The 57,671-nt window shown below is 41.3% G+C and carries 49 protein-coding genes (1 of these 49 running past the window's edge); 28 read left to right on the top strand and 21 right to left on the bottom strand.

Annotation, left to right across the window (positions count from 1 at the left end; genetic code table 11):
- Together FNZ24_RS00250 and FNZ24_RS00245 are read right to left on the bottom strand one after the other, a co-directional pair.
- Positions 1-1,767: the 5' portion of a carboxylesterase family protein gene (locus FNZ24_RS00250; RefSeq protein ID WP_153912349.1), read on the bottom strand. It extends 303 nt beyond the left edge of the window; 1,767 of the gene's 2,070 nt are visible here — the first part of the coding sequence; the start codon lies at positions 1,765-1,767; its stop codon lies off the left edge, out of view.
- 252 nt (positions 1,768-2,019) lie between these two features.
- Entirely contained in the window at positions 2,020-3,702 is a 1,683-nt protein-coding gene (locus FNZ24_RS00245) for a hypothetical protein (protein ID WP_228768313.1), read from the bottom strand.
- Positions 3,703-4,371: 669 nt separating this feature from the next.
- Between FNZ24_RS00245 and FNZ24_RS00240 the strand changes: the two genes are divergently transcribed.
- Positions 4,372-5,547, top strand: a complete 1,176-nt coding sequence (locus FNZ24_RS00240) for a patatin-like phospholipase family protein (RefSeq protein WP_153912347.1) — start codon at positions 4,372-4,374, stop codon at positions 5,545-5,547.
- Between the two features lie 221 nt (positions 5,548-5,768).
- Here the strand turns inward: FNZ24_RS00240 and FNZ24_RS00235 are convergent, their stop codons facing one another.
- Positions 5,769-6,626, bottom strand: coding sequence for a patatin-like phospholipase family protein (locus tag FNZ24_RS00235; RefSeq protein ID WP_153912345.1), 858 nt, complete (start codon positions 6,624-6,626; stop codon positions 5,769-5,771).
- Between the two features lie 296 nt (positions 6,627-6,922).
- Between FNZ24_RS00235 and FNZ24_RS00230 the strand changes: the two genes are divergently transcribed.
- The gene (locus FNZ24_RS00230; RefSeq protein WP_153912343.1) at positions 6,923-7,582 is read left to right on the top strand and encodes a nitroreductase family protein; all 660 of its coding nucleotides are present in this window, start codon (positions 6,923-6,925) and stop codon (positions 7,580-7,582) included.
- A 361-nt stretch (positions 7,583-7,943) separates the two neighbouring features.
- Here the strand turns inward: FNZ24_RS00230 and FNZ24_RS21855 are convergent, their stop codons facing one another.
- A complete protein-coding gene (locus tag FNZ24_RS21855) occupies positions 7,944-8,438 on the bottom strand; it encodes a type II secretion system protein (RefSeq protein ID WP_153912342.1) in 495 nt (164 codons plus the stop codon).
- Positions 8,439-8,883: 445 nt separating this feature from the next.
- Between FNZ24_RS21855 and FNZ24_RS00220 the strand changes: the two genes are divergently transcribed.
- A complete protein-coding gene (locus tag FNZ24_RS00220; RefSeq protein ID WP_153912511.1) occupies positions 8,884-9,528 on the top strand; it encodes a TetR/AcrR family transcriptional regulator in 645 nt (214 codons plus the stop codon).
- Between the two features lie 47 nt (positions 9,529-9,575).
- Positions 9,576-10,559 carry an MDR family oxidoreductase gene (locus FNZ24_RS00215; RefSeq protein WP_153912340.1) on the top strand — a complete coding sequence of 328 codons (984 nt, stop codon included), beginning with the start codon at positions 9,576-9,578 and terminating at the stop codon, positions 10,557-10,559.
- A 103-nt stretch (positions 10,560-10,662) separates the two neighbouring features.
- On the opposite strand, the gene FNZ24_RS00210 is transcribed toward FNZ24_RS00215, so the two are convergent.
- Positions 10,663-12,744, bottom strand: a complete 2,082-nt coding sequence (locus FNZ24_RS00210) for a M13 family metallopeptidase (protein ID WP_153912338.1) — start codon at positions 12,742-12,744, stop codon at positions 10,663-10,665.
- A 434-nt stretch (positions 12,745-13,178) separates the two neighbouring features.
- Here FNZ24_RS00210 and FNZ24_RS00205 point away from each other — a divergent pair, with 434 nt between their 5' ends.
- Positions 13,179-13,871 (top strand): energy transducer TonB, encoded by a 693-nt coding sequence (locus tag FNZ24_RS00205; protein ID WP_194944958.1) that lies wholly within the window; start codon positions 13,179-13,181, stop codon positions 13,869-13,871.
- A 65-nt stretch (positions 13,872-13,936) separates the two neighbouring features.
- Here FNZ24_RS00205 and FNZ24_RS00200 read toward each other — a convergent pair whose 3' ends face one another.
- A complete protein-coding gene (locus FNZ24_RS00200) occupies positions 13,937-14,836 on the bottom strand; it encodes a LysR family transcriptional regulator (RefSeq protein ID WP_153912334.1) in 900 nt (299 codons plus the stop codon).
- 217 nt (positions 14,837-15,053) lie between these two features.
- On the opposite strand from FNZ24_RS00200, the gene FNZ24_RS00195 reads away from it, so the two are divergent.
- Together FNZ24_RS00195 and FNZ24_RS00190 are read left to right on the top strand one after the other, a co-directional pair.
- Entirely contained in the window at positions 15,054-16,079 is a 1,026-nt protein-coding gene (locus FNZ24_RS00195; RefSeq protein ID WP_153912331.1) for an aldo/keto reductase, read from the top strand.
- Positions 16,080-16,211: 132 nt separating this feature from the next.
- On the top strand, positions 16,212-18,056 hold the full coding sequence (locus tag FNZ24_RS00190; RefSeq protein ID WP_153912329.1) for an alpha-amylase family glycosyl hydrolase: 1,845 nt from the start codon (positions 16,212-16,214) through the stop codon (positions 18,054-18,056).
- 289 nt (positions 18,057-18,345) lie between these two features.
- On the opposite strand, the gene FNZ24_RS00185 is transcribed toward FNZ24_RS00190, so the two are convergent.
- Positions 18,346-18,525 carry a PA3496 family putative envelope integrity protein gene (locus FNZ24_RS00185; protein WP_153912327.1) on the bottom strand — a complete coding sequence of 60 codons (180 nt, stop codon included), beginning with the start codon at positions 18,523-18,525 and terminating at the stop codon, positions 18,346-18,348.
- Between the two features lie 437 nt (positions 18,526-18,962).
- Between FNZ24_RS00185 and FNZ24_RS00180 the strand changes: the two genes are divergently transcribed.
- Genes FNZ24_RS00180 through FNZ24_RS00170 form a run of 3 tightly spaced genes read left to right on the top strand, consistent with a single transcriptional unit; the run spans position 18,963 to position 21,615 of the window.
- A complete protein-coding gene (locus tag FNZ24_RS00180; protein WP_153912510.1) occupies positions 18,963-19,853 on the top strand; it encodes a LysR family transcriptional regulator in 891 nt (296 codons plus the stop codon).
- Positions 19,854-19,899: 46 nt separating this feature from the next.
- A complete protein-coding gene (locus tag FNZ24_RS00175; protein WP_153912325.1) occupies positions 19,900-20,400 on the top strand; it encodes a GNAT family N-acetyltransferase in 501 nt (166 codons plus the stop codon).
- 15 nt (positions 20,401-20,415) lie between these two features.
- A complete protein-coding gene (locus tag FNZ24_RS00170) occupies positions 20,416-21,615 on the top strand; it encodes a winged helix-turn-helix domain-containing protein (protein ID WP_228768312.1) in 1,200 nt (399 codons plus the stop codon).
- A 371-nt stretch (positions 21,616-21,986) separates the two neighbouring features.
- On the opposite strand, the gene mrcB is transcribed toward FNZ24_RS00170, so the two are convergent.
- From mrcB to FNZ24_RS00155, 3 genes are all read right to left on the bottom strand, one after another.
- Entirely contained in the window at positions 21,987-24,416 is a 2,430-nt protein-coding gene (gene mrcB / locus FNZ24_RS00165; RefSeq protein WP_416384802.1) for a penicillin-binding protein 1B, read from the bottom strand.
- A gap of 32 nt (positions 24,417-24,448) precedes the next feature.
- Positions 24,449-27,061, bottom strand: a complete 2,613-nt coding sequence (gene hrpB / locus FNZ24_RS00160) for an ATP-dependent helicase HrpB (RefSeq protein ID WP_153912323.1) — start codon at positions 27,059-27,061, stop codon at positions 24,449-24,451.
- Between the two features lie 169 nt (positions 27,062-27,230).
- Positions 27,231-29,486: a putative bifunctional diguanylate cyclase/phosphodiesterase gene (locus tag FNZ24_RS00155; protein WP_153912321.1), complete on the bottom strand. Its 2,256-nt coding sequence runs from the start codon at positions 29,484-29,486 to the stop codon at positions 27,231-27,233.
- A 427-nt stretch (positions 29,487-29,913) separates the two neighbouring features.
- On the opposite strand from FNZ24_RS00155, the gene thpR reads away from it, so the two are divergent.
- Positions 29,914-30,489 (top strand): RNA 2',3'-cyclic phosphodiesterase, encoded by a 576-nt coding sequence (gene thpR, locus FNZ24_RS00150; protein ID WP_153912319.1) that lies wholly within the window; start codon positions 29,914-29,916, stop codon positions 30,487-30,489.
- A 108-nt stretch (positions 30,490-30,597) separates the two neighbouring features.
- Here thpR and pepB read toward each other — a convergent pair whose 3' ends face one another.
- Positions 30,598-31,872: an aminopeptidase PepB gene (gene pepB, locus FNZ24_RS00145; RefSeq protein ID WP_153912317.1), complete on the bottom strand. Its 1,275-nt coding sequence runs from the start codon at positions 31,870-31,872 to the stop codon at positions 30,598-30,600.
- 142 nt (positions 31,873-32,014) lie between these two features.
- On the opposite strand from pepB, the gene sfsA reads away from it, so the two are divergent.
- The 8 genes from sfsA (at position 32,015) to FNZ24_RS00105 (ending at position 38,910) form a co-directional block, all read left to right on the top strand.
- Positions 32,015-32,719 (top strand): DNA/RNA nuclease SfsA, encoded by a 705-nt coding sequence (sfsA, locus tag FNZ24_RS00140; RefSeq protein WP_153912315.1) that lies wholly within the window; start codon positions 32,015-32,017, stop codon positions 32,717-32,719.
- Positions 32,720-32,837: 118 nt separating this feature from the next.
- Complete coding sequence (gene dksA / locus FNZ24_RS00135; RefSeq protein ID WP_055024924.1) at positions 32,838-33,281, top strand: RNA polymerase-binding protein DksA; 444 nt, start codon at positions 32,838-32,840, stop codon at positions 33,279-33,281.
- A 125-nt stretch (positions 33,282-33,406) separates the two neighbouring features.
- Positions 33,407-34,279 carry a tRNA glutamyl-Q(34) synthetase GluQRS gene (gene gluQRS / locus FNZ24_RS00130; protein WP_153912314.1) on the top strand — a complete coding sequence of 291 codons (873 nt, stop codon included), beginning with the start codon at positions 33,407-33,409 and terminating at the stop codon, positions 34,277-34,279.
- Between the two features lie 179 nt (positions 34,280-34,458).
- Positions 34,459-35,817 carry a polynucleotide adenylyltransferase PcnB gene (gene pcnB / locus FNZ24_RS00125; RefSeq protein WP_228768319.1) on the top strand — a complete coding sequence of 453 codons (1,359 nt, stop codon included), beginning with the start codon at positions 34,459-34,461 and terminating at the stop codon, positions 35,815-35,817.
- 2 nt (positions 35,818-35,819) lie between these two features.
- Complete coding sequence (folK, locus tag FNZ24_RS00120) at positions 35,820-36,299, top strand: 2-amino-4-hydroxy-6-hydroxymethyldihydropteridine diphosphokinase (RefSeq protein ID WP_153912310.1); 480 nt, start codon at positions 35,820-35,822, stop codon at positions 36,297-36,299.
- A 66-nt stretch (positions 36,300-36,365) separates the two neighbouring features.
- Positions 36,366-37,160: a 3-methyl-2-oxobutanoate hydroxymethyltransferase gene (panB, locus tag FNZ24_RS00115; protein WP_153912307.1), complete on the top strand. Its 795-nt coding sequence runs from the start codon at positions 36,366-36,368 to the stop codon at positions 37,158-37,160.
- Positions 37,161-37,239: 79 nt separating this feature from the next.
- Complete coding sequence (gene panC, locus FNZ24_RS00110) at positions 37,240-38,085, top strand: pantoate--beta-alanine ligase (protein ID WP_153912305.1); 846 nt, start codon at positions 37,240-37,242, stop codon at positions 38,083-38,085.
- A gap of 288 nt (positions 38,086-38,373) precedes the next feature.
- Positions 38,374-38,910, top strand: coding sequence for a DUF4124 domain-containing protein (locus FNZ24_RS00105; protein WP_416384800.1), 537 nt, complete (start codon positions 38,374-38,376; stop codon positions 38,908-38,910).
- A gap of 124 nt (positions 38,911-39,034) precedes the next feature.
- On the opposite strand, the gene FNZ24_RS00100 is transcribed toward FNZ24_RS00105, so the two are convergent.
- The gene (locus FNZ24_RS00100) at positions 39,035-39,232 is read right to left on the bottom strand and encodes a YheV family putative zinc ribbon protein (RefSeq protein ID WP_194944957.1); all 198 of its coding nucleotides are present in this window, start codon (positions 39,230-39,232) and stop codon (positions 39,035-39,037) included.
- A gap of 151 nt (positions 39,233-39,383) precedes the next feature.
- On the opposite strand from FNZ24_RS00100, the gene FNZ24_RS00095 reads away from it, so the two are divergent.
- Positions 39,384-41,294: an ABC transporter ATP-binding protein gene (locus FNZ24_RS00095; RefSeq protein ID WP_153912301.1), complete on the top strand. Its 1,911-nt coding sequence runs from the start codon at positions 39,384-39,386 to the stop codon at positions 41,292-41,294.
- A 198-nt stretch (positions 41,295-41,492) separates the two neighbouring features.
- Positions 41,493-41,951: a TIGR02444 family protein gene (locus FNZ24_RS00090; protein WP_153912299.1), complete on the top strand. Its 459-nt coding sequence runs from the start codon at positions 41,493-41,495 to the stop codon at positions 41,949-41,951.
- A 115-nt stretch (positions 41,952-42,066) separates the two neighbouring features.
- Here the strand turns inward: FNZ24_RS00090 and arsJ are convergent, their stop codons facing one another.
- The 4 genes from arsJ to FNZ24_RS00070 all read right to left on the bottom strand — a co-directional run bounded on the left by arsJ (position 42,067) and on the right by FNZ24_RS00070 (position 47,046).
- Entirely contained in the window at positions 42,067-43,299 is a 1,233-nt protein-coding gene (gene arsJ / locus FNZ24_RS00085; RefSeq protein ID WP_153912297.1) for an organoarsenical effux MFS transporter ArsJ, read from the bottom strand.
- Positions 43,300-43,352: 53 nt separating this feature from the next.
- Positions 43,353-44,369 carry an ArsJ-associated glyceraldehyde-3-phosphate dehydrogenase gene (locus tag FNZ24_RS00080; RefSeq protein WP_153912295.1) on the bottom strand — a complete coding sequence of 339 codons (1,017 nt, stop codon included), beginning with the start codon at positions 44,367-44,369 and terminating at the stop codon, positions 43,353-43,355.
- 541 nt (positions 44,370-44,910) lie between these two features.
- Positions 44,911-46,500, bottom strand: coding sequence for a GMC family oxidoreductase (locus FNZ24_RS00075; RefSeq protein WP_153912293.1), 1,590 nt, complete (start codon positions 46,498-46,500; stop codon positions 44,911-44,913).
- 45 nt (positions 46,501-46,545) lie between these two features.
- The gene (locus FNZ24_RS00070) at positions 46,546-47,046 is read right to left on the bottom strand and encodes a TAT leader-containing periplasmic protein (protein ID WP_153912291.1); all 501 of its coding nucleotides are present in this window, start codon (positions 47,044-47,046) and stop codon (positions 46,546-46,548) included.
- A gap of 190 nt (positions 47,047-47,236) precedes the next feature.
- On the opposite strand from FNZ24_RS00070, the gene FNZ24_RS00065 reads away from it, so the two are divergent.
- The 3 genes from FNZ24_RS00065 (at position 47,237) to FNZ24_RS00055 (ending at position 49,488) form a co-directional block, all read left to right on the top strand.
- The gene (locus FNZ24_RS00065) at positions 47,237-48,199 is read left to right on the top strand and encodes a hydrolase (RefSeq protein ID WP_153912289.1); all 963 of its coding nucleotides are present in this window, start codon (positions 47,237-47,239) and stop codon (positions 48,197-48,199) included.
- A gap of 3 nt (positions 48,200-48,202) precedes the next feature.
- Positions 48,203-48,457: a YheU family protein gene (locus FNZ24_RS00060; protein WP_153912286.1), complete on the top strand. Its 255-nt coding sequence runs from the start codon at positions 48,203-48,205 to the stop codon at positions 48,455-48,457.
- A 155-nt stretch (positions 48,458-48,612) separates the two neighbouring features.
- A complete protein-coding gene (locus tag FNZ24_RS00055) occupies positions 48,613-49,488 on the top strand; it encodes a phosphoribulokinase (protein ID WP_153912284.1) in 876 nt (291 codons plus the stop codon).
- 370 nt (positions 49,489-49,858) lie between these two features.
- Here FNZ24_RS00055 and FNZ24_RS00050 read toward each other — a convergent pair whose 3' ends face one another.
- Both FNZ24_RS00050 and FNZ24_RS00045 read right to left on the bottom strand, forming a co-directional pair.
- Positions 49,859-50,278 carry a hypothetical protein gene (locus FNZ24_RS00050; RefSeq protein ID WP_153912282.1) on the bottom strand — a complete coding sequence of 140 codons (420 nt, stop codon included), beginning with the start codon at positions 50,276-50,278 and terminating at the stop codon, positions 49,859-49,861.
- Between the two features lie 177 nt (positions 50,279-50,455).
- Positions 50,456-51,247: a sel1 repeat family protein gene (locus FNZ24_RS00045; RefSeq protein WP_416384799.1), complete on the bottom strand. Its 792-nt coding sequence runs from the start codon at positions 51,245-51,247 to the stop codon at positions 50,456-50,458.
- A gap of 376 nt (positions 51,248-51,623) precedes the next feature.
- Here FNZ24_RS00045 and crp point away from each other — a divergent pair, with 376 nt between their 5' ends.
- The 4 genes from crp (at position 51,624) to FNZ24_RS00025 (ending at position 54,706) form a co-directional block, all read left to right on the top strand.
- The gene (gene crp, locus FNZ24_RS00040) at positions 51,624-52,259 is read left to right on the top strand and encodes a cAMP-activated global transcriptional regulator CRP (RefSeq protein WP_055024942.1); all 636 of its coding nucleotides are present in this window, start codon (positions 51,624-51,626) and stop codon (positions 52,257-52,259) included.
- 86 nt (positions 52,260-52,345) lie between these two features.
- Positions 52,346-52,690 (top strand): PepSY domain-containing protein, encoded by a 345-nt coding sequence (locus tag FNZ24_RS21440; protein WP_194944956.1) that lies wholly within the window; start codon positions 52,346-52,348, stop codon positions 52,688-52,690.
- Positions 52,671-53,345 (top strand): response regulator transcription factor, encoded by a 675-nt coding sequence (locus FNZ24_RS00030; protein ID WP_153912280.1) that lies wholly within the window; start codon positions 52,671-52,673, stop codon positions 53,343-53,345. Before FNZ24_RS21440 ends, FNZ24_RS00030 begins: the two co-directional genes overlap by 20 nt.
- Positions 53,342-54,706, top strand: a complete 1,365-nt coding sequence (locus FNZ24_RS00025; protein WP_153912278.1) for an ATP-binding protein — start codon at positions 53,342-53,344, stop codon at positions 54,704-54,706. The genes FNZ24_RS00030 and FNZ24_RS00025 overlap by 4 nt, the downstream gene beginning before the upstream one ends.
- Positions 54,707-54,831: 125 nt before the next feature.
- On the opposite strand, the gene FNZ24_RS00020 is transcribed toward FNZ24_RS00025, so the two are convergent.
- The 3 genes from FNZ24_RS00020 to FNZ24_RS00010 form a co-directional block, all read right to left on the bottom strand.
- A complete protein-coding gene (locus FNZ24_RS00020; protein WP_153912276.1) occupies positions 54,832-55,632 on the bottom strand; it encodes a DUF1338 domain-containing protein in 801 nt (266 codons plus the stop codon).
- 329 nt (positions 55,633-55,961) lie between these two features.
- Complete coding sequence (astD, locus tag FNZ24_RS00015) at positions 55,962-57,422, bottom strand: succinylglutamate-semialdehyde dehydrogenase (RefSeq protein WP_153912274.1); 1,461 nt, start codon at positions 57,420-57,422, stop codon at positions 55,962-55,964.
- A 10-nt stretch (positions 57,423-57,432) separates the two neighbouring features.
- Positions 57,433-57,606, bottom strand: a complete 174-nt coding sequence (locus FNZ24_RS00010; RefSeq protein ID WP_153912272.1) for an arginine N-succinyltransferase — start codon at positions 57,604-57,606, stop codon at positions 57,433-57,435.
- Between the last annotated feature and the right edge of the window lie 65 nt (positions 57,607-57,671).

The raw sequence follows: 57,671 nt of genomic DNA, 5'->3' as shown, positions 1-57,671 counted from the left end.
GCTAATACAGCTGATTGACTTGAGCACATCGCCAATATCTACCGCGCCTTCTTGGCCATCAGTGTTGTAAGTCCATACGTTAAAGCTTGCATGGTAACCAAACTGGTAGAAGGTTGCTGCTACGTTATCTTGTTGGCTATCGCGAGCCTGTTTACGTGTAGGACCTGCAAATAACACGTCATTCAACATCATTTTAAATTGCGACATGTTGGCTAACGCACCTGATAATTCACCTTCATTATTTGGGTAAAAATCAGTTAATCCCAATAGGCCGTTAGTGGTGTCACCATTACCTAAACCAAAGTAAAACTTGGTAATCGCCTCGTATGCAGTGCTCGGTAAAATATCGCCAAGCTCTACTTGCGCTTTAATATCATCAGCAGTTAATTGAGCAATTTCTTGCTCCACTAAAGCCATGTTATTTTTGTCAGCCAGCCACTCAATCATGTTTTGGTTAACATCGCCTTGCTCGATTAAATCTTGGTCATCTTCAGTCATTAAGTTAATAATGGTCGGGATTAAAAACGTTAAGCTTGGCAGCATAGCTGTGCTGTTAGCTTCATCCGTGTTTGAACCCACAACCGTTGGCACAGTAAAGTGATCAACTGCCGGCTGAGTGCGTAAATGGTGCCCTTTAATGGTCGAACCAAAAATTGGTTTTTTATATTCAATGTAAGGCGCGAAAGGCATTAAGTTTGCCAATGGCGTCGTTTCACTGGAAATTTTACTGGTCAAACAAACACCACTGCCAACTAAGTTATCTAAGTCGACACAAGATAAGCCTGTCCAATCGCCTATTCGTGAAAGTGCTGATGATGCTTTTCTTTGTACTTCCAACAATTGATCAAGCGGCAAATCTATTAAGTCAACTTGGTCTAGCTCAGGCATTTCGGCCTGGTAATCTGCTATTTTATCGGCAAAATCTTCTGCTTGGTCGTAACTGCGATAGTCGAAACCTGCTGGGTTACTTTGCATAATTGCGCGAGTAAAGTACTCGCCTGACATCGGCTCTTCAGTGTCAGTTTGCTGTAAAATGCTCACCGACATAGCACCAGCGCCTTGGCCCATTAAGGTGACATTTTCAATGTCACCGCCGAATTCAGCGATGTTTTGGTTAATCCATTTAAGCGCTGTTTTTTGATCGCCAAGACCATAGTTACCGCCCTTAGAATCTTTCAACCAGTGACTGCCTAACATGCCTAAACGGTAGTTAAAAGTGATAGCAATAAATGGGTTACCTTCAGCGGTGCCTTGAGCAACGATGGTATCGCCATGAATAAGCGGCTCAGAACCTGCGCCAGACTCGAAATCGCCACCATGAATAAATACATAGACAGGTAATGACTCGTTTTCTTCAATATCAGCTGGTCGCCAGATGTTAAGATTTAAACAATTTTCAGACTGTAATTCGTGAGTGGTTTTAAGTTGTGGACACGCAAAACCAAACTCAGTGGCATCGATTTCTGCTGCCATGTCGTTTATATCACTATGTTGAAAACGTTCGGCTGTTGCGAAAGGAATATTTTTGAAGCTTTCGATATCAGCTAAAGACGCTTCACCGTCAATTGAAGTGACTAAGTGAGATTCTTTTGTTGCCGTAATAATGCTGCTGCCGATTTCAAGGCTGACTTCTTCATCGGGTAACGGCTGAAGCTCTGGCGGTGGAGTCGGTGTAGGTGTTGTTTCTGGGCTTTCATCACTGCCACTGCAAGCGGCGAGTGTCAGTGTGATTGAGATAGCCAGCATTGTTTTATTAAATAAAGTCATGTTCAAATCCTATATGGGGCAGTGCCCTTTTTAACGCAGCCAGCAGTTCGCCTTGTTGGCTTACTGATTATTGTTTAGGTCTGTTAGCTGCGTTGTCAGTGAATGTGGGTGTATAATAATTGCTCAAGTCGTATATCTTTAATCGCTTATGTAGGATGAAATCCTCATTGAGTGTTCAGTGAAAACTCACAGCGATGCTGATTCAGCAATAACTGAGCTAGCTCGACTTGTGCATGGTTATCCAATGAATCTTTAGAAGCGGTAGCCAAAGTTAACCGTGAATGAGTTACGTGTTTCGCCTTTGTTGTAAAGCACACTGACGTTATAGTTTTTACCTATTTGCTTGTTAAAGCCTGCAAGGAAAGCCCACTTATTGAGGTCTACACCGACGTCATAGAAAAACTCTTCACCGCCGATTGTCAAACCTTCAATTGTGCCTTCCATATTAGGCTTTAAGCCTTGATACTCTGCACCAACAAAGATTTGTGCACGGTAGTCAGCTAATTGGTAACCCAACATTGGTTGAATGGTTAAGATACCGTCGCTCCACTTGTCACTGCCTTCCATTCTAGTTTTGGTGTAAGTACCTGTGACTGATGCAAAAAACTGTTTGTAACCTACAGATAAGGTGGTACCGATACCGGCTAAGTCGTAATGTAATTCTAGCGGTACCGATAATGTGCCCGAGTCACACAGGACTGATACACCTTCACATAGCGCGTTACCTAAACCTGGTAGTTTGTTGTTCAGTGCATCTTGTAATTGACGACCTATTTCACCGGTGTACTCCGCATCAACGTTGGCATCAACATTCAGTTTGCCGTAGTAACCAAACACGTTCCAAAATGGCAGGATATTCACTTCACCACGTAAAGTGAGTGTTTCTGCAGTCACTTGAGCCACTGATTTATATGGGTCGAAAAGCTCGTTCAGATTAACGCCCATAATGTCAAAGTCACTAAAGCCAAAATTCATGTCTTGGTTACGGTAAGCCATAGAAATACCGAATGGTAACGGCACATCGATACCTTGTTGACGAACCATATCGCTCATTAATGGGAATACACGATCCAGTTTCACACTTTCTTCTTTGTAGCGTGGGTCAGACACTTGAGACAAACGTGCTTCATTGAGTACAGTCGAACTCATATCTTCATTGTAAAAAGCAACGGGCTCAACTAAGGTGTTGATGCTGACTGGTTTACCTTTTTTGGTCACACCAATGGCTTCAATTTGTTTTTGTCTCATGCTGATGCTGCCATCTGCTTGAGTTTCAAAATCAATGACTTGATGGTAATCTTTAATACGGTGGCTTTGGTATGCAAAGTCACGAGTATTTTTAATGATCATTTGCACTGGTTGATTGTTTTCAACTAGCACCTTTACACGCATAAAACGGAAATAAGCAATATCTTGTGGTAAGCCAAACTTCGAGTAGTTAAAAGCAATTTCCACCTGACCGTTATCAAGCTCTGTTGCAGTTACTGAGTTCGGATCGTAACTTTGAGCATACTTACGTAAGCGGTATTCAATTTTTGTATTCGATTCAATTTCATTGATGATATCTTCATTCTCATCAAGCTTTGATGGGTCGTATTTGATTCTAAGGTCAATGTTGCCTTTCTCATCGGTATTTTGAATTAAAAACACTTCAGAGTTACGTACTTCACCATCTAATTTAATAGTACGAGCGACGTGCTCAACTAAGTGCTCGCCTTGCATAAGCGAGTTCAATCCTAATTTAGGTAAGTCATCGTTAATGCCGTATTTGGCAAAAATAGCTCTGCCAGTCAAAATTTGTTCTTGCTGTTCAACAACTTCAATTTGCGCATCTTCAGCAAATGCATGCATTGGATAATTAAGTGCCAACAAGCCTATACCAAGGGTTAATACTTGCTTTGGGAATGATGTCATCCAGTTCTTTGTAAAGCTCATGTCTAATGCTCCTATTGAACCGCAAAACTATGCGTATTCAATCGTTATTGATATCAACTAACGAACCTTGGTCAGTTGTGAACCCCATACAATTTCTGCTTAAAGTGGCGCATCTTTATGTGCTGCTCATCTTGTTACATTGTTGAAATGGCATCGGTCTTAATGTGTTGGCGAGCATTCTAGGGGCAGACATTAATTTAAGTTAATCGCGTTTGTAGGACTAAATCCTCAGTTTGTTTTTTGTACGTTATTAAGAAAGGGAAAATTAAATTGGTTGATATATCCGCTGTTTATTTTTTGAGGGTTGATAAATTCGCTGCCTGTAGAGCGAAAGAGTTCTTTGTTTTAGCAGTGAACAAAAATCAATGAGGATAAATTGAGGCTGACTGTGATAGATGAAAAGAGCTGTGACTATTAATGTGAGGATTAAGTCCTACATATGTGATTCAAGCTAAAACACTTTCGTTCTTATAATGCGCTCACTCAATCTGCAAAGATGATTCATATTTTAGTTAAACTGCTGATTTTAAATGCAGTTTATTAGGTTTACTCATAGTGGTATTTGCAGAAAAAAAATTAACTACCAAGCCGTTGGTATTGAAGCGGGCAGTTTGCATGCCTTGCCATTACGCAATGCTTATTGTGATACAGATTAGATAGAGAGCGTCCATGATGAAGATAAAGCAGAAAATGGCATTGTTAATGCTGACGATATTAATGGGTTGTAGTACGACTCATACATTAGATATTCGTGTGCCAGAAAAAGGTTATGAACAAGCAATGGTGGCTGATAACTCAGCGATTAATGCAACAGAACCATTACGATTCTGGGCTGGTGAACAAACTGATTTTTTATATTCAGAGCTAGATAAAACTACGCCATTGACTGTAGAAGGTGATGCATTAAATATTTTGGTGTTATCAGGCGGTGGAGCAAAAGGCGCGTTTGGTGCTGGGGTTGTGAATGGTTTATACGAGCGTGATGAACTTGAGCAATACACCATTGTAACAGGCGTGAGTGCAGGGGCTCTGATAGCACCATTTGCATTTTTAGGTGGGGATGAAATACCTCGCCTTAAACAAGTTATGTTGGGTATCAGTGATAAAGAAGTGATTGGTAAACGCAATTTTTTAAATACGTTATTCAAAGACGGGTTTAGCAATGGCGACAATATGCTCGAGTTTATTGCCCATGTATATAACCCAGAAATGATTGAGCAAATTGCCAAGCAACATCAAGCAGGTCGTCGACTCTTTATTGGCACCACTCAGTTTGATTCAGGTCGACTATCAATTTGGAATATCGGTCAAATTGCCAATAGTGACATAGAAAATAAGCAGGCGTTAATTCATCAAATTATTGCCGCCAGTTCTTCAATTCCTGGGGTTTTTCCGCCGCAGTTTATTCAAGTGAATTATCAAGGTGAACAGTACGAAGAATTACATGTCGATGGCGGCTTATCGGCACAAATGTTTTTTGAACCGACAAAAACTGACTATAACCAAATCTCTAAAGCCTTGGGGTTAAGTCAACAGCCTTATATTCATGTTATTCGTAACGGCATGTTTAATATGCCCTATGAAGCTACCCCTGATAAAGGTATGGCGTTATTAACTCGTAGTATTAAAAGTTTAACCGTGCTGCAAAGCCGCGGTGACTTATACAAGATGCTTTACGATAGTGAGCTTCAGCAAATCGATTTACATTTTACCTATGTTGATGATGAGTTTACCGCACCATCAAAAACAAAAGCGATGTTTGATCTTGAATACATGAAGACGCTTTATCAGTATGGCTTTGACAAGGTGGCAAATGACACCGTGTGGTCACAAGAGTTGCCATAAATAGCCTTTTGCTAGCGATGCTTTACTAAGATTAATCCAACAAAAGCTATCGCATTATTTTTAACCTATTTATTGGTTATTGGCGTTCGTTATCATGTGTTGTGGTGCCGCGAACAGCCGACTTGCCTTAAGGCGATTTTCTTAACCAGTGCATGGATGCAACACGTTAACCGGACTTTATGTCCGGTTTTTTTTATCTTTTTATGGCTAAGTGTAGGGATTCAATTGTTACTTAGTGCAAGGTTGGCAGCATCAATGCCCATTTGATAACCTGACTCTAAGATGGCTTTGTCAGTCGTTAGGCGTCCCACATTGAAGTTTGCTGGTGGCGCGATAACATTGATTTTGCAATCCAATGGAGGCGACTGAATAAAATCAATCGCGTCATTATAACTATTGGCGCGATTGACCATTGCTTTCGCTAATTGTGGATGAGCTTTTAATGCACGCTTTATTAGCCAAGGTACTTTCGGGGATTTCTTTCGGTAGCCCAGTGGCCTTGATAACACGACTGTGATTTCTTTCGCTCCCATTTCGTAGGCTTTGATCACTGGGATTGAATCAGCTATACCGCCATCTGTCATGGGGCTGCCTTGATAGGCTGGAAAATCTCTAAATGCGATAGGAACTGAGCATGATGCTTTTAAGATGTGCTCGATATTGTCGGCATGACTTTTAATATAAACCGCTTCACCATTATTAATGTCTGTAGTGACCACAAATAATGGGATTGGCTGCTGGGAGAAACGATCCATATCAAAGTGGCATTCTTGGGCAAGAATATCCCATAACCAATCAAGATCAAGCCAATGACCACCGCGAATAAAACGACTGAAATTAATAAACTCAGGCAAACAAGAGTAATGGGTAATGATGCGATAATTTCGTTGTTTTTGATTTGAAAGCCAAGAGGCAAGGTTGGTTGAACCTGCTGAGACACCAATACAAAAATCAAATGGACGATACTGCTGCTCAATAAACCTGTCTAAAACACCTGATGCAAAAATACCGCGCATAGCGCCTCCTTCAACAATTAATGCATGAGAGTCAGGAAAAACGTTATTAAGTGTTGCATCCATTGCAATGTCGTCGGGGATCATCTGTAAAATTGATAGAGAATGTTGTTGTCATCTTAATCATCGTAGAGCAAAGACTCAAGATGAAGACTCATATGGGCTAAATTGGGACGGGAAGGGAATTTTTTATGGACATATTAGTCCATAATGTTTGGTGTAAATCCCTCTGTCTAAGGTGAAGTTTATTGACTACTATTATTCCATCGAATTGCTATAGACGATTTGTTTTATACGAATTGAAATAACAGCAACATTCATCGACACAATTAATTGAAATTGCCTTATTGAGGAAGTACATCATGTCTCATCAAATCATCCAAGATCTAAACAGCCGTTACACAGCTAAAAAATATGATGCTTCAAAACGCATTTCGGCTGAGGATATGAGTGTTTTAAAAGAAGCGATACGTTTATCGGCTTCATCTATTAACTCGCAGCCTTGGAAGTTTATCGTGCTTGAAACTGACGCTGCTAAGAAACGTTTTCACGATACGTTTGCAAATATGCATCAGTTTAACCAGCCTCATGCGACTGAAGCGTCACATGTGATTTTATTTGCACATAAGCCTTATTACACTAAAGATGACTACCGCAAAGTAGTTGATGCTGAAGTTTCTTCAGGTCATTTACCCGCTGATATGTACGACAACATGCTAAACGGCGCTTTTGGTTTCGTTGATCTTAATACCGATGAAAACGGGTTTAACGGTAGCTGGACTAAAGCGCAAACTTACATTGCGATTGGTAATACTTTGCATGTACTTGCTCGCTTAGGGATCGATTCAACACCTATGGAAGGCGTTGACCCAGACTTAATTGGTGAGATTTTTAAAGAAGAATTAGGTGATTATGTTTGTCAGTTCGCATTAGCCATTGGTTACCACAAAGACGGTGAAGATTATAACAAAGGCTTACCTAAAGCACGTCTAGCTGAAGCGGATGTCATTACAGTGTTGTAATAGTGAATTAAACTAAAAAAGCTCAAGCCATTGCTTGAGCTTTTTTGTATCTAAAACTTTTTAGCTGTTGCTTATCTGGCTGAAAAACGACAGAACTACTTGTCAGTATTGGTTGAGCCAATTTTGTGCGATTAAGTTTCGCTAGTGCAAAGTATAATTTGTTTTATAAGGCTAAATACTGAATGAGTGAAATGTGAAAACGATATTGAGAAAGGTTGGGGTGCTACAAGCATCAGTTATATTTCTGATTTTACTTGTAGCAGTTTTAAGCAGGGTAACAGCGAAGTTGAACGCATCACTAATTCTGAAATTTAAAAATTAGCCTGACACAGAATATTGAACGCCCTCGATTATTTAAGAATTAACAATCAGCAGTATAAACAGTCGTTTCAGGTGGCACACTCTCACCTATTATCGTCTGTGAGTTAGTGTATTCAACGAAACATTCTCCGCCATCAACAATACTGTTATGGTTTGCAGGGTAGATACTGATGCTGTTATTTAAGAATGTGTTATCAACTACTTCCCAAGCGGTTGGATCTTCAATGCCTTCGACAAACATTGCCAATGTCTCATATTCCGCCTCCATACTGCCATAGACTAGAGTCGCTCCATCATATTGTTCACCAATCACTTCAGCATCGATAGATCTTTCATCTTCAACGCCATTAATAGCGGATTTTGAATAGACTAAACTATTGGTACTATCAATAGTCCCAGCCATAGATTCGACGGTTGACTTGTATGCATCGCCCTTTAGATCAATAAACTTTGGGGCAGCGATAACAGACAAAATGCCAAGAATAATAATCACCACGACTAATTCTATTAGCGTAAAACCTTTAGAGTCTTGCATGTGTTTACCTCCTCAATGAATTGGCCGTCATTGTGTGCTGATTTCATTGCCATTAGTTACCATTTAATGCCATAAGGATCATTTTGAACGCCCTTAAATTGATTTACTTTTAACTGAAGCCTTTGGGCAGTGTTTGTTGACCATTTTTATAGCGTTATCGACTTTTATGTAGAATAGCTACACCACAAAGTCTCTTCCTTGTATAAATTGCCAATAACTCGAAGCCAATAACTCGAAGCCAAAAACAACCTTGAAAGATAAACAGCCCCTATCCCCCAAATTGAGAGATAAAGCCCAAATTATGTTGAGCGATCGTATCTGTTACTTGTAACTTTATAGACGATCGGTCTAATATTGATTTATGACAGAATCAAAAGTAACAATTACATCAGAAGTGGCTTCAGAAGCCGTTCCAGAATTAGTACCAGAAGCTGCTTCTGAGTTAATGACTGAAACCGTGCTTCAGCAGACAGCGAAACCTCGACGCGGTAGGCCACCTAAAGCGGTTAGAGGCACACAAGATACTCGAGCTGAATTGATCAGAAGTGGCCTTGAGCAATTAACCGAGAATGGTTTTGCTTCATCGGGAATCGATCAAATCCTGAAAAAAGTCGGCGTACCGAAAGGCTCTTTCTATTACTACTTTCCAAGTAAAGAAGCATTTGGTCAGGCTGTCATTGAAAACTACGCCACTTATTTTGCGTACAATTTGGATAAGCACTTACTTGATGACAGTAACCCTGCGATAGCACGAATAGGACAATTTGTTGAAAGTGCTAAAGCTGGTATGCAGAGATATGGGTTTAAAAGAGGCTGTTTAGTAGGAAATCTAGGCCAAGAAGTGGACTTGTTACCCGACAGTTTTAGACAGCAACTGATAGATATATTTTTAGATTGGCAACAAAGGTTATCCATTTGTCTTGAGGTGGCTAAAGCTCAAGGCGAAATCGCACAAAATGCAAATTGTGAATTACTTGCTGAACAGTTTTGGGTTGGCTGGGAAGGTGCGGTAAGCCGCGCTAAGCTAGTTCAAAGCACGCAACCCTTACAGAATTACCTCGAGTTTTTTATCGCAGGATTACCGCGATAAAAATTTTTAATTATTTATAGACACTCGGTCTATATTAAGGAGACACCATGTTTAATGGTTTATTGATTGAAAAAGATGACCAAGGTTATCGCGCAGAAGTTAAAGCAATTGATGAAAGTCTGTTACCCGAAGGCGATGTTAGCGTGAAGGTGCTGTATAGCACGGTAAACTACAAAGATGCGCTGGCAATAACAGGCAAGGGACCCGTTGTTAGGCAATTCCCTATGGTGCCAGGTATCGATTTAGTCGGGGTTGTTGAACAATCAGATAGTGAAAAATTTCAAGTTGGCGACAAAGTATTGCTTAACGGCTTTGGCGTGGGTGAGGTTCATTGTGGCGGCCTAGCTGAACAAGCACGCTTGAAAAGTGAATGGCTTATTCCGCTGCCTAAAGCTTTTAGTCCTCGCCAAGCAATGGCCATTGGTACTGCGGGTTATACTGCGATGTTATGTGTTATCGCCCTTGAAAAAAATGGCGTAACACCTGATAAAGGCGAAGTTTTAGTTACTGGTGCTAATGGTGGTGTAGGCAGTTTTGCTATCGCTATTCTGGCCAAACTTGGCTACAAAGTGGTGGCGTCAACGGGACGTGCAGATCAAGCTGCCTATCTTGAAAAGTTAGGTGCCAGCGAAATCATTGACCGCAATACGTTATCGGAGGCTGGCCGTCCATTAGCTCGTGAGCGCTGGGCTGGTGCGATTGATTCTGTCGGCAGCCATACTTTAGCTAATATCTGTGCCAGCACAAAATATGGCGGCACTGTGGCGGCATGTGGTTTAGCGCAAGGAATGGATTTCCCATCGTCTGTGATGCCGTTTATTTTACGCGGTGTCACTCTTGCTGGTATCGATAGTGTAATGCGTCCTCTTGCTGATAGGCTTGAAGCGTGGCAACGTTTAGCGGATATTGTTGAGCCTGAAATGTTTGATGAAATCTCAGCTGATATCAGCTTAGATGAAGTGATTAACACAGCAAACGACTTGATTGCTGGTAAGGTTCGTGGCCGCGTTGTGGTTAATCTAGCGCAATAAATCCAGACTTAATATCGCCTAATGATCTAATAAAAAAGCCAGTCATGTGACTGGCTTTTTGTGTGAGTCCAAAATGAGAACTCACGTTTGAATGGTTAACTCATTACCAGATGCGAACACGTTCATCTTCAGGTAAGTAAAGCTTATCGCCAGGCTTAACATCAAATGCTTTGTACCAAGCATCGTGGTTTCGTGGCGCTAGCGCACGGTAACGACCTGGAGCATGAGTACCCGCACGAAGCTGACTCAACATGCTTTGCTCAGTACGTTTTTCTTTCCATACTTGTGCCCAAGCTAAGAAGAAACGTTGGTCGCCTGTTAGGCCATCAATGATTGGGGCTTCTTTACCATTTAAGCTCAGTTGATATGCATGGTATGCCATGGCTAAACCACCCACATCACCAATGTTTTCTCCTAAGCTGTTACGGCCATTAACGAAGTTATCAGGGATAGGCTCGTATTGACTGTATTGTGCTGCAAGCATGTCGGCCTTAGCTTCGAATGCCGCGCGATCGCTATCAGTCCACCAGTTACGTTGAATACCGTTGGCATCAGACTTAGAGCCTTGGTCATCAAATCCGTGACCCATTTCATGACCAATAACCGCGCCAATTCCGCCATAGTTTACCGCTGGATCAGCATTAGGATCGAAAAACGGAGGCTGTAAAATCGCAGCTGGGAACACAATCTCGTTAAATGAGCTGTTGTAGTAGGCATTAACAAATTGTGGTGTCATTCCCCAACGGTTACGGTCGGTTTTCTTCAGTTCTTTTGCCACACTATCAGCGTGGAAGTATTGGCGAAGGTTTTGAATATTACCTAACAAGTCTTTGTTAGTCAGAGCCAACCCATCAAACTCTTGCCACACATCTGGGTAACCAATTTTAGGCGTAAATGCTGCTAATTTAGCGTGAGCATTCACTTTGGTCTCATCACCCATCCAGTCTAAGCCATCAATACGTTGGCCTAATGCTGTGCGTAGGTTCTCAACAAGTTCAGCCATTTGCTGTTTTGAAGACTCTGGGAAATAACGCGCTACATAGACTTTAGCTATAGCAAAACCGAGCGACTGAGTACCAGACATTTCAGCGACAGCGCGCTTCCAACGTGGCTTAGGTTCTTCTTGTCCGCTAAGTTCTTTACCGTAAAACGCAAAGCTTGCGTTGTAAATATCTTCTGATAATAGGCCAGCGTTATTACTCACGGTATGGAAGGTAAGGTAGTCTTGCCATACGTTCAACGGCTCGTTATTTACCAGCTCAATCATCGCCTTGATTGGCTCAGGTTGAGAAACGTTCAGTTGCGGGATTTGATAACCCGATTGTTCAAAGAATAAATCCCAGTTGAAGTTAGGGTACTCATTGTTTAAGTCGGCGCGTTTAACCTGATTCAGGGTTAAGTCACGGTTACGGCGTTTTTCACGTGGCCACTGACCTTCTGCAATCTTTGTCTCTAGGGCAAGGATAGCTTCAGCGCGAGCTTGGCCATCTTTAATGCCTGCAAAAGCAAGCATTTCAGCAATGTGGCTGACATAAGCTGTGCGAATTTTAACAAAACGTTCGCTGTCTTCTAGGTAGTAAGAGCGATCAGGTAACCCCAAACCGCCAGCACCAATAGACAATTCATATTGGTTTGGATCTAAACGGTTAAACCACATGCCGCCATAAATAGGTGATTCAGCATCGGTGAGCCAAGCATTACCGAATACCTTAGTTAAATCATCGGTATTTTTAACGGCAGTAATGCTATCTAAAGTGCCTTGAATCGGTGTGATACCTAATTTATTGATGGTATCAGTGTCCATGTAAGACTGATAAAAATCAGCGATTAATTGCTCTTCAGCATTAAGGTCACTGCGGCTGCTAATGTCATCAATGATTTCTTTAACTTGTTTTTCGCTGCGCTCGCCAAGGGCGGTAAATGCGCCATAGCGAGTTTTGTCAGCAGGCATTTCAAAGTTGTCATACCAAGTACCACTGGCATACATAAAGAAATCATCGCCAGGCTTTACTGCTTCATTTCGGGCGGTTAAATCTACGCCGAAATCACCTAACTCAGCATGGGTTGATGTCACTTTTGCTGCTGGTGCTTCAGCTTTAGTGGTGTCATTAACTTTGACATCTGAACTGCCACAAGCACTCAAAAAGGTTGAGGCTAACGCAATTGCGAGTAATGTTTTTTTCATTGTGGTCTGCTTCCTTACAAAAAATGAGGCTCATTTTTGTTTTTATAATTTTATGTTTTTTATCTGATTAATCTTTAGCTATACAGCCTAATATCAAGATTGAATACCGCCACCATAGTCTAAGACTGAGTGAAAATGTCAATCTTATAATTGTTAGCAAATCTTGATACATACGTTGTGAATTAGGTATTAACCCAAACTGAATCAATAAAGCCTGAAAATTCGATGCAGGTGTAAGTGTTTAGTGCTCAGTATGATGTTGGTGTGCAAGCGCTTTCTTTGTTTTCAAGTTGTTAAATTTACGTTTCAGGTTTGTTTTATTTGGGGTTTTCTAAGCTAAATGTAACAAAATATTTGTCTATCCTTGTTTTTCGAGACTAGAGGTTAAAGAGCAACGTGAGTTGTATCACTTCTAAATCACACAAGGAATGTCTATGACGCCACAATATAGTGCTAATCACTCAATGTCTGAAAATAATGCCAATATATTCAGTGAATTTAAGTCTTTAAATGAAAAACAGATTAATTATCCTCAATTGATAACCCAAGTGGGTATTTTGCTCATGGGAGGGCTAATCACTTTGGGATTATTTGTGTTTATGGCTCAACTGGTTAAAAGTGATGCCGTGTTTGTTGATAACATCGCTCCTACGCCAGTGATTAATTATGTTCAAAGACCAGAGGAACCGATAAAGCCGATTAAAAAAATCAGGAGTCAGCCTGAAAAAATACCACCACTAGTGCAGCGCGATAGCATAGCGACAGACAGCACTAGCGGTACTGACTCTTTTAAGGATATTGCCCCTGATATGACGGCGCCGACTCAAGAGAAGTTTGTTCCTGGATTTAATAATGGTGATGCAATGCCTGTAGTACAGGTGTCGCCACAATATCCAATGGTAGCTGCGCGAGATGGCAAAGAAGGGTATGTGATTGTGATGTTTGATATTAGTGCTAGTGGCGTTGTAACCAATGCACAAGTGGTTGAAGCTGAACCTAAGCGCACCTTTAATCGTGCAGCATTACAGGCTATCAATAATTGGAAATACAAACCTAAAACCATCGATGGCGTCAGTGTGGTACAAAGAAACCAGCAAGTCAGGTTAGATTTCAGTATCGACAAGTAAGTTAAGCTTTTTTGGAACTAAATCAGAGCCTAAGATTAGGCTCTGATTTTTTAATACCTATCAGGCTATTTGCGCTGGGAAGGCGGTAAATTATGTTGAATCCAATCAAGAGTATAAGCAATGAAGCAAGCAAGTCTTGCTGACTGATGGATAAGCTGCGGATGAACTAGGTATGTAGTTGATGATAAGGTTGGCTCCTGCTGGAGTAACGGCCTTAATTGCCCTGATGTAAGTTCGCGGTCCACCAAATATTCCGGAACCAAAATAATCCCTTCTCCCGCTAAGGCGAGCTCTTTTAGCATGTGATTATCATTGACACTCAACTGGCTATCCACTCTCGTTGATTCTTGGCCTATTTGCCAAACACTTTCATCAGCAGCGGTTAAGCACTGATGCTGGTTTAAGTCTGCAATCGAGTTAGGTAAACCGTATTGATGAATATAGGCTGGTGATGCGCAGCATACGTGCTGATAAGAGAATAGTTTTTTAGCCACCATATTTTGTGGCGGCGTTTTAGTGGCTCTAATAGCAAGATCAAAGTCATTTTTAGTCAAATCATGGGTGGTATAACTGCTGTCTAGGGTAAACTCAATGTCAGGATATTCCTGTTTAAAATCTCGGCAGATATTAAGTAAGTATCGTTGAGTAAATTGACTTGGGGCAGTAATTCGAATTCTACCTGCAATGTTGTCATTATCGTGGCGAATTTGTCTATCAAGCGTCAACAAAGACTGCTTAACCTGACCCATACTGGTTAGAATTAGCTCCCCCTGAGGGGTGAGTTTCACGCTACGGGTACTGCGAATAAGCAGCGGTCTACCAAACTCTTTTTCTAATTGACGTATTTGTTCTGAAAGATAACCACGAGATATGCCTAGGGTTGCCGCAGCTTCAGTAAAGCTGAGTTGTTTTGCCACTTCGCTAAATAGAAATAATCGCTCAAATTTTTTGTGTTCTCGACTCACGGGTTTTCCCTACCTAATTGGTCATTTTCAGTTCAGCAGTATGAATAAGTTAACCTGTCTTAATTGAGATGTCCCTCATTATTTGTTCTGTTTAAGTGCACTTGTGGTTTCATTGATAGCTATATCAAACAATGATTTTGGTTAATTGGGTTCCTCATTAGTAGGCAATATTGAGATTATGACTTATCTCCTTATTGAAACAGTGAAGTACTAGATAATGAAACCTGCCAGTATTACCTCAAGAATTTTGCCTTTAACTGAACATCTAAATGGCGTTAGCGATCTGGTTTATGGCTGTATGGGCTTAGGTGGTGGCTGGAATAATAATCCTATAAGCGCTATTGAACTTGCCCAAGCCCACGATGTGGTGGATGCGGCATTAGCTCAGGGGATTAATTACTTTGATCATGCCGATATTTATACCTTTGGCAAAGCCGAGCAGGTGTTTGGTCAAGTGCTTGGGGCAAGACCTAAGCTACGTGAGCAAATGTTTATTCAAACCAAGTGCGGTATTCGTTTACAAGATGAGCTGGGACCCAAACGCTATGACTTATCAGCGCAATGGATAAACCACAGTGTCGATAATAGTTTAAAGCAGCTGCAAACAGACTACCTTGATGTACTGGTGCTCCATCGTCCCGATCCCTTAATGCAAGCCGCTGAAATTGCCGAGACTTACCATCGCTTGCGTGATGCAGGAAAAGTGCGATTTTTAGGTGTGTCTAACATGCAACAACACCAAATCAATGCCATTCAACAAGTGCTTGATACGCCATTGGTCGTTAATCAAGTTGAGCTGAGTTTGCATAAGCAAGACTGGATAGATGAGACCGTTTATGCAGGAAACCAAGCTGGCGCAGCCATTAATTTTACCCCAGGAATGCTGGAGTACTGTCAGCAGCAAAAGCTTCAAGTTCAGTCCTGGGGCAGCTTATGTCAGGGACTGTATTCTGGTGTTACAGATACAAGTGCAGCTTTTAATACAGAGACGGAGTTGAGTGATAAGACTTCGGCTGTTCAGCAAACCAGCATGTTAGTGAGTCAGCTTGCTAGTGAATATGGTGTTAGTAAAGAAGCGATTATTCTTGCGTGGTTAATGCAGCATCCTGCCAAGGTACAACCTGTAATAGGGACTACCAATTTGCAACGAATAGCAGCCTGTAAGCAAGCTGTAGGGTTAACACTCGCCCGTGAGCATTGGTACGCTTTATACGTTAGTGCGAAAGGTGAAGAGTTGCCTTAGTCTCTGGGCAAATCGTTATCGGACTTATTGTTTTGAGCTTAAGTTTCGAGCTTAAGTTTTTGAGCTTAATTGTTATTGATTAACTCGTCGTAAGTTTATGAATTATCTTAATTAATGGAACATGAAGGTGTTATGAAACGCATATTATTAACCACATCTGCAGCATTTATTGGTGCTAGTTTGATGCTATCTGGCTGTCAAACCAATGACAAGGCGGCTGTTAAATCGGCCTCTTCTCAACTGCTTTCAAATACACCTAACGAAACAGCTCTATATCAGGACTATCTTAACCGCGATATTCGAGACGACATATTCTATTTTGTTCTGCCAGATCGCTTTAATAATGGCAATACAGCTAATGATAATGGCGCGATCTCAGGGATATCCCATGGTGGTTTAGATAAGGCATCGGAACGTGGTTTTCATGGCGGTGATATTAAGGGAATCGAGCAAAAGTTAGATTACTTACAAAAGCTTGGCATTACCGCAATTTGGATGACACCCTTACTCCGTAATCAAGCGATTCAGAAAGACGGGATTGCTCACCATGGGTATTGGATTGTCGACTTTAGTGAAATCGATCCACACTTTGGCTCTAATGATGAGTTGAAGCAGTTAATTGATGCGGCCCATCAACGTGGGATGAAAGTCTTCTTTGATATTATTACTAACCATACCGCTGATATCATTCGTTACAAAGAGTGCCATCAAGATAATGGCCAATATCAACAAGGCTTAACTCGATGTCAGTATAAGGCGTTAAACACACCTGAAAGCGAGCGTTATTCGCCATTTATTTTAACCCAAGATGTTGCTGTTAAAGTGCCACACTGGCTGAACGATCCTCAGTATTATCACAATCAAGGTGACAGTACATTTGAGGGGGAGAGTTCGTTAAATGGTGATTTTAATGGCTTGGATGATTTAGATACTCAGCACCCACAAGTGTTGAGCGGCATGATTGAGATTTATCAAAAACTAATCGCTGAGTTTAAACCTGACGGGTTTCGCATCGATACCGTGCGTCATGTGGATTTATCTTTTTGGCAAAGCTTTAGCCCAGCCATCGTCGATTTTGCGAAACAGCAAGGTATACCTAACTTTCATGTATTTGGCGAAGTATATGACACTAACCCACATAACTTAAGTGTGTTCACTACCGAGGGCAAACTTCCGTCGGTATTGGATTTTGCTTTTCAGGATGTTGCCGCCAATATTTTTTATCGCGGTAAAAGCCCGCTATTAGCTAAACAGCTATTTGAACAAGATGTCTTGTATCAAGATGAAGATAGCCAAGCAGATTTATTGATGACGTTTTTAAGTAACCATGACATGGGCAGGGCGGGTTACTTTATTAATGAGGCAGACGCTAACTCGGACTTTGCTGCAAAAGGGATGCAAACGGATGCTGAAAAATTACAGCGCAGTATTTTATCCCATGCGTTTATGTTTTTGTCTCGCGGGATCCCTGTGGTGTACTACGGAGATGAGCAAGGCTTTACTGGTGATGGTAATGACATTCGTGCCCGAGAAGATATGTTTGCTTCTCAAGTCCCAAGCTATAACGACAATGACTTGATAGGCACAGATGCCACTACAGCTGATGACAACTTTGACAGCTCTCATCCCTTGTTTATCGCTATCTCAGCACTGAGTGAACTGCGTAAAACGAGTCGGGTATTACGACGAGGAGAGTATCAAGCGCGATTTTATCAAGCTGATTCAACCGCTGAAAATGCAGCTATGTTTGCTTTTTCTCGCATTGATAGAGAAACCGGCGAAGAGTGGCTAATGGTGTTCAATTCAGGTACTCAAACGGCTCAAATTACGATACCGATGAATGTTTCAAGCGCCGCTGCTGTCGTGGATACACAGGCAGGTATTCAATCAAGCAACATAGCGGTGGCAGACAAGCAAGTTTCTGTTTCATTGCCAGGGTTAAGTTACGGGGTTTATCAAATTACTCCCACATCTTGAACAATTCTTAACATAGAAAAGTTTTAGGAGCTCCCCCCCTTTAGCTAGCTCCTTGCCACTGCATTGATGCTGATGCCAGTGGTACTTTATATCATTTAGGGTTCATTAAGCTCAGCGTTGGAAAGCCTGCTGAGCTTAATGATGCATGGAAAGCGTTGTGGGAGATGAACGCCTATGCAAGGTAGATGGAAATAGTTAGCAAGTGGCTCATTGTAAGTAACTCATTGTAATGAACTAATACTAGAAACTAACTTTAAGAAACTATTTATAAGCAACTATCTATAAGAAATTAAGCAAAAAAATCATCACCACCCATTGCGCGTTTAAGTTGCTGCGCCTCAAGATAATCTTCAAGGCGTCTTTTCACCTCGCGTCTGTGTTGGATGTCTTCTTTTGCTTTTTGGTTAGAAGGTTTTTCAAACGCTTCAACTTCAGCGTCCGTAATAACAAGATCAATAATTTCAGCCATAAAATATCCTCATTACCGAGTCGTCATTTCTTGTTTTAGCGACACCTTATATGCAGTTAATAAATAATATGCAGTTAATAATATGCCGTTAATATTGCTTAAGAAATACTATCGATATCAAACATAGAGACCAAACTACAAGCACTTAGTATTGGTAAAAATAAACACTATATTAGTGTGTGCTTAAGCTGGAATTTATCAGGAGTTGAAAATTAAAAATGCGATCCGCATAACAGTTTCATTTTAAAGTTTCAAAACAAGATATGCGTCATATTTTTAGTAACATAGCTCAATATCAATAAGGTTAATTACTGGTTTATCTCGGCTTAAACATCCTTGGGATTAAGTTTGTTTTGCGATTTATATTTAATCTTTTATATAGATTTTATTGATAATCAATGATTACACTAGGTTATTACTTCCATCTTGAGCCCAAAATGATCATTGAACACTTAAAGCTATTTGTCCGTGTTGCGGCGACCAACAATATTAGCCAAGCAGGTAAAGAGTTAAACCTTTCACCAGCTGTGGCAAGCGCCCATATTAATAAGCTAGAAGACAGCTTAGGTGTCAGGCTTATCCATAGAACCACACGAAAGGTGTCTTTAACCGAGGAGGGGCAAGACTTTCTGCCCCATGCTGAAGAAGTGATTGCTAGCTTTGAAGCGGCTAAAGCCTCAGTGGGGGCTGGTAGTATTACTCCAAGAGGCACCTTAAGAGTTAACGCGCCTGCATCATTTGGCAGAATGCATTTAATGCCAGCATTGAAAGGCTTTGTAAAACAGTATCCAGACTTAACCGTTGATCTTCGGCTAAGTGACTCGATTTTAGACTTAGTCGAAGGTGGGTTTGATATTGCTATTCGTGATGCATCGCTAAATGATTCAAGTTTAGTCGCAAGGAAGTTAGCTGTAGATAAGCGTATCATTTGTGCTTCTCCCGAGTACCTTGCTGAGTTTGGCGAGCCTAAAACACCAGAAGAATTGAATGAGCATTCATGCGTTAATCTTATTGGTATCGATACTTGGGTGTTTAACTCAACCAATGGACAAATCAGCATTAAACCTACAGGCAATATTAGGGCTGATAACGGTGAGGCTGTGCGAGATGCTTGTGCTAATGGTATTGGGATTACAATGAGCTCAACCTGGTGCGTGCATCAGCATATTGAGCAAGGCAAACTGGTACAAATTTTAAAAGACTACCCGCTAATCTCTAATACGGCAATTTGGGCAGTTTACCCAAGCTCTCGTTTATTGGCCCCAAAAGTCAGAGCCTTTATTGATTACTTTGCTGATAAGTTTGGTGATCAACCCAACTGGGAATAAGGTGCAGGCACTTAAGGCCATCATCAGGTAAAGCAAAGGAGTAGTAATGAATATTAGGCCGATTATTGATAAAGATATTGATACGATACTGGCATTGAATGAACAATTTGTAAGAGTACTAAGCCCGTTGGATAAGCGCCGTTTATTGAAATTAATAGATATGGCTGCATTAGCTGTCGTGATTGAAAAAGGCAGTGATATCGCAGGTTTCTTATTAGTGTTTAACGCTAAAACGGATTATGACAGTGTTAATTACCAATGGTTTGATGGTCACTTTGAATCATTTTTATATATCGATAGAGTGGTCATTTCAGACCAGTTTCAAGGTCAAGGAATCGCATCAATGCTGTATCAGTTTGTAGTGAATTTTGCTGCAGAAAATGAGGTAGACAATATCGTTGCCGAAATTGATATTTTGCCACCGAATCAAGGTTCACTGTCATTTCACCAAAAGTGGGGATTTAAGCAAATAGAGCTGTTAAAGCACAATGAGCATAAAGTGGTGTCTTTACAGGTTCACAAGGTAAACAAGTCAGTCGATGCATAGTTGGGGTCATTGTCATTGAAATCTAAAGGCGCGATACAGCTCAGCCTGTCACAAGCCAGAAAGCTATTACTGCTCTCTCAAGGCTTGCCGACTAAAGCTTCTAAAGACAAGTCTAGTGCCCAGACTCTGTCGGTGATTGAACGGCTAGGTTACGTGCAAATTGATACGATTTCAGTGGTGCAGCGGGCTCATCATCATACACTTTGGAGCCGCAACCCCAATTACCAGCTTAACCACATAGACAGTTTAATTGCAGATAAAAGCGTATTTGAATATTGGTCTCACGCTGCGGCCTATTTACCCATGCAAGATTATCGTTTCAGTTTACCCAAAAAGGCCGCTCTTAAAGCTGGGCATCAACAACATTGGTTCAAAAAAGATCTGCAATTGATGGCTGATATTCAAAAGCGAATTGCAGACGAAGGGCCATTGATGGCGAAAGACTTTGTATCAAAAGGTCTAAAGAATAATGGCTGGGGCGCGAGCCCGACAAAACAGGCATTAGAGAATTTATACATGCAAGGCGACTTGATGATTTCTGAGCGTAGGAATTTTCATAAAGTGTATGAGTTAACTGAGCGTGTTCTACCTGCTGAAATAAATACCAGCGTACCTACCGCCCAAGAACATGGGCGATTTTTAGTGTTGAGGTTTTTAAGAGCACAGGGTTTTGGCACCTTGGCTGAAATCATTTATTTATTGAAGCATATCAAAGCACATGCCATTGCAGCGATAGATGAACTTCACCAGTTAGGTGAAATCGATAAGGTGATGATTAATGGCTGTGAGTATTATGCCTGCCGTGATGTGCTTACGTTACTCGATAAAAGATTAAATAGGCGCCAAGTTAAAATATTATCTCCATTCGACAACTTGCTTATACAACGAAAGCGCGCCAATGCGATATTTAACTTTGATTATTTACTTGAGTGTTATGTTCCTGCTGCAAAGCGACAATTTGGCTATTTTTGTCTACCGATTTTATGGGGAGAAAAGCTGGTAGCGAGAGCAGACTGTAAAGCTAATAGAAAGACCTCAACTCTGAATATTGTGCAGCTCTATATCGAAGCCTCTGTAAAAGATAGCAGTGATTTCTTGGCTGCATTAGAGCCACAGTTATCGCAATTTGCCAGTTTTAATTACTGTAAAAACTATATTATTCAAAAGGTTAGGTTCCTCTCGCAATCCAACTTGTTAGTTTCACTCTATCATTAATGCTCACTTTGCATGTCCTAAGTTATTTCAAAGCTTAAAGGACTGTAAAGTTGCTAGGGCCTGTTGAACTTTTCTGGTTAAGTTTAGTTCGAAATAAAAGCGTTTTAATCGAGGCGGATGAGTTGATGCCTAGTCATCTAAGCACCTTTTATTCACAAAGWTGCATTCAACAAAGAGTAAAACGCTTTTAGTCGAACCCTTYGGGCAGCGTTTGTTGGTCATTTTTACTGYGTTATCGACTTTTTATGTAGAATAACTACACCACAAAGTCTCTGCCTTGTACAAATGACCAACAATTCGCTGCAAAAGCAACCTCGAAAGATCAACAGGCCCTAATACTTTTTGATTCAATAAATTGTTAATTAAAGTGATTAATTAATAATCTTTTGCCACCAAGAGAGCTCTTCACCACAATTATCAATCGGCTGATAGCTATCAATTCTTGCAGGTATTGCGACCACATTATCGCAATCAGACTGTTTGGCGACACCGGTTGTTCGATCAAAATAACCTTGGGTAATACCATCAGCTGGTGTCATGCGTAAACCTAACGGAGGACGTTGCTTCAAGAAAGCTTGATAAACTGCCATCGCGCCACTTGAACCATATAAACCCGTTTTAGAGTTATCGTCTTGACCCACCCAAATCGCAGCCACATTACGTTCATCAAAGCCTGCAAACCAGGAGTCACGACTATCGTTACTGGTTCCTGTTTTACCGGCTAAGTCGACATTTGGAAATGCTTGTCCAAGTCGTTTAGCTGTGCCGTTTTTAACCACTTGGTTCATTGCGTACTGGACTAAGTAATCAGTCGCAGGCTCCATGCCTTGTGTGGCTCTTTCACGGCTTACTTTTAGTGGCTGATTATTGGTATCTAACACAGCAGTAATTGAAGTCAGCGGTCGATAACGGCCATTATTCGCAATGGTTTGATAAGCTTGAGCAACCATATACGGTGAGCCATTGATGGCCCCTAATAACATTGAAGGGTAACGCGGGATTGCTTCACTCCACCCTGCACTTGTCATGGTTTTAGCCACATTATCTACCCCAACTTCAATCCCCACATTCACGGTCGGTACATTCATTGAGTTTTTAAAGGCGGTCAATAATGGTACTTCGTCTCTAAAGACTCTATCCACATTTTGCGGTGACCAAGTTTTACCCTGGCCATTTTGTAATGTTATTGGTTTATCAGCCACAGGTGATGCCAAGTTGTATTTACTGCCTTGTTGCAGTGCTGTGGCGTACACGAATGGCTTCACCAAAGATCCGATCGGACGGCGAATTTCTACCGCACGATTAAAGCCGTCAAAGCTTGGCACTCTGTCACCCACCATTGCGGCAATACCGTCGGTATACTTATCGGTAACCACCATGCCGACTTGAACATTTTTGGTGCGCTCATCTAATGACTTCATCGTCGACACTACCGCTTTTTCTGCAGCATCTTGCGCCATAGGATCTAGCGTGGTGTATACCTTCACGCCAGATTGTTGCAATAAACTGTCACCATAACGACGACGTAATTCATTTTTAACTACTGCAAAGAAAGCTGGCAGCTTTTGGTGTACTGATTTATTAAAGTCGCGTAAGCCAATCGGTGATTCAACTGCAGCTTTATATTGCTCAACCGTTAGCTTGTCGTCTTCCATCAATAAACGTAGCACCAAATCTCGACGGTTTTGAGCTCGCTCAGGAGATCGCCAAGGATTGTAATAAGAAGGCCCTTTAATGGCTGCGATCAAAAATGCTTGTTGCGATACGGTTAGCTCGGCAATTGGACGACCAAAATAGAACTGTGATGCCAGCCCCATACCATGGACACCTCGAGACTTATCTTGACCCATATAAACTTCATTTAAATAAGCTTCAAGAATTTCATCTTTGCTGTAACGAAAGTCGATGATAATCGCCATTAAGGCTTCACGGATCTTACGAACAATCGATCGTTCACTGGTTAAAAAGAAGTTTTTAGCGAGTTGCTGAGTCAAAGTCGAGCCACCTTGAACAGTGCGCCCCGCAGTAATATTAACGATCGCCGCACGGGCAATTGCAAAAGGGTTCACCCCATGGTGCTCGTAGAAGCTACGATCTTCGACCAAAATGAGTGCATCAACAATCGCTTGAGGCATTTCTTCGGTTGGGACAAATAACCGATCTTCGCCACCAGACGCTAAGATACGATCTAACAATACTGGCTCTAAATGAAACACTGCCATTTGACGTTTATCAGACATTCTTTGTACTGATGACACACCTTGACTGTCGAAGGTAATCATCACTCTTTGAGCTGTTTGATCGCCTTCTGGGTGTAAAAATGGTCGACGCCATAATTCGATTTTAGTGCTTGAAGCAGAAAACTCACCCACTTGTCTTGGGTTAGCGACTTTTCGATAGCCAAGCAACTTAAGCTCTGCCATCAATTGCGGATGGTTAATGGCAGCTCCTGGGTAAATAGCCATTGAACGGCTGAATACTTGTGCAGGTAAATGCCATTTTTGCCCTTCAAATTTACGCGCAATGATTTGATCGAGGTAAATGCCGTAAGAACACACCACCACCAAACCGATTAGGCCAATTTTCCAAGTGAATGACCATAGCTTTTTCCACTTTGAAGGCGCCTTGGTTTTACCACTAACACGTCTAACACCTGGCTTTTTAGCTGTCGTTTTATTAGCGGGTGCTTTTTTGGCAGGCGTTTTTTTTGTGGTTGCTTTTTTAGCTGGCGCTTTTCTCTCAGCAGCCCCTTTTACAGGCGCATTTTTACTTGGCGCAGCTTTTTTCATACTGTCTGTCATCATTCAAATCAATTCTTTATTGAACCCCAATGCTATTTAAGCCCTGGGGTTTTCTTTTTAGTAAATTTGGTTGCTGTAGTGTTAGCTGGGTCATCAGGCCATAAATGACGTGGATAGCGGCCACGCATTTCTTTTTTAACTTCAACATATGGCCCTTGCCAAAAGCTGGCTAAATCTGCAGTCACCGCTATCGGGCGCTGCGCCGGAGATAATAGCTCCATTGTGACCACAAGCTTACCATTAAGTAATAATGGGCTTTGTGATAAACCTAAAGCCTCTTGTAGTCGAACGCTTAATAATGCTCGGCCTTGAATATCGGGTGCCAAGCTTTGAATATCGGAAGATAAGTCACCGTTATTGCTTTTGTTATTGGCACCTTTATCGGTATCGCTATCAACCACTTCATCAAGTTTATACGTGATGGGTGCAGACGTTCCCGTCGACATTTTCCAATGTGTTGGTAACAACTCATTTAGCGTTTGTTGTTGTGACCAAGTTAATAAGTTCTTTATGTGACTTAATATATCCATTTTCTGCAGTTTAGCAATCGAATTAACCTCAGTTAAATAAGGTGCTAACCATTGTGATAGCGTGGCTAATAAATGCGCTGAATCGATGACAGGCCAATCATGTTCAGGTGCATAGACTTGCGCTAATTTCACCCGATATTGTAACTGATAAAAACGTTCGTCTAGGTTAAGAATACTTAACCCTTTTTGCTGAATGTGATGTATTAATGCTTGAACAATCAAAGCTGAGTCGACATTGGTTTCCAGTGTTTTACTTACCACAATGTCACCAATTTTTTGCTGTTTTTCAGCAAAAAATCGTCCCTTAACTTCATCCCACTCACAAACTTTATGCTCGGAAATTAAAAAATCTAAATCATGACTGATATGGTCTGGATTAATCGGTGCTGCTAAATAAACCCTACCAGCATTTCGCCCTTGGGATTCTTGAAAATCGGCTACAACCAGCCAATCATGGGTCGACATGTTATCTTCAATATCTATGGTTACACCTGTACCATTGCTGAGCTGAAATCCATGCTTGCCACGCGCTTTGGCAATCCGGTCAGGGAATGCCAAAGCTAATAAACTACTAATATCTCGACTTGCGGCGTCCCGAGCAATGTGTTTTACATCACCCGTGACTGATAGGATTTTTTGCCACTTTCTCACCTGACTTGCCATTAACCCTTGCGTTGACAATGCAATATATTGGCTAATATCCGCACCTTTTTTAGGTAAGCCTCTCGCTTCTGATACCGCAGCCAACATACAAGCTAATGTGACTAAATCTGTTTGCTTCTGAGCTGTTGCCATTACCTTTGACTGCAATAACATATGCGCTAAGCGTGGATGACATCCAAGCTCATAGGCCGCTTTTCCTTGCTGTGTGATTTTGTGCAGGTCATCGACAAGAGCTAGTTTTGCGAGTAATTGCCAAGCGACTCGTTGATGTATTGCAGGTGGCGCGGTTAATAGCGGTAAGCTTTCGATGTCAGTGACTCCCCAATAAGCACAATCCAGTGCCATCGAGGTGAGCTCACTCAAACTGATTTCAGCTTCTTCGGTTTTAGCTAAACGACTTTGTTCTTCTTGCCCCCAAAGACGCACGCAGCAACCTGGAGCTAAACGCCCTGCTCGACCTGCACGCTGAATAGATGATGCTTGGCTTATGCGCTTGAGGGATAAACGGCTCACTCCTGTACGTGGATTAAAACTGGCTTCACGCTTATATCCGCTATCTACCACGATAGTGATGCCATCAATGGTTAAACTAGATTCTGCCACATTGGTTGCAATAACGATTTTACGTTTCCCTGCTGGCGCAGCGGCTATCGCTTTATCTTGCTCTGCTGGGGTTAAATCGCCATAAAGGGGGCATAGAATAAACGCTTGAATATCGAGTTTTTGACTAAGAAGTCGCTGAAGTTTATTAATTTCGCCTTTGCCAGGCAAAAAGGTTAATACTGACCCTTGTTGATATTGAGCTGGCACAATGGATGAGTCGGCTTTGACACAATCAGCGATGACATTGGCTAAGTACTCTAACCATGGTTGCTGTCCTTGTACTGGTTGATAAACCTTTTCAACATCAAAACTTCTTCCCTCGCTAACAAGCACAGCAGCATCAGGCATCAACTCTTGTAATGGCAATCCAGATAAGGTCGCTGACATGGCTATCAGCTTTAAATCATCGCGCAGCGATTCTTGCACCTCTAGCGCAAGGGCTAAGCCTAAATCTGTGGGGAGGTGACGCTCATGAATTTCATCAAAAATGATCACTTCAATTCCTGTGAGTTCAGGATCTTGTTGGATCATTCTGGTGAGAATACCTTCAGTGACAATTTCTAATCGTGTATTAGCACTAATCTTTGTTTCACCACGAACTCGATAGCCCACACTCTCACCCACTTTTTCACCCAGTGAGTGAGCAATAAAATGCGCGACACTGCGAGCAGCAACGCGCCGCGGTTCTAACATGAGAATTTTGCCTTCGACTTGCGGCCATTGCAGCATCGCCATAGGTAATGCTGTTGATTTACCCGCACCTGTCGGCGCTTCAAGAATGATTTGGCAATGTTCTGACAATGCTCGCTGTAACGGAGCAAACAAGGCTTGGATCGGTAGTGAACTCAAAAGGATAACTTTAACAACGAATGATACCGGTCAGTTTACGCATATTCGGATCTTGATGCCATCTCATCTGCTAACTCACCGGCCATCTAATGGAACATCTAATCAAGCTGCTCATCAATCTGTTAATCAACTCACTTTATCGACGGTCTCATCGATAAAGACTAGTAGGTTAATGTATTACCCATGGGGTGCGCACTCCCGAGGATAGTTCAACTAAGCGAGTAGGTTTGCCAATGGCGTAACCCTGAGCATAATCAACACCTAAGTCTTGCAGTAATCGGCCAATAGCTTCACTTTCAACAAACTCACCGATGACCTCAAAATCCATGTCTTTACCTAGTTGGCAAATAGCTGACACAATGGCTTTGTCACTGCGATCGTCACACACATTGACCACGAACTGGCCATCAATCTTAACGTAATCAACATCAAGACATTTAAGATAAGCAAAGCTTGAAAAGCCTGAGCCAAAATCATCTAATGCGAGCTTACAACCTAGTGGCTGAAGCAGATCAATCAGTGCGGTTGCTTGCTCAAGTTGACTCACAGCTGCAGTTTCAGTGATTTCAAAACACAGTTTGGATACTAGGTCAGGCTCGACCATCAAACGCATTTCAAGCCAGCTCATAAATTTACTATCGGATAAGGACAGTGCTGATAGATTCACCGACACCATAGATAGCTGCTCCCATATATCCATGTGGCGGGCCCCCCACTTCAATAAATTATCAATCACCCAACGATCGATACGCGAAGCGAGGTTATAACGTTCAGCAGCAGGCAGAAACACTCCAGGCGATACATAGCGGCCATCTTCTTGCACCATTCGCAACAAGATTTCCATATGAATACCAGATTCATCGGATGATAATGGTTCGATAAGTTGAAAAAACAACTCAAACTGGTTTAGAGCCAATGCAGAAATAATATCCACAGAAGCGAGCATTTGATTATACAGCTGGTGCATTTGCGGATCGTTTTTACAATAGAAATGCCAACGATTTCGGCCATCTTCTTTAGCGATACGACAAGCCGCATCAGCTTGGCTCATCACGCTATAAATATCTGTACTACGAGCATCAAGCTCTGACAGACCCATACTGATACTGACATTATGGGTGATTTCACCCCAGATAAATTCATGCTCAGATAGTTGCTGGCAAATTCGGTTAGCCACTTGTTCTGCCGACTCTTTATCCGCATAAAACATCAAAATACCAAACTCATCTCCTCCAAGCCTTGCAACAATATCGCCTGTGCGTAACAGCAAAGTTAAGCGTTTAGACACTTGGCAGAGCAATTCATCACCCGCTTTGTGGCCGCTAACATCGTTAATCACTTGAAACTGATCTAAATCGAGAAATGCGACACAGGCAGGTAAGCGATCTTTTTCATCAATGGCTTCTTCTAGCATGGCTTCAAACTGAACCCGATTAGGTAAGCCTGTTAAGGGATCGTAATTAGACTGAAAAGACAATTCATCAGCGAGACGATAACGCTCAGAAATATCTTCCACCATCATTAATAGATGATTTTCAATATCAAGTGCACGGCAAAAACTCATTTTGTACCAATGCTTTGCTCCGGCAATGATCAAAGGAATTTCACACCATGATTGATGTAGCGCACCTTCTCTTACAATATGCAGGCAATCTTCAAGAAGTAGGTGATCATCTGTGTTAATCACCGAAAATAGACTTTCATTTAAACGTAGCGGTAGATTATGGCTGGCAACTTGGTTTTGCTTGCTGACATTGTCATCGACATCGATTAACGCACAAGCCACTGGAAGCTGTTGAAATAATTCTAAATACTGAATTTCTTTATTATTTAATAACTCTGATACTCGAGTGAGTTCAGCATAAGAACATAACTTCAACGAACTTTCATTACCTTTATAAAACACTCCAGATTTCTCATTATCCTCACTAATCATGCCGCTAGTTTGATGAAGATAAGGCATTAAACATAAGCGGCTGCTGCCTATGATAACGCAGTGATTAATTTGTAATTGAAGTGGCGTCGATAACGTACTACAAAATTGGGATAGTTCATTGGTAAACAATTCAGAGAAAGGGGAATCTTCATGATTTTCCGACTCTGCAGAAGAAAGATTGCAAGGGAAAAAACCTGAATCTTGATTAAGTAATAATTGCTCACAAAGAACAGGAAATGACACTAATGATAAGCCGAGCATTTCTGCACTCTGGCTATTCGATTCAAACACCTTTACCGCATTAGCTTGAATAACATAACCACTGGTAATGTGCTCAGAAACTTGAGATAAGATGGCAATGACACCGTCACAGCCAAGCTGTTGGAGTAATACGTCAACTTCCGCAGTGACTTGCTCAGATGATAGCAAGCAATTTAACTCAGAAGACTGTTGACTGACCCATATCGATTCCAATTCGCTATCAATCATTAAGTAACTCTTTATGTAATTGCAATTTAATTCTCTTATTTACGCGCTTTATTCTAATATTACTGTGATGAACCTTTTTCCATAAAGTTGACCACAATTTTAGCTCATGTAAGTAATATTAGATTAAAAACGACAACTTACTTGATTATATTTAATTAAAGTCTGCTGCTCTTTAGTGGCAAAGCTTGTTCAAAATAAAGCGTTTTAGTCGAACCTTTCAGGCAGGCTTTGTTGCCCCTATAACCACGTTATTGGCTTTTTGTATAGCATAACGACATCACAAAGCCTCTGCCTTGTATAAGAGAACAACAATTCGCTGTAAAAACAACCGTGAAAGATCAACAGTCCCTATAGCAAGCGCTAAATTAACCTAGAAATTAACCCTGTGCGATACAATTCAATACAGAAGAATACATAAGGCAAATTAATGTCTAAAAATGATAACAAACGCACTTTTATCGGCTTTTCAGTACCAACTAATCATCTACAAGGATTAATTGATATACAGCAGCAGTTAACACCACAGCTTAATGCTGCTGCCACTGAAGTACATAGCACTAACTTACACATAACTGCTGCTTTTTTAGGACAGACCAGTAAAGCTGACATCCAAGAAATTGATGACGCAATATCGTTAATGTCTTTAAATTGCTTTACTCAAGCGCTCGAAAGTATTGCATATTGGCCAAAGGCAAAAATACTGTGTATCGAAGGGGCAGCCTCAATTGAGTTGAGCAATATTGTTGAGCAACTCACGCAGTTAACTAAGCAGCTAAAGCTGCATCAAAGCCAACATGATTATCGGCCCCATGTCAGTTTATTTCGTCATGTGAAAATACCATCTTCAACTCAAACATTAATGAATGAGCTAACGATTAAAACTTCAGAGATGATAAAACTAACGCCTATTAGCTTCGAAATCACTGAGCTAACTTTGTTTGAATCAAAATCAACCCCTATGGGAGTTAAGTATTTAGCGCTTAAAAGCTGGCCACTGAAATGATAATTGTAAACTGCAAATCGGAAAATCAAACACAAAAAAGCCGCATATAGCGGCTTTGTGGATTGATATCGATTGCGAACTAACCAATACGATAGCTCTAATTGCAGCTTATTTATTTAGCATCGCTGCAATAGTCAGTACACCATGACCTGTGGCTCCAGCACTCCATAAAGAGTTCGCAGATGAAGCATAAGCACCCGCTAAGTCCATATGCAACCAGTTAACATCTGGGCGAACAAAACGCCATAAGAAACCAGCAGCATTTGACGCGCCACCCGCTCCACCACCTTTCATCGCACGGCTATTTGCAGTGTCAGCAAAAGGAGATGGGCACATGTCTTTATGCCATGCATCTAACGGTAAAGGCCATACGTTTTCAGCAACAGTTGCCGCTTGCTGCTGAGCTAACTGCAAGGTCTCCATTTGTGGAGAGAAAATAGCATTATAGTTTGTCCCTACCGCCATTACCGCTGCGCCAGTTAGTGTGGCTGCATCAATAATAAGCTCTGCACCGGTATCAGAGGCCGCTTGCAAGCCATCAGCAAGTACTAAGCGGCCTTCAGCATCTGTGTTAACCACTTCAACGGTGACACCATTTTTATAGGTTAAAATGTCGCCCAACTTATATGCGTGGCCACTAATGAGGTTTTCTGCACAACATAAGAACAGTTTAACGCGCTTATTAAGACCAGATTTTATTGCTAAACCTAACGCTGCTGTTACTGTTGCAGCACCGCCCATATCACACTTCATATCAAGCATGCCTTCAGACGGCTTAATACTATAGCCACCTGAGTCGAACGTAATACCTTTACCGACTAATGCGGTTGATACTTCAGCATCATCATTGAGAGGATTAAAGTCGAGCACTAGCATTGCAGGCGGACGCTCGCTACCGCGACCCACAGCATGTAAACCAATCCATTGAGCTTCTAACAGCTCTTGGCCTTCAACGATTTCATAACTCACCTTGTCACCGCCAATGGCTTTTAACCACTTTGCAGCATGGTTTGCTAGAACAACCGGTGATAGCTCTTCAGGTGTTTCATTGACTAGCATGCGAGCAAAGCTTGCCGCTTCAAAACGATGAGTCAGTGTATTTTGGGTATCATTGTCACCACACCAAAGCACTTCAAACTCATCTTTAGCTGTAGTGAAACCTTGTGAGAACGCCCATTGAGAATCAATACTCCAAAGTGCCCCATCTAATTGCACTTTATTCACCCCTTGGCTGCGAATTTTTCTTGCGGCCATTTGTACCTGACGTAATTCGTCAGTACCAGTTAAGTGAATGAATGCTTGGTTACCTTGATACGTAACATCAGCTTTACCCCAAAGGCTCTGTGGCGCTTCTTGTGTTAGGGTAACGGTCATTATTTCCATTATGATTTCCTTGTTGTTCTTGCAATGTAACTTTTGTTTCCAATGGGCTAAGTGTACTGTAATTCGATAATGAAACGTGACAAAAACCCATATAGTTATCAATAAAAATTGTAAACACTATTTTTACGGAGAAAATTTTTTCATGGACTTTACCCCAGCGCTACAACAGGGAACCTTGATTAAACGCTACAAACGTTTTTTGGCTGATGTCAGATTAGATGACGGAACAGAAATCACCATTCATTGTCCCAATACTGGTTCAATGAAAAACTGCTTATTCCCAGATGAAAAAGTCTGGTTCTCAACCTCTGATAATCCCAAAAGGAAATACCCAAATACTTGGGAAATAGCTCAAACTACGCAAGGACACCTTATTGGCATTAATACCGGTAGAGCTAATGCTCTCGCTGAAGAAGCCATTAATGCAGGGGTGATAACTGAGTTATCAGGCTATTCAAGTCTTAGGCGTGAAGTGAAATATGGCGATGAAAATAGTCGCATAGATATATTGCTCAGCGATGACAGCCGTCCATTGTGCTATGTCGAAATCAAAAGCTGTACATTATTAGAGCAAACAGTAGGCTATTTCCCCGATTCAGTCACAACAAGGGGTCAAAAGCATTTGCGCGAGCTTATGCATATGGTTAGTCTAGGTCATAGAGCAGTATTGCTATTTGTTGTTCAGCATACTGGTATCAATATCGTGCAAGCTGCAGAGCATATCGATCCGCAATATGCATTATTACTAAAACAAGCGGTAAGTAGCGGCGTAGAAGTTTTAGCTTATCGAGCTGAATTATCGGCTATCTCAAGTACCCTGACCCGTTCATGCAAAGTAATTGTTTAGGTCAAAAAAGAGTAAAATACTAAACAAATAATTTGCCACGCTATAGTGTTTCTGCTATAGATAGCGGCCATAAATTTTACGACGCACATAAATCGCTAATTATTACAGGAGATGCGTTATGCCTGAAGGCACCAAAAAACTCGGCGTACTCGCTATCGCAGGTGTAGAACCTTACCAGGAAAAAGCTGGTGAGGAGTATATGGGTGAAGAGCAACGTGGTCATTTTAAAATGATTTTAGAAGCTTGGCGTAACCAGTTACGTGAAGAAGTTGACCGCACGTTGAACCATATGCAAGACGAAGCTGCTAACTTCCCAGATCCAGTTGATCGCGCAGCTCAGGAAGAAGAATTTAGCTTAGAGTTACGTGCTCGTGATAGAGAACGTAAACTAATTAAAAAGATTGAAAAGACATTACAAAAAATTGAAGAAGACGATTTTGGCTTCTGTGATTCTTGTGGTGTTGAAATCGGTATCCGCCGTCTTGAAGCACGTCCAACAGCTGATCAATGTATCGACTGTAAGACACTTGCTGAAATTAAAGAAAAGCAAATGGCTGGCTAATTCAGCAACCACTGACAATCGGTTCACACATATTTTCCGATATTCAGTATATTGGGCGAGATTATTCTCGCCCTTTGTTTTTGTATTTTCCTATCGCTAAACTGACTTAAGCAAAAGGTATATCGGTGAACTCACCTCATTATATTGGTCGCTTTGCTCCATCACCTTCTGGCCCTCTACATTTTGGCTCACTCATTGCTGCACTCGGAAGCTATCTTCGCGCTAAACAACAAAATGGAAAATGGTTAGTTCGAATTGAAGATATTGACCCCCCTCGTGAAGTACCAGGCGCCAGCTCTGACATTTTAGCGACGCTCGAAGCCTATGGTTTATGTTGGGATGATCAAGAGCTATATCAAAGTCAGCGAACCGATATTTATCAGCAGCAAATTGATACTTTATTGAATCAAGATTTGGCCTATTACTGTCAGTGTACCCGTAAACAAATTGGACAAATGGGCGGCGTTTACGATAGTCGCTGCGGACAATTAACCACACCACTCACCCAAGGTGCTATTCGAATTAGAAATACCGCAAAGGTGAGTAAATTTGAAGATTTGTTGATGGGACAAGTGGCTGTAGAGACAGGCTTTGCAGGCGAAGATTTTATTATTAAACGCAGCGATGGCTTATATGCATATCAACTTGCTGTCGTTATCGATGATGCTTTTCAAGGCATCACTGAAATTGTGCGAGGCTGTGATTTGCTCGAAACCAGTTGCAGGCAATTAAGCATGAATAAAATTCTTGGTTTTACATCGCCTGACTGGCTGCATTTACCCCTTGCTTGCACGAAACCAGGCTTTAAATTATCTAAACAAAATTATGCTAATGCTATTGATGCCAAACGGCCACAAGCGAGTATAAATGCGGCCTTGGCGTTTTTAGGTCAAGCGCAAGTAGACCCAGATCATGTGGATATCATGCTAAAACAAGCTTGCGATCAATTTAGTATTGCAGATATTCCTCAAGTATCTGAGATTCTGATAGAGCAGTGATATACTCATTGGCTTACAATTGGTATATCATAGCCGCCAGATTTTTAATCATTTTAATTAACCATTAATCGTATCGTTCGAGGTGTATTATTTTTCGCCGTATTAGCCAATTCTGCAAACAGCTGTTTGAAGACAATAAATCCACTCCAGTCATTGAGCCAGAAGCTCTAGATGACGGACTGCGCCTGGACATTGTCACCAGAGATGCCCATACAATTTCTAGGCGTCAAATCAGCGAAAATGCACTAAAAGTTCTTTACCGACTCAGCAAGTCTGGCTACAAAGCCTACCTTGTTGGCGGTGGTGTTCGCGATATCCTATTAGGGATGGAACCTAAAGATTTCGATGTAGTAACGAATGCTACCCCAGAAGAAATCAAAAAATTATTCCGTAATAGCCGTCTTGTTGGCCGTAGATTTAGATTGGCTCACATTGTGTTTGGCCGCGACGTCATTGAAGTTGCGACCTTCCGTGGGCATCACGGTGAAACCGATGACAAGATCTCTAAATCAAATGCAGAAGGTCGCTTACTACGTGATAACGTATATGGCGAAATTGATGAAGATGCTGAACGTCGTGACTTTACGATTAATGCGCTTTATTACGATATCAGCGACTACTCAATACGCAGCTATGGCGGCGGTATTAGTGATTTAGATGCTAGAACCATTCGTTTGATTGGCGATCCTGAAACACGTTATCGTGAAGATCCAGTGCGTATGCTGCGCGCGGTTCGTTTTGCTACCAAACTGGATATGCAAATTGAGCAAAAAACAGCGGCGCCAATTAAATCATTAGCACCACTGCTTAAAGATATTCCAGCAGCAAGAATGTACGAAGAAGTGCTTAAGTTATTTTTTGCAGGCAAAGCCCAAGCAAACTATGAAATGATGCGTGATTTAGGTCTATTTCAACCACTATTTCCGCAAATTTCAGCACAAATTAAAGAGCAGCCAAACGGTTATACCGCTAAAATGCTCAATGCAGTGATGAGCAATACTGACTTGCGCGTAAGCCAAGACAAGCCTGTTACACCTGCATTTTTCTATGCAGCATTACTTTGGTACCCATTAAAGCAACGTGCTGACGATATTGCGCTTGAAAGTGGTTTAACCCATTACGATGCACATGTTGCAGCAATGGGCGATGTGATGGAGCAGCAATGCAGAACCATTAGTATCCCACGTCGTTTTAGCACACCAGCAAAAGATATTTGGCAGCTACAATTGCGTCTCGAACGCAGCCAAGGCACTCGAGCATTTAAATTGCTTGAGCATCCAAAATTCCGCGCAGCCTATGATTTATTGTTACTTCGCGGAGAAGCAGAAGCTGGCAATATTGGTAAAATTGCTGCTTGGTGGAAGTCATTTGTTGAAGCAGATGAACAGGAACGTTCTGAAATTGCTAAGAGCAGTAAAAAAGGCCCTAGTCGAAACCGTAACGCCCATCAGCGTAAACGTCGCCGTTCTAGTAAGCCAAAATCAGATGCTGGTGCAACAGGAGCAAAGTCAGCACCTAAATCTGATAAACAAGGCTAAACATGAACACCATGGTTTATGTGGCGTTAGGTGCAAACTTAAATGAACCAGTACAGCAAATTCAAGATGCTGTACTGGCTTTAAAAAGCCTGGCTTTAGACTCCATTATTACTGTGTCACCACTCTATCGTTCTGTCCCTATGGGCGATGTTGAACAACCTGATTATGTTAATGGTGTCGCAGGATTTAACACTGACCTTAGCCCAATAGCTTTGCTCGATGCACTGCAAGACATTGAAAATACCCAAGGCCGTGTTAGAGAAGTACGCTGGGGGCCTCGAACATTAGATCTAGATATCTTATTGTACGGGCAGCAAGTCATCGAGGAACCTCGATTAACAATTCCCCATTATGGAATGAAACAACGCAGCTTTGTGCTCATTCCACTTGCAGATATTAATCCGCATTTAATACTGCCATGTAATACCGAATTAAAAAGCTTAATTACCCGTGAAATGCGAGCTGAATTAATTCAAATTTAATCAGCTTTTGTGCAGTTTGCATCGCATATCCATTACTTGAATATGAATTGCTTCTAAGAGTTTATTATGTCAAAAGTCACTAGCTCAACCCTCATAAAATTCAAACAAGAAGGTAAGAAATTTACCGCGCTTACGGCCTACGATGCCAGCTTTGCAGGTGCATTTGATAGTGAAGGCGTCGATGTGTTACTTGTCGGTGATTCTTTAGGTATGGTGCTTCAAGGTCATAGTGATACCTTGCCTGTTACTGTTAATGATATTGCTTACCACACCGCCAGTGTTAGCAGAGGCTGTAAACGCGCACTGCTTATCGCCGATATGCCCTTCATGAGTTATGCCACTCCAGAACAAACCATGGCCAATGCTGCAACTCTTATGCAAGCAGGCGCAACAATGGTAAAACTTGAAGGTGGAGAGTGGTTACTTGATAGCGTGAAAATGCTAACAGAGCGCGGCATTCCAGTTTGTGCCCACCTTGGTCTCACCCCACAGTCAGTTCACGTTTTTGGTGGCTTTAAAGTCCAAGGTCGTGAAGAAGATAAAGCCCAACGTATGATTGATGATGCCTTAGCACTGCAAAATGCTGGCGCGCAATTACTGGTTGTTGAGTGTATTCCAAGCTCATTAGCTAAACGTATTTCTGAAGCGTTAACCATTCCGGTCATTGGTATTGGCGCTGGCCGAGACACCGATGGACAAATTCTTGTAATGCATGACGTATTAGGTATTTCTAGCGGTTATATTCCTAAGTTCTCTAAAAACTACCTACAGCAAACTGGCGAAATTCGCGCTGCAGTGAAAGCCTATATTGAAGAAGTCGCTGATGGTACTTTCCCAGCAGATGAGCATTCATTTAACTAAGCATTTATGCCAGTCATCCTCTAACTATTTAAGATAATGGTTAGAGGGTTAATCGTATTGTACAACCAGGTATTTATAGATGATTACCACAGCGAATATTGCTGAAATCAGAGCACAAGTGAAACAATGGCACATGCAAGGTGAGACAGTTGCATTCGTTCCAACCATGGGCAATTTACATAATGGCCATATCACTTTGGTTACAGAAGCCTTAAAACGGGCAAATCATGTTGTCGTGTCTATTTTTGTCAATCCAATGCAATTTGGCCAAAACGAAGATCTTGATGCCTACCCTAGAACCTTAACTGCCGATAGCGAAGCCTTAGTTAACGCAGGTGCAGAGTTACTATTCACACCAACACCAGACATTATTTATCCAAAAGGGTTAGAGCAACAAACCTTTGTTGAAGTCCCGCATATTGGAGATGAGTTTTGTGGTGCCAGCCGCCCTGGGCATTTTCGTGGTGTAGCCACAGTTGTTTGTAAGTTATTTAATATTGTTCAAGCAGATGTAGCAGTATTTGGCCGTAAAGATTACCAACAACTTATGGTAATCAAAGCCATGGCTGAAGATTTATCATTACCGATTGAAATTATTGGTATTGATACTATCAGGGAGTCATCGGGCCTTGCTATGAGTTCAAGAAATGGCTATTTAAGCCCTGAGCAGAAACAACAAGCCGCTGCGATTAAAAAATCTATGGATGAGCTTGCTAGCCAAGTTGCAGCAGGCAAAGATATTGAGCTAAGTGAGACCCAAGCGGCTAATCAATTAGTTGCCGCAGGCTTTAAAATGGATTATTTAGCCGTTAGAAATGCCACTAATTTAGCCCCAGTAACCAGCGAAGATAACAAGCTAGTGATCTTAGTCGCTGCATATTTAGGTAACACCCGCCTAATAGATAATCTCACCTTCACCCGCTAATCTATTCGCCACAAACTTTGTAAGACTTAGTATATTATCCACTAAGTCTTACAAATTTAACGCAAAGTTCTCAAGTGACAATAAAAAATCTACTGTCAAAAAACTGGTTTTATCGTTAAAATTAAGCCATAGTAAATAAGTATATTTAAACATTATAGTTACAAGCGACTATAATAGTTCACAACCAACTAGTGCCAATGGATATTGGGGAACTAGCGGTAACCATCTGATATGCCTTCAACACTGATGTTGAAGCGATATTAGATATACAAAAGGATCTGTGGCCGCATGCCAATTAGACTATCACTAACATTCATAATTGTATTTTTTATGGGGCCATCTTTCGCCTCAGCTAATACAATTTATAAATGTATGAAGGACAATAAGATTGCCTTCAGTCAAACTGTCTGTCCGAAAGAATTTCGTCAGCACAAAATTGAATATCAACTTGGGATAACCACTGAAGTTGATTCGGATAAGATTGTCTTAAAAGAAGATCCTCTAAAAGCCCTGCTGAAAAAACAAACTATTTCTAAAGAAAAGTTGATTCAATTGCTCGACAGTGAAGTGTATCGCCTCAAGCAAGAAAACAGCTATTTTGAGATCTTACGAGCCAGTGAGATACAAAAACTTGATCGTAATCGTTATTGGCATAAAAAAGAAAAAGACGATCCTGATTACGTAGAAGACTTAGGCGAAATCAATCATCGCTTCGATGAATTAATGAAGAACAATCGTCATGTGATTATTGTGTTGATTGAACACAAAAATAAAATTCTTGCGGAAAGCGCCAATGATGGCGCTATTGCAAAAGAAGAAGGCTAATTAGCTTTAAATAGCAATTAGTCCTTTAACCCATTGCTTCACTTACACTTTCTGTTTCAAGTTCAAGTTCAAGTTCAAGTTCAAGTTCAAGTTCAAGTTCAAAAGTATAAAGCATCTACATATCTTAATCAGGCTTAAATACCCCAATAACATTTCCACTGGCTTTCTCTGCAACTTTTGCTTCTGTTTGCTGCTCTCGATAATCACAATCAATACATTCAACGGTTTCAATCCCATTTTCTTTAAATAACTGAATGCTATCTTGCGCATGACATTTAGGGCATTTAGCCCCTGCTACAAAGCGTTTCTTAATTTTAGCCATAATCTTATTATTGTTCTTCTGCGTATTTGCGATATCAATAGCAGTATTTTGCCATGAATTGGTTAATCCAGTCTCGCTCTAGTGTTAAAAAAGTATCAATTACGCTATTATCGCTGCACTTTTTGTCATATCACCAATCAAGTTGCCATTCATGATCAACATCAGCCAAGCCCAACTCATTCGCGGAACTAAGACCTTACTCGATGAAGCCGATTTAACCGTATATCCAGGCCATAAAGTCGGCCTTGTTGGTGCAAACGGTACAGGTAAGTCATCGCTATTGGCGCTGATCCTTGGACACTTACAACTTGATAAAGGCGATTTTAGTTTACCTGCAGGTTGGCAAATAGCTACGGTAGCTCAAGAAACACCAGCCCTTGAGGTGTCGGCGCTGGAATATGTCCTTGATGGTGATATCGAATTTAGACAACTTGAAGCCCAGCTTGCTCAAGCTCAGGAAGAAGACAATGGCCATAACATTGCGCTTATCCATGGCAAAATTGACGCTATTGGTGGCTATGCAATCCGCTCACGAGCAGGTTCATTATTAGCAGGTTTAGGTTTTAGTGAAACAGAGCAAAGTAGCCCAGTGAAAAGTTTCTCTGGTGGTTGGCGTATGCGCCTTAACTTAGCGCAGGCCTTATTATGTCGCTCAGACCTTTTACTACTCGATGAACCTACCAACCACTTAGATTTAGATACCATGTATTGGTTAGAGGGTTGGATTAAAGCGTACCAAGGCACACTAATTCTTATCAGTCATGACCGTGATTTTATCGATGGGATTGTCGATGAAATTGTCCATGTGGAACATGCCAAGCTTAACTACTACAAAGGCAACTACAGCTCATTTGAACGTATCCGTGCTGAGCGCTTATCGCAGCAACAAGCCGCGTTTGAACGTCAACAAAAAGAGCGTGCTCATATGCAATCTTTTGTCGACCGATTCAGATATAAAGCCAGTAAAGCTAAACAAGCCCAAAGTCGCTTAAAAGCTTTAGAGAAAATGGCTAACCTTTTACCTTCTCAAGTTGATAGCCAATTTCATATGGCGTTTCGTGAACCAGACGCGCTACCGAACCCGCTAGTGACCATGGAAAATGTCTCTATTGGTTACGGCGATAAAACCATTTTAAGTGAAGTCAAACTCAACTTAGTGCCTGGTGCTCGAATCGGCCTACTTGGTCGTAATGGTGCGGGTAAATCAACTCTTATCAAATTACTTACGGGTGAACTAGAACCTAAGACAGGTAAATATCAGCCTAACCCTGGTCTAAATATCGGTTACTTTGCTCAGCATCAGATCGAGTTTTTAAGTTTAGATGATAGTCCACTACAACATATGGTGCGCTTAGCGCCCAATGCTAAAGAGCTGGAGCTTAGAAACTTCTTAGGTGGGTTTGGTTTTAACGGTGATATGGCGTTATCGGCTGTCGGCCCCTTTTCTGGCGGTGAAAAAGCTCGCCTAGTATTGGCCTTATTGGTATGGCAGAAGCCCAATGTTCTACTATTGGATGAACCAACCAACCATTTAGATTTAGAAATGCGTCATGCACTCACCATGGCACTGCAAACTTTTGAAGGTGCAATGGTCATTGTGTCACATGATCGACATCTTTTACGATTAAGCTGTAGCGATTATTACCTTGTAGATCAGGGTGCAGTAAAACCATTTCAAGGTGATTTAGATGATTACCATCAGTGGTTATTAGATGCGTCAAAAGCAGCGCAGTCTGTTACAGCTAAAGATACTGAAGCAAAACCAGCAGTAGATAAAAAGCAGCAAAAACGCTTAGAAGCTGAACTAAGACAAAAAGTGTCGCCACTGCGTAAACAGCAAATTAAGTTAGAAACCCAGCAGCAAAAAATAACCTCTCGGTTAGCTGAACTGGAAATCGACTTAGCTGATGGCTCACTGTATGAAGCAGAAAACAAAGCTAAAATGACCAAGGTGCTTAATGAGCGAACTGAGCTCACTCAAGCAATGGACGAAAGTGAAATGACTTGGTTAGAAATCCAAGAACAAATTGAACTAATCGAACAAGAGTTTACTCTTAGCTAAACTATTTTAGTTACTTAACATTAATAGCTTATAGCAATATCTTTAGTTACTTAACATTAATAACTTATAGCAATATCTGAATTGCACTGCGCTATTCAAGGAATGAAACACCATCATTATCGAGGGCAATCAAGTCATCGATAATGACAGGCTTAAAGCCGATTAATTAGACACTAATATTTTCAGGAGAAATGCACAGTGCAACAGTTTAATTCGTTAATTTGGCGTGATTGCGATAACCGTTACGCTACCCATCGTTTAAGCTATATTAGTGTTCAAGATGATTATCAGGTGAATGTTAATCTGCTTTTACTAGCACAATACCTAGATCAACAAAACCACCCTTTAGCGCTAGCTCAATGGGAAACATTAGCAGCCACGATTGAAGATTGGGACACTAAAGTTGTCTCGCCTTATCGTAAATTACGTCGATTGGCAAAATCCCATTTACAACCTGGTGAATATCAGCAAATGCTTGATATTGAGTTAATGATGGAGCGTAAGACCCAGCAAATGTTACTAAGAAAGCTCAATCAATTTGAAGCCGAAGGCATTAGCGTCATCTCCGATAACAACAATCCAAGTTATAATACCGATAACTACTTATGTTTATTTGGTATTGATGCAAACTACTTTACTGAGCTGCAATCTGCATAAGCAATGTTAACCACATTGGATCTAGATTGAAGCATTAAGAATATTGAGTACGGATTGAAGCTCAAATAAATACGGCGCTCAACGCGCCGCATACCATTCTCAAGTTTTCTAACGATTAAGCCTTCGCAGTATCATGCTGTGGTAGCTTGATAGAAATGATGGCGGCCAGTGCTATTAAACCACTTGAAATCCACAAACAAGCCTCGAGGCCGTATTGCTGGAAAACCCAACCAGACAATAAGGTTCCAATAAGTCTGCCCATGGCATTTGCCATATAGTAGAAGCCAACATCTAACGAGACGCCATCTTTTCCCGCATAACTGACAATTAAGTAGCTGTGCATTGATGAATTAACTGCAAACAAGCCACCAAATACCAGTAAACCACCAATCAAGATAGCTTGGCTATGCCAATCAGAACTGAGTGCTAACGCAATAAAAGCAGGCACAATCGCAAGCATTGCAGCCCATGCCAAAGCACTTTTACCATCTGGTACCTTACCTTGCTTTTTACCTGTGAAGTAAGGTGCAAATGACTGCACAGCGCCATAACCAATCACCCACAGGGCTAAAAAGCCGCCAACATACCAATGGTCCCAATTGAACTGACTTGCCAAATACACGGGTAATGCAACCACAAACCACACATCCCTTGCAGCAAACAAGAATAATCTCGCAGCGGATAAATAATTAATGGTGCTGCTTTTAGAGAATATCTCTTTAAACTTTGGTTTAGCACTGGCTTTACCAAGCTGACTTTTCAGTGTTAGTACACTAAATACCCACACCACAAGTAATGCCACTGCCATGATTAAAATGGCGGTTTGAAATCCAAATAACGATAGTAGTGCGCCACCTAAAAAGAAACCGACCCCTTTTAACGCATTTTTAGAGCCTGTTAAGATTGCGACCCATTGATATAACTTACCTTCAGCACCCGCAGGTACTAAGGTTTTTATCGCACTTTTGGCACTCATTTTATTGAGGTCTTTAGCAATACCAGACAATGCCTGCGCAGCCATAACCCACACGACGGTTAACCATTCAGTGGGCACCAGCAACATGGATAATGCGATGACTTGCATCGCAAGACCAATATTCATGGTGCGGTTTAGCCCTACTCTTGCACCAAGCCAGCCACCCACTAAGTTAGTGACAACACCAAAGATTTCATAAAATAAGAACAGCATGGCAATTTCAATCGGGCTAAAACCTAACCCATGAAAATGCAATACCACCAGCATGCGTAATGCACCATCAGTTAAGGTAAAAGCCCAATAATTACCGGTAACAATTAAGTACTGTTTTATCTCACTGGGTAAATTAGCCAGCTTAGCCACAAAAGACATTGCCTAAATCCTATTTCATGCTGCAAATATTGGTGTTTAATAACATCAAAATCTTACGCGTCAGCTTTATCTTGTAAACCCACTAAACGCATCAGTTCAGCTGTTCGATTCGCATAGCCCCATTCATTGTCATACCAAACATAAAGCTTAACTTGAGTACCATTAACCACCATGGTCGAAGGTGCATCAATCACAGCTGAACGTGGATCTGTCTTATAATCGATTGATACTAATGGTCTAGTTTCATAACCAAGTACCCCTGCAAGCTCGCCAGATGCTGCATCACTCAATAAACCGTTAACTTCCGCTTCTGTGGTCTCACGACTGACTTCAAATACGCAATCAGTAATAGAGGCATTTGCTAAAGGCACACGAATCGCATGACCATTTAAACGACCTTTCAATTCTGGGAATATATGAGTAATTGCTGTTGCAGATCCCGTGGTAGTAGGAATAAGGCTCATGCCACATGCTCTTGCACGGCGTAAATCCTTGTGGGGAGCATCAAGAATAGTTTGAGTATTAGTAATGTCATGAATCGTGGTCATTGAGCCATGAACAATACCTAATGACTCATGAATGACTTTTACTACAGGCGCTAGGCAGTTTGTGGTACATGAGGCCGCTGTGACAATTGGATGGATGTCTTTATCATAATCTTGATGATTTACGCCCATGACAATATTCAACACGCCATCTTCTTTAACTGGGGCAGTCACTACAACACGTTTAACACCTTGATCTAAATAAGCTTGTAGCTTTGCTTTAGTCTTCATTTTACCAGATGCTTCAATGACAACATCACAGTTTGACCAATCAGTATCGGCAATAGCTTTATTGGCTGTACAAGTGATTTTATGACCGTTTACCTCAATCACATTATCTGTAGCTACCGCTTCATGATCCCAGCGCCCATGAACAGAGTCGAAGTTAACTAAGTGTGCCAGCGTTGCTGCATCACCAGCTGGATCGTTAATTTGAACAAATTCAACGTCAGCCCAATCATATGCAGCACGAAATGATAAACGTCCCATACGGCCAAAACCGTTAATTCCTACTTTAATCGTCATAACTCAACCTTGTTTAATCAATATGCTAAATCGCATGGTGTTAATCACCGGGTTATATATAAATTCTTTATATTCAATCGCCTATTATCTAAGCCATTGATTGTTTTAAATTGGTATTTTGTCGCAAAGTTATCCACTGAATCAGTTTGTTATTTCCGCTACAAGCTAAATACCCTTAACTTTGCTGACTCATTAAACCTTCACAATACTTGGGTGTATGAATGCATCAATCATCTTCATCCACAGGTTCATTAAGTTTATATCAAAACAGAAAATTGTCGTTTCATATGGCTATCAACATGCACCTGTAAGCAAGTAACTTTAAACCAATGCTTATTACAAAAGCCATTCAACAAGCAACTATAAATGAAGATGACGAAACTATATATGAAAAGTCACATATATGCAATTTGATATATGTGTTTCCTGTGAAGTTATTTTGACTTATTGTGATCCAGCTTGATGTTTTCTATTTCCCTAGTATTTATCAATAAAAAAACCGACTGATATCAGTCGGTTTTTTTATTGATTCAAACTGAAACTAACTTTGGACTTTAGGCTTTAATCGTTCAGCTAATAAGGTCGCGTTTCGTGCCACAATGCCGTAAATCGACAGTTGTGGGTTAGCCCCTAAGCTGGTTGGGAACATGGAGCCGTCCATAACAGATAGGTTATCAAAGTAATGGGATTGGCCATCACTGTTTATCATCGACATCGTTCTATCTTCACCCATAGCACAGCCCCCCATCACATGTGCAGAAGCTACAATGGTTTTTAACAATCCAATGTCCATGTTCGCAATCGTCTCTTTAGCTTGTGCCCAATTCAGTTGCATGCCAATACCATCGTTAATAGGTAGCACTTTGCTAGCGCCTGCTGCAAATTGCAACTCTGCCATAGTGGCAAAGGCGCGTCTTGCTGTATCCCAAAAAGGTTTTTCAAGTGAGTAATCTAACGCAAAACCCGAGTCTGTTAATCTCACCTGCCCACCAGGGCTTTGCTCAGAGTAGCCATCTCTAACAAGTGCTATCATGACTTGAAGGTTATTAAAGTGAGTCATTAACTCAGCATGACTTTGACCATAACCAATGGTTTTTGAAGCGATTAATACTGGATGAATTGGTGGTACTTCAAGTTTATAACCCATTTCACCACCAGCACCATCACGCCAAACAAATTCATCTGAATATATTGATTGTGGCGCCCCACTATGACCATCAATTTGCTTGTCAAAAATACTGCCTGATAACAGGGTGGGGTGTAAAAATGTCTTACCTAATAACTTATGTGGATCGGGTGTGTTAGCACGCATTAAAATGGTGGGAGTATGAATCGCTCCTGCGCTCAATATGTAATGCCTTGCACTAAATGTCAGAGTGACTGCAGTGCCTAATTGCGCTCTCGCTGACAAGCCTTCTACTTTGTCGCCTTTATGCTTTAAATCAAACACTTTTGCATTTGAAATTAACGTAGCACCTTGCTCTAACGCACTTGGAATCGTCGTCACCAGCATAGATTGTTTAGCATTGACTGGGCACCCCATGCCACAGTAACCACTGTTCCAACAACCTTTTACGTTACGTTTGATAACTGTGTATTCCCAACCCAGCTTTTCACAGCCTTCTTTTAGCGCTGCATTATTCTGATTAGGCTGGAATTGCCACTCACTAATGTTGAGTCTTGCTTCCATTTTTTCAAACCAAGGCAATAGACTTTCACTTGAAAGACCAGCAACAGATTTTTCCTTGGCCCAGAACTCCAACGCATTTTGCGGTGTTCGAATGGATGTTGTCCAGTTCACTGTGGTTGAGCCGCCGACACTGCGACCTTGAAAGATACCAATACCTTTATCAGCTGTTTTCATAGCTGCTGCTTGTTGATATAAGTCGGGATAGGCTGTGCGCTCTTCCATATCGAAATCACTGGATGATTTAAGCGGCCCAGCTTCAATCATTATTACGCTCAATCCGGCATCAGTTAATATTTCTGCCGCAGTGCCGCCGCCAGCGCCAGTGCCGACAATCACAACATCTGCTTCAAAATGTTGGTTTTCAGATAAATGATTAGCATCAATATGCTGCCAACCTGATGCTAAACCAGTAGTGATTGGGTCAATAATAGTTGCCGCCATTTGATACTCCAGAATGTGTGTTAATAATTGATGTATTCAAATGGCTTATGCATCTAAAAAGGTCGGTTTTGAATAATGTAAACGTCCCCAATGTTCAGGGCAGGCGTAATAACTCGCCACAATTAGCTCACGTAAGCCTAAATAGGCTGTTTGCATCATTTCTAAAAAGTGATGACGCCATTGCTCTAACATGTGATTAAGTTCTGCTGGAGTTCTTAGCATCAAAGGCGTGATGCTACTGGTTAAAATCAATAACCCGAATCGAGATTCAAGCATAGTTAATAGCTGTTCTAACTCTTGCTTTTGATCGGTTGGCAATACACTAATGGTTTTATTGATGGCGATAATAGTGCGATTTAAGAAGGCTTCTCGATAGTTAGCCACATCAGGCAATGCCCCATCCATAAAAACAGGGATAAGCACCCCAAATAATAAGCGGTGAGTATCATCAGGATTGTCAGTCACTTCTGGAGTATATAAACTCACGCCCAAAGCAAGCGCAGCTGTTCCGGTAAATGCACCTGTTAAAAAGGTTCTTCTTTTCATTGTTATCCCTTTTCTAGTTAGTACTTCCGTTAGAGCCAGATCTTAAATCAACACCAGAAACCAGTACTGTAGATTTACAGCCCTTAAATGCCACATTTGTTGCAGTAAAAGCATCTATGATAAAGTGAACTCAATCAACATTTAAACACACGTTTGAATATTAACAAACTATTGCACATTAAATACCCTTATGAAAAAGCTTTTCTCTCCACCTTGGTGGGCTGTAAGTGCCCATATTCAAACGATTTTACCTGTATTTTTCAAAGTGGACAAACCAGAAGTATCACGACAGCGCCAAGAGCTAGTTGATGGTGATTTTGTTGATTTAGACTGGGTTGGAGAAGCGGTTAATGGTCAGCCTATACTGGTCATTTTACATGGGCTTGAAGGAAGCAGTGACTCACACTATGTCCGTCGAATGCTGCAAACAGCCAAAGATAATGGCTTGTGCGCTGTAGTGCATCATCACCGTAGCTGCTCAGGTGAACCCAATCGACTTGCCCGCAGTTATCATAGTGGTGACACCCAAGACATCCACTTCACTTTGTCTCAATTAAAACAACATTACCCTAATTCACCTCTTTACGCGGTAGGTTATAGCCTAGGCGGTAATGTGTTAGCCAAATATCAAGGTGAACAAGGTAGCAATAGTGTGCTGGACAAAACCGTTATTGTTTCCGCGCCGTTATGTCTAGCCGCCTGCGCTAAGAAATTAGAAAATGGTTTTTCAACGGTATATCAACAGCATTTAATTAAACAGTTACAAGAAAAGATGCAAGCCAAATTGGCTGAATCACATTTAGCCAGTAAGATGCCTGTAACCGCTAATGAAATTTCAAACTTAAAAACCTTCCACTTATTTGACGATCAAGTCACTGCGCCACTGCATGGGTTTAGTGATGTATTTGATTATTACAAACGAGCCAGTGGTAAGCCTTTTTTAAAAAACGTGCAGAAATCGACATTAGTGATTCATGCTCAGGATGACCCATTCATGACCGACGAGGTGATCCCTTTAGCAGAAGAAATGTCGAGCCATGTAGAATATGAATTACATCAAAACGGTGGTCACGTCGGCTTTATCTCTGGCGGCGTCCCTTGGAGACCCACTTTTTATTTAGAGTCTCGCATCATCCAATTTATTAAAGGCTAATTTATGCTTATTCCTTACGAAGCATTGCTGCAATTACCACAAGACACTTTTAACAACCTGATTAAAGAGTATTTATTCACTCAGGTTGAAGACGGCTCTTTCGGTCTGTTAGATGACCAACAATTAGCAACTGCTATTGAAAAATGTAAGCAGTCACTTAAACAGGGCGAGCTGAAAGTAGAGTTTAGTGAAGAAGATGAAACCATTGCCATAAGGCATAAAGATCACATCATTTATCCTACTGCAGAGCAGGATTAACATTGGAAGATTGACCTTAATCGATTCAGCCCGTATAAATAGAGTCTGTTTTTCTTCAAGTTTAATCATGAAAGTGTTAACGATGAGCAGAACGATAAAACACTGAACTGTCTCAGTAATTTAGCTAATTTTCACGTTTGATCTAGGTAGGATAAATGTCAACTAAACACCCCATAATCGCTGTTACTGGTTCTTCAGGAGCCGGTACGACAACAACGACAACTGCATTTACTCATATCTTTCGTCAGCTCGGCATTAATGCTGCTTTTATCGAAGGGGACAGTTTTCATAACTTCACCCGTGCAGAAATGGAAGTATTGATCCGTAAATCTCAAGCCGAAAACCGTAACATTAGCTATTTTGGTCCTGAGGCGAATAACTTCGTAAAACTCGAAGAGTGTTTCCAAAGCTATTCAGAAACGGGTCAAGGTCAAACCCGCAGTTATCTTCATACATTTGATGAAGCGGTACCCTTTAACCAAATGCCAGGGACGTTCACTCAATGGCATCCATTACCAGAAAATACCGACATGCTTTATTACGAAGGTTTGCACGGCGGTGTTGTCACTGAAGATGCCAATGTCGCTCAACATGTTGATTTATTAATAGGCATGGTACCTATTGTCAATTTGGAATGGATTCAAAAAATTATTCGAGACACTTCAGACCGCGGTCATAGCCGTGAAAAAGTCATGGGCTCAATTGTGCGCAGCATGGATGATTATATTCAGCATATGACACCACAGTTTTCCCGTACACATATTAACTTTCAGCGCGTTCCTACTGTTGATACTTCAAACCCATTTAGTGCTAAAGACATTCCCAGCCTAGATGAAAGCTTTGTTGTGATTCGTTTCCGCGATATTAACAATGTCGACTTCCCTTATTACCTCAGTATGATCGAGGGTTCATTCATGTCTCGTGTCAATACTTTGGTCGTTCCTGGTGGCAAGATGTCGTTAGCAATGGAGTTAATCCTAACGCCATTGATTAAAGAACTGATGCACAAGAAAGCCGCTGAAAACGCCTAAAAGTCATCGTTAGATGTGATCTGAAGCTTGTCGTTGATTAGTTGTTACTGTTTAAGCTTGTTTTAAGCCATGAGGATTATCATTCTCAGCGTCGGGACTTCAGGCGAAAGAACGATAGTTGATGTGCTCATGGGTGTTAATTCCCCCATATTTATCTGTTAGCGCACTTGGGCATATCAGCAAACCTCTTCTATTTCCCCTATCCCTTCTTTTAATTTCTCGATCTGCTGTTAGTCTTCAGTTCAAACCTCTTACTCATTAAATCTCATACTCATTAAATCTCATACTCATTAAACCTATTACACATCAAACCTATTACTCATCAATTGAATAGTCACCAAAACCGCTGTCATACCGTGGGTAAAAGAGGTTAATTTAATGAGACTAATAATGTTTTAATTTCAGCTCGCACCTCATCCACTTGCTCAATAATACGATTAGCAGCGGCTTCACTATCAGCCATGTTTTCCCACTGAGTTGACCATACTTGGGTTAGCTGTTGCGACTGCTTAATAACTGATTCATCCGTTAAGCTGCTTAAATCTTCTATCAAGCCAACCTTCACCCAACCCACTCTTGGACTTCCCAATTTTAAGTCCTGATCATAGTGTGCGGTATAAACGAGTTGCTGCAGCTGCGCCAACTCCAATAGCATTTCAAAACAAGCTGTTCGTACATTGCTATTATGTTCAGTAATTTCCATTCGCCACACATTGTAAGAAAAACCCATAAGCGAAAAGAATAAGCTAAATATGACAGTAAACTGATACAAGTTTAATTTCTGGTTCATCTACAACCTCATCAACGCAATAAAACAACCTCGAAAGATCAAAAGGCCCCTAACAATTGTTGTTTAATTAAATGGTATTTAAATAGCTTCATTACTTTTAAAGCATAGGATAAGTTTTAGACATAAAAGCAAAAAACGGCCAATTGGCCGTTTTTAGAGTAAGGAGTTATTGCAGAGTTAATTCATCAAAGGAATGATTTCTCGATATGCTTGACCTTGACGATATTGTTCAAGACGCATATTAAATTCGTCACTGAGGGCAACTTCAGGATCTTGCTTTAACGCTTCAATCGCTTTTTGTTGGGTATCTACAGCCAATTCAAATTCGCCCATCTCAGCATAGCCTGCTGCTAGGTTATCTAAATTAGTTGGATCATTAGAATTATTTTCAAGTAACTGTAGTGCTAACTCTACCGCACGAGAACCATTACGATATTGAGCTTCGGGACACGTTGCTAGAATCCAAGCAACATTGCCTAGTGCTATCGAATCACCCACTTGGTTGAACTGTTCAAGTGCTTTGCCACAGTTACGTTCAACTCCATCACCACCAGCAGAATAAATGAAGCCTAAACGAAAATGCGCACGCTGATCACCTTGCTCAGCAAGTGTTTTGTACCACTGCTCAGCAACTTCGAGGTTTCTTGGCAATAGCTGACCTTCGAACGATAAGTCAGCAATGGTTTGCTGGGCTTTAATATGATCTTGTAATGCAGCTTGCTCGACCCAATAAAGGCCTTGCTCAGTATCTTGGTCAACAAAACGTCCAGCCAAATTCATCAGCCCTAATAAGAATTGTGCATCGGCATTACCGTCAGCAGCTCTTAATTGGATGTGAACTAATTTTGAATCAGCTTGTGACTCTAATGAAGCAGGAATAGAGAAGGCATGAACAGGTGTCACTGCACTGCCAAGCATTAGCAGCGAGCAGGCAAGCCCTACATTTAATAGCTTTTTAGAATATTTCAAATCAACCCCTACTACTCAACTTCACTTTGATAATCGAATTAACAATAACTATCAATTGGCTCTTTTACAATAAAGAAAGCCCTATAAGATATGAAAATTTGAGTAAATTAATCAATCTAGCGCACAAAAATCACACAAAATTTGTATTTTTTAATAGCTTAATGACTTGCCAAATAATTTAACAGCCACTAAATTAGATTGACATAGTTAGCTAAAGTAGCAAAAATAAATCTTAAATTTAATAAGTTAATAGTATCTGTGTAGCTTTTTTCATAATGTTAAACTCGATCTTCATCAAGGTTTTACAGCTACAACTCAAGTACAATTACTTTATTAGATAGTCCTTACTTTCATTTTATCAATCGAGGAAATAAACATGGCTCTGATTGGCAAGCCTAAACCTGATCCAACTTTGGAGTGGTTTCTTTCACACTGTCACATCCATAAATACCCAGCGAAAAGCACCTTGATACACGCAGGTGAAGAATCTGACACCCTTTACTACATCGTAAAAGGTTCAGTAGCTGTATTGATTAAAGATGAAGAAGGTAAAGAAATGATCCTTTCTTACCTTAATCAAGGTGATTTCATTGGTGAACTTGGTTTATTCGAAGAACAAGCTGAACGTACAGCTTGGGTTCGTGCTAAACAACCATGTGAAATTGCAGAAATTTCTTACAAGAAATTCAAGCAACTAATCCAGGTTAATCCTGAAATTCTTATGAAGTTAACAGCTCAAATGGCTTACCGCTTACAAAGCACTAGCCAAAAAGTGGGTGATTTAGCTTTCCTAGACGTTGCTGGACGTATTGCTCAAACATTATTACATCTTGCTAAGCAGCCTGATGCAATGACTCACCCTGATGGCATGCAAATTAAGATCACTCGTCAAGAGATCGGTCAGATTGTAGGTTGTTCGCGTGAAACAGTTGGCCGTATTTTAAAAATGCTTGAAGAACAAAACCTTATTCAAGCACACGGTAAAACTATAGTCGTATATGGCACTCGTTAAGTTAAGCTTCAGCTTGATTTAAGAGTAATTAATTAAAGTGATAATTAGTCAATCTAGTTATCACTTTTTTTATGGGAGTCGTTCCAATGAGGCTGCTGCCAGCGCTTTTTCTCAGTTTATTTGCATATACTCTCAGCCCATCTTCACATGCAATAACTACCGAACTTCAACATGATGAAGTTCAGCGCTTGGTCACATCTGGTAGCATTCGTTCACTTGATTATTCCCTTACTTTACTTGCACAATACTGTCATGGTGAATTAATTGATGCCAGCCTCTATCAAGAGGACGACAAATGGCGTTATGATTTACAATTAAAGTTAAAAAAAGGGCATGTTATCCATTTATTCATTGATGCAACGAATGGAATGCCGGAGTCTATTGACCAACTACCAAGTGAATGCCAAATAAATGAAACTGCTACTCGTTGAAGATAATACCCTTTTAGTTGCCGAACTTGAGAAGCAACTTAAACAGGCTGGTTACGTTACAGATGTCACAGACAAAGCTGTTGAAGCAGACTATTTAATTAAAGAAACCCAATACGACTGTGTCATTTTAGACATTGGCCTTCCTGACGGTAATGGGTTAACCCTGGTTCAATCTTGGCGTGAAAAAGGCATTGATACCCCAGTTATCATGCTAACAGCTCGCAGCCAATGGCATGAAAAAGTCGAAGGCTTTAATGCCGGCGCAGACGATTACCTCGCAAAACCATTCCATGCTCAAGAGCTACTGGCTCGCGTTCAAGCACTGATTCATCGTGCCCATGGCCGTCTTAATACCTCTTCAAAGCAATTAAGCTATGGCGGTATTACGTTAGATGAAGCGGAACAAAGAGTGCACATTGGTGACAATCACTATGAACTCACTGCGATGGAATTTAGATTATTAAAAATCTTCCTCATGTCGCCAAAAAAGTTACTCTCAAAAGCCCAGCTAACAGACAAGCTTTACCAATTTGATGATGAAAAAGAGTCGAATGTGGTAGAGGTTTACGTGACACATCTACGTAAAAAGCTCGGTAAAACGGCCATTGAAACTCGCCGCGGCCAAGGATATATCTTTCACGGCATCGTTGAATGATATCAATCCGCAGTAAGTTAAGTCTTTGGCTTAGTGCGCTCATTATTATCGCGACAGTCATTGGACTCATTTTATTTGAGTCCATGCTGCGCCAAGCCTTTCATGATTCAATTATTAATCGCCTCGAAGAAGATTTAGAACACATCATCATGGCCAGCCATATCAATGCTGGTGAAATCATTATCGATCAAAATGAGCTTTCTAGCTTTTATAAACCCGCTTATTCTGGGCGTTACTTTCAATTTAACTCTGAAAGCCAAGTGATTCGCTCGCGCTCTTTATGGGATGTGCAGCTAGATATTGAATTACTTGCCCAAAATCAAACCCGTGTCTGGCAAGCCAAAGGACCTAAAAATAATGATATGCAGCTACTGTCTATCGGCATTGGCTCCACCAGCGGCAAAAAAGTAGCGACCTTAACGGTTGCACAAGACTTAAGTATTGGCCGGCGTGTGTTTAGTGAAGTCTTCGGCACTAAGCTCGCCATTAATATTGCCATGTTACTGGCAATGATTTGCGGTGTTTTTATTATTATCAGGCAGTCCTTTAAGCCCGTTAAGTCCATTCAAGACTCCCTTGCTAAGCTGAGACAAGGTGAAATAAACGCCCTTGAAATTAATCAAATTCCGGTAGAGATAAAACCGTTAGCAGAAACCTACAACGAGTTATTAGATTACACAGCGAATCAAATTGAGCGTAGCCGAAATAATCTGGGAAATTTAAGCCACGGATTAAAAACGCCCCTTGCAGTAATGCAGCAGCAAGTTGAAGTATTGGGATTATCTAACCCCGAAACCGCAGAAGCAATGCAACAACAGCTTGATCAGATCCGTAATATGATTGAGCGAAAACTGGCAGCTGCAAGAATCACTGGCGATATGCTCCCAGCAGCACAAATGGTTATCCCACGGGATTTCGAAGCGCTCACGAGTACCTTAGACAAAGTCCACCATCATAAACAAATAGAATGCTCAGTGAAGGTTATTGAAAATATCAATCGACTCCCCATTCACAGAGAAGATGGCATGGAGCTATTTGGCAACCTGCTGGATAATGCTTATAAATGGGCCGACTCACATATTGCCGTTGATATCACTGCTATAGAGGTTGGCAATAACCAAACGCTTAGCCTGACCATTGAAGATGACGGTCCAGGTGTAAATGATGATCAGTTAAGCCAGTTAACCAGCCGAGGTAAACGCTTAGATGAGGCTGTTATAGGCCATGGCCTTGGCCTATCCATCGTTAAAGAGATAATAGAACAGTATGGGTACACTTTAACCTTTAGCCGCTCAGAGCGCTTAGGAGGCCTTAGAGTCACAATTGTGTTTAATAACCCTAAGGTCATGACAAGCAGCTAATTCAAATCAATAAAAAGCCCAGTTCATATTTAACCAATCGGTGTTAAAAATGAACTGGGCTTTTTATTACTTATCAAAGAGCTAAAAGCTCAATATGTCTTTACCAACTTGCACAATTACAAGGTTTATCCAGTCGCATTAGTACTTTCAAAAATCTTATCTGCAGACGCAGCGACAAATCCAGTATACAAATTACCATTCGTCATTGGATAACGACGAGCAAACTCGTAAAAACAGGTTGGGATTTCTAATTCACCATCTTCAAAGCTCACCATCATTCTGTCAGCCATTGTGGAAGATTGCTCAAGTAACACTTCTGCAGAACCTTTAACTTCACCGCCTGAAGTATTCAATTTAAAGCCTGCACCTTTTAGCGCGTCATTCACTGACTCTATTTGCTCAAAATCAGGTAGCTCATTAATCGACACAGTAAAATGATTAGCACGATATCCAATAGCGGCAACCCACGCGGCATATTCACTTTCAGCTAACAGAGTCTTATAGTCTGCAAGATTGACATTCCAGTGACGGCCCGAGTACAAGAAGTTATCAGCTTTCGTATCGGTCACATCAACTTGGTCGATTAAGCCATGGATAATAGCTTGAGCCTGTGCACTAAACTCTTCAACTAAAAGCTCAGAAATGAACACTTTTGGTTGTTTAGGATCTGGGTGCTCAAAGTGTTTTGCGATTAACTTCTTCTGCTCAAAATTGTAATCACCACAAGCAACATAACCAATCGACTCAAAATGCTCTGCCAATACTGACAAATTCACTTTAGCAATATTAAATGTTCTCAAAGCAATATGATCATTGATGATCGGCTCGCCGTTACTGAGTAACTTATGAATACTATCTGCTGATGGCGTCATCTTGATATAGTCTTGCCACAAAGCAGCAAACAGAGCGTTTACGTCGGTATGCATAATAAAATCCTTCTTTATAAAAAAGCAATGAGTAAGGGTCTGTTGATCTTTCAAGGTTGCTTTTGCAGCGAATTGTTGGCCATTTGTACAAGGCAGAGACTTTGAGGTGTAGTTATTCTACATAAAAAGTCAATAACGTAGTAAAAGTGGCCAACAAACGCTGCCCGAAGGGTTCGGCTAAAAACATTTTACTCTTTGTTGAATGGCTTTTGCTTAGGTGACTAGGCATCAATCCATTCGCCTCAATTAAAACGTTTTTAACTCGAACAAAATTCAACCAGAAAAGATTAACAGGCCCTAGTCATTGCCTTAGCAGCTTTATTGTTATTTTAAATTGAAAGCCCTGGGCTTAAGTTTGCTGGCAAGCTAACACTGTCTGCTTCCACTGAAGCAACAGGGTAAGCACAGTAATCAGCAGCATAGAATGCACTTGCGCGATGGTTACCAGAAGCACCAACACCACCAAATGGAGCTGAACCTGAAGCACCTGTAATTTGCTTGTTCCAGTTAACGATACCGGCGCGAATACGTGCTAAGAAGTAATCATAATCTTCACGGCTGTCAGCTAAAATACCTGCAGATAAGCCATAACGCGTGTTATTTGCCATATCAATTGCTTGATCAAACTCTTGATATCTAACGAGCTGTAGTAATGGGCCAAAGTATTCTTCATCTGGCAATTCAGCGATTTCTGTCACATCAATTAAGCCAGGTGACACTAAACCAGTACCCGCTTTAACATGAGTTAATTCAACTAAAGATTTTCCACCAAGGGCTTGCAATTCAGCTTGAGCTGCAACCATGCCTTTAGCTGCACCTTCTGAAATCATCGAGCCCATAAATGGCTGTGGCTGGGCATTCCAGCTACCGACTTTAATTTGCTTAATCGCAGCAATTAACTGCTCAATTAAAGCATCACCAGCTGCACCTTCTTCGATATAAAGACGACGAGCACACGTGCAGCGTTGACCAGAAGAAATATACGCAGACTGAATAATATCGTGAACAGCTGCTTTAGTATCTTGAACATCTTTGATGATTAATGGGTTATTACCGCCCATTTCAAGTGCTAAAATTTTGCCTGGGTGACCCGCATATTGTTGATGTAATAAGTGACCAGTGCGTGAGCTACCGGTGAAGAACAAACCATCAATCTGTGGATGTGAAGCTAAAGCTTTGCCTGTTTCAAGCTCACCTTGAACAAGGTTAATCACCCCTTGTGGCAATCCTGCTTTATCCCAAAGCTTCAGCATTTCTTCAGCAACTTTTGGGGTCAGTTCAGACGGCTTAAATACCACAGTGTTACCAGCAAGCAATGCAGGAACAATATGGCCATTAGGTAAGTGACCAGGGAAGTTATAAGGGCCAAATACAGCAACAACACCATGAGGCTTGTGACGCAATACTGCACGACCTGCTGGGATATCGTTAGTTTCAGTACCGGTACGCTTATCGTGCGCCGCTGCTGATAAACCAATTTTGCCGATCATTGCGCCAACTTCTGTAGCGGTTTCCCACTGCGGTTTACCCGTTTCCTGGGCGATGACTTCTGCAAGCTCGGCCTTATTAGCTTCAAGCTCACTGCGGTAAGCTTCAACAATGGCAAGGCGAGCTTCATAACCCAACATAAACCAATCAAATTGAGCTGCACGCGCTGCATCAATTGCAGTATTTACCTGTGCTGCTGTCGCCGTTTTACCATTCCAGATAACTTCGCCGTTAGCAGGGTTAACTGATGTTACTTCATGACCTTCGCCATTAGACCATTGGCCTTTAATAAATTGTGTCATTTGTGCTGTCCTAAAGTTCTAGTACGCGAATTCTGTCGCCATTAGCCACTTTCAGTGCTTCAGCCAACTCAGGGCTTAGCGTGACTTTGTCATGCTTATCTGACACCTTCACTCTTGCTGCTGTTGCGCGGTAATCCGCAAGCAATGTATTTGCAATAATGTACTGGTGTTCTGCATGAGGCATTTTTCCTATGKTYASGTAGCGCCTCGAGCGAATACCACTGGGGGTAGAGCACTGTTAAGGCTAGG

This window comes from Shewanella sp. TC10 (assembly GCF_009663145.1).
Lineage (GTDB): Bacteria > Pseudomonadota > Gammaproteobacteria > Enterobacterales > Shewanellaceae > Shewanella.
The sequence above is the reverse complement of the archived record's forward strand: the minus strand, read 5'-3'. Positions and strand labels throughout refer to the sequence as shown.

Excerpts from the sequence above, each read along its gene's own strand:
- dksA (WP_055024924.1), top strand. The coding sequence starts at position 32,838 with ATGCCTGAAGGCACCAAAAAACTCGGCGTACTCGCTATCGCAGGTGTA.
- FNZ24_RS00065 (WP_153912289.1), top strand. The coding sequence starts at position 47,237 with ATGAAAAAGCTTTTCTCTCCACCTTGGTGGGCTGTAAGTGCCCATATT.
- FNZ24_RS00155 (WP_153912321.1), bottom strand. The coding sequence starts at position 29,486 with ATGATTGATAGCGAATTGGAATCGATATGGGTCAGTCAACAGTCTTCT.
- FNZ24_RS00060 (WP_153912286.1), top strand. The coding sequence starts at position 48,203 with ATGCTTATTCCTTACGAAGCATTGCTGCAATTACCACAAGACACTTTT.
- FNZ24_RS21440 (WP_194944956.1), top strand. The coding sequence starts at position 52,346 with ATGAGGCTGCTGCCAGCGCTTTTTCTCAGTTTATTTGCATATACTCTC.
- FNZ24_RS00220 (WP_153912511.1), top strand. The coding sequence starts at position 8,884 with ATGACTGAAACCGTGCTTCAGCAGACAGCGAAACCTCGACGCGGTAGG.
- FNZ24_RS00210 (WP_153912338.1), bottom strand. The coding sequence starts at position 12,744 with ATGAAAAAAACATTACTCGCAATTGCGTTAGCCTCAACCTTTTTGAGT.
- sfsA (WP_153912315.1), top strand. The coding sequence starts at position 32,015 with ATGGACTTTACCCCAGCGCTACAACAGGGAACCTTGATTAAACGCTAC.
- mrcB (WP_416384802.1), bottom strand. The coding sequence starts at position 24,416 with ATGACAGACAGTATGAAAAAAGCTGCGCCAAGTAAAAATGCGCCTGTA.
- FNZ24_RS21855 (WP_153912342.1), bottom strand. The coding sequence starts at position 8,438 with ATGCAAGACTCTAAAGGTTTTACGCTAATAGAATTAGTCGTGGTGATT.
- panB (WP_153912307.1), top strand. The coding sequence starts at position 36,366 with ATGTCAAAAGTCACTAGCTCAACCCTCATAAAATTCAAACAAGAAGGT.
- FNZ24_RS00070 (WP_153912291.1), bottom strand. The coding sequence starts at position 47,046 with ATGAAAAGAAGAACCTTTTTAACAGGTGCATTTACCGGAACAGCTGCG.
- FNZ24_RS00050 (WP_153912282.1), bottom strand. The coding sequence starts at position 50,278 with ATGAACCAGAAATTAAACTTGTATCAGTTTACTGTCATATTTAGCTTA.
- astD (WP_153912274.1), bottom strand. The coding sequence starts at position 57,422 with ATGACACAATTTATTAAAGGCCAATGGTCTAATGGCGAAGGTCATGAA.
- FNZ24_RS00230 (WP_153912343.1), top strand. The coding sequence starts at position 6,923 with ATGTCTCATCAAATCATCCAAGATCTAAACAGCCGTTACACAGCTAAA.
- FNZ24_RS00025 (WP_153912278.1), top strand. The coding sequence starts at position 53,342 with ATGATATCAATCCGCAGTAAGTTAAGTCTTTGGCTTAGTGCGCTCATT.
- FNZ24_RS00095 (WP_153912301.1), top strand. The coding sequence starts at position 39,384 with ATGATCAACATCAGCCAAGCCCAACTCATTCGCGGAACTAAGACCTTA.
- FNZ24_RS00030 (WP_153912280.1), top strand. The coding sequence starts at position 52,671 with ATGAAACTGCTACTCGTTGAAGATAATACCCTTTTAGTTGCCGAACTT.
- arsJ (WP_153912297.1), bottom strand. The coding sequence starts at position 43,299 with ATGTCTTTTGTGGCTAAGCTGGCTAATTTACCCAGTGAGATAAAACAG.
- FNZ24_RS00185 (WP_153912327.1), bottom strand. The coding sequence starts at position 18,525 with ATGGCTGAAATTATTGATCTTGTTATTACGGACGCTGAAGTTGAAGCG.
- FNZ24_RS00180 (WP_153912510.1), top strand. The coding sequence starts at position 18,963 with ATGATCATTGAACACTTAAAGCTATTTGTCCGTGTTGCGGCGACCAAC.
- FNZ24_RS00235 (WP_153912345.1), bottom strand. The coding sequence starts at position 6,626 with ATGGATGCAACACTTAATAACGTTTTTCCTGACTCTCATGCATTAATT.
- FNZ24_RS00055 (WP_153912284.1), top strand. The coding sequence starts at position 48,613 with ATGTCAACTAAACACCCCATAATCGCTGTTACTGGTTCTTCAGGAGCC.
- FNZ24_RS00195 (WP_153912331.1), top strand. The coding sequence starts at position 15,054 with ATGAAACCTGCCAGTATTACCTCAAGAATTTTGCCTTTAACTGAACAT.
- FNZ24_RS00105 (WP_416384800.1), top strand. The coding sequence starts at position 38,374 with ATGCCAATTAGACTATCACTAACATTCATAATTGTATTTTTTATGGGG.
- FNZ24_RS00240 (WP_153912347.1), top strand. The coding sequence starts at position 4,372 with ATGATGAAGATAAAGCAGAAAATGGCATTGTTAATGCTGACGATATTA.
- FNZ24_RS00205 (WP_194944958.1), top strand. The coding sequence starts at position 13,179 with ATGACGCCACAATATAGTGCTAATCACTCAATGTCTGAAAATAATGCC.
- crp (WP_055024942.1), top strand. The coding sequence starts at position 51,624 with ATGGCTCTGATTGGCAAGCCTAAACCTGATCCAACTTTGGAGTGGTTT.
- FNZ24_RS00215 (WP_153912340.1), top strand. The coding sequence starts at position 9,576 with ATGTTTAATGGTTTATTGATTGAAAAAGATGACCAAGGTTATCGCGCA.
- FNZ24_RS00020 (WP_153912276.1), bottom strand. The coding sequence starts at position 55,632 with ATGCATACCGACGTAAACGCTCTGTTTGCTGCTTTGTGGCAAGACTAT.
- FNZ24_RS00245 (WP_228768313.1), bottom strand. The coding sequence starts at position 3,702 with ATGAGCTTTACAAAGAACTGGATGACATCATTCCCAAAGCAAGTATTA.
- FNZ24_RS00100 (WP_194944957.1), bottom strand. The coding sequence starts at position 39,232 with ATGGCTAAAATTAAGAAACGCTTTGTAGCAGGGGCTAAATGCCCTAAA.
- FNZ24_RS00080 (WP_153912295.1), bottom strand. The coding sequence starts at position 44,369 with ATGACGATTAAAGTAGGAATTAACGGTTTTGGCCGTATGGGACGTTTA.
- FNZ24_RS00075 (WP_153912293.1), bottom strand. The coding sequence starts at position 46,500 with ATGGCGGCAACTATTATTGACCCAATCACTACTGGTTTAGCATCAGGT.
- thpR (WP_153912319.1), top strand. The coding sequence starts at position 29,914 with ATGTCTAAAAATGATAACAAACGCACTTTTATCGGCTTTTCAGTACCA.
- folK (WP_153912310.1), top strand. The coding sequence starts at position 35,820 with ATGAACACCATGGTTTATGTGGCGTTAGGTGCAAACTTAAATGAACCA.
- panC (WP_153912305.1), top strand. The coding sequence starts at position 37,240 with ATGATTACCACAGCGAATATTGCTGAAATCAGAGCACAAGTGAAACAA.
- FNZ24_RS00175 (WP_153912325.1), top strand. The coding sequence starts at position 19,900 with ATGAATATTAGGCCGATTATTGATAAAGATATTGATACGATACTGGCA.
- FNZ24_RS00190 (WP_153912329.1), top strand. The coding sequence starts at position 16,212 with ATGAAACGCATATTATTAACCACATCTGCAGCATTTATTGGTGCTAGT.
- FNZ24_RS00010 (WP_153912272.1), bottom strand. The coding sequence starts at position 57,606 with ATGCCTCATGCAGAACACCAGTACATTATTGCAAATACATTGCTTGCG.
- pepB (WP_153912317.1), bottom strand. The coding sequence starts at position 31,872 with ATGGAAATAATGACCGTTACCCTAACACAAGAAGCGCCACAGAGCCTT.